This window comes from Nonomuraea sp. NPDC051941, from assembly GCF_044593615.1.
In genome coordinates this window covers 504,831-561,195 of the sequence record NZ_JBIUCF010000003.1, presented here as the reverse complement: position 1 = coordinate 561,195, position 56,365 = coordinate 504,831, and the positions used below count along the sequence as shown (strand labels likewise).

At 71.9% G+C, this 56,365-nt stretch carries 50 protein-coding genes and 1 pseudogene (2 of these 51 only partly in view); 25 read left to right on the top strand and 26 right to left on the bottom strand.

The features are described 5' to 3' along the window. The 3 genes in view from ACIHFD_RS09165 to ACIHFD_RS09155 are tightly spaced (at most 2 nt apart) and all read right to left on the bottom strand, a layout consistent with a single transcriptional unit that may run on beyond the window. On the bottom strand, positions 1–821 hold the 5' portion of the coding sequence (locus ACIHFD_RS09165) for a lipid II flippase MurJ (protein ID WP_397366271.1). The gene continues 706 nt to the left of window position 1, outside the view; the window shows 821 of its 1,527 coding nt (coding positions 1–821); it begins with the start codon at positions 819–821; the stop codon falls past the left edge of the window. Next, positions 818–2,176, bottom strand: coding sequence for an O-antigen ligase family protein (locus ACIHFD_RS09160; RefSeq protein ID WP_397366270.1), 1,359 nt, complete (start codon positions 2,174–2,176; stop codon positions 818–820). Before ACIHFD_RS09160 ends, ACIHFD_RS09165 begins: the two co-directional genes overlap by 4 nt. Positions 2,177–2,178: 2 nt before the next feature. Next, the gene (locus tag ACIHFD_RS09155) at positions 2,179–3,426 is read right to left on the bottom strand and encodes a sugar transferase (RefSeq protein ID WP_397366269.1); all 1,248 of its coding nucleotides are present in this window, start codon (positions 3,424–3,426) and stop codon (positions 2,179–2,181) included. Between the two features lie 500 nt (positions 3,427–3,926). On the opposite strand from ACIHFD_RS09155, the gene ACIHFD_RS09150 reads away from it, so the two are divergent. Further along, positions 3,927–4,256 (top strand): YciI family protein, encoded by a 330-nt coding sequence (locus ACIHFD_RS09150; RefSeq protein ID WP_185073265.1) that lies wholly within the window; start codon positions 3,927–3,929, stop codon positions 4,254–4,256. After that, entirely contained in the window at positions 4,253–5,617 is a 1,365-nt protein-coding gene (locus ACIHFD_RS09145; protein ID WP_397366267.1) for an RNA polymerase sigma factor, read from the top strand. Before ACIHFD_RS09150 ends, ACIHFD_RS09145 begins: the two co-directional genes overlap by 4 nt. On the opposite strand, the gene ACIHFD_RS09140 is transcribed toward ACIHFD_RS09145, so the two are convergent. The 3 genes from ACIHFD_RS09140 to ACIHFD_RS09130 all read right to left on the bottom strand — a co-directional run bounded on the left by ACIHFD_RS09140 (position 5,608) and on the right by ACIHFD_RS09130 (position 7,622). Further along, positions 5,608–6,003 carry a hypothetical protein gene (locus tag ACIHFD_RS09140; protein ID WP_397366266.1) on the bottom strand — a complete coding sequence of 132 codons (396 nt, stop codon included), beginning with the start codon at positions 6,001–6,003 and terminating at the stop codon, positions 5,608–5,610. The genes ACIHFD_RS09145 and ACIHFD_RS09140 overlap by 10 nt on opposite strands. Positions 6,004–6,175: 172 nt before the next feature. Further along, the gene (locus tag ACIHFD_RS09135) at positions 6,176–6,799 is read right to left on the bottom strand and encodes a hypothetical protein (protein ID WP_397366265.1); all 624 of its coding nucleotides are present in this window, start codon (positions 6,797–6,799) and stop codon (positions 6,176–6,178) included. A 43-nt stretch (positions 6,800–6,842) separates the two neighbouring features. Then, positions 6,843–7,622, bottom strand: coding sequence for an HAD-IIA family hydrolase (locus ACIHFD_RS09130; RefSeq protein WP_185073261.1), 780 nt, complete (start codon positions 7,620–7,622; stop codon positions 6,843–6,845). 61 nt (positions 7,623–7,683) lie between these two features. On the opposite strand from ACIHFD_RS09130, the gene ACIHFD_RS09125 reads away from it, so the two are divergent. From ACIHFD_RS09125 to ACIHFD_RS09090, 8 genes are all read left to right on the top strand, one after another. Next, a complete protein-coding gene (locus ACIHFD_RS09125; protein WP_397366264.1) occupies positions 7,684–8,871 on the top strand; it encodes a M20 family metallopeptidase in 1,188 nt (395 codons plus the stop codon). A gap of 2 nt (positions 8,872–8,873) precedes the next feature. Further along, the gene (locus ACIHFD_RS09120; RefSeq protein WP_397366300.1) at positions 8,874–9,839 is read left to right on the top strand and encodes a zinc-dependent alcohol dehydrogenase family protein; all 966 of its coding nucleotides are present in this window, start codon (positions 8,874–8,876) and stop codon (positions 9,837–9,839) included. A gap of 164 nt (positions 9,840–10,003) precedes the next feature. Beyond that, the gene (locus ACIHFD_RS09115) at positions 10,004–11,824 is read left to right on the top strand and encodes an ABC transporter substrate-binding protein (RefSeq protein WP_397366263.1); all 1,821 of its coding nucleotides are present in this window, start codon (positions 10,004–10,006) and stop codon (positions 11,822–11,824) included. A gap of 10 nt (positions 11,825–11,834) precedes the next feature. Beyond that, entirely contained in the window at positions 11,835–12,845 is a 1,011-nt protein-coding gene (locus tag ACIHFD_RS09110) for an ABC transporter permease (protein ID WP_397366262.1), read from the top strand. Next, a complete protein-coding gene (locus ACIHFD_RS09105) occupies positions 12,842–13,741 on the top strand; it encodes an ABC transporter permease (RefSeq protein WP_397366260.1) in 900 nt (299 codons plus the stop codon). Before ACIHFD_RS09110 ends, ACIHFD_RS09105 begins: the two co-directional genes overlap by 4 nt. 2 nt (positions 13,742–13,743) lie before the next feature. Beyond that, positions 13,744–14,799 carry an ABC transporter ATP-binding protein gene (locus ACIHFD_RS09100; RefSeq protein ID WP_397366259.1) on the top strand — a complete coding sequence of 352 codons (1,056 nt, stop codon included), beginning with the start codon at positions 13,744–13,746 and terminating at the stop codon, positions 14,797–14,799. Beyond that, entirely contained in the window at positions 14,796–15,806 is a 1,011-nt protein-coding gene (locus ACIHFD_RS09095) for an ABC transporter ATP-binding protein (RefSeq protein ID WP_363964106.1), read from the top strand. Before ACIHFD_RS09100 ends, ACIHFD_RS09095 begins: the two co-directional genes overlap by 4 nt. Continuing rightward, the gene (locus tag ACIHFD_RS09090) at positions 15,806–16,705 is read left to right on the top strand and encodes a GNAT family N-acetyltransferase (protein WP_397366256.1); all 900 of its coding nucleotides are present in this window, start codon (positions 15,806–15,808) and stop codon (positions 16,703–16,705) included. The genes ACIHFD_RS09095 and ACIHFD_RS09090 overlap by 1 nt, the downstream gene beginning before the upstream one ends. A 2-nt stretch (positions 16,706–16,707) precedes the next feature. On the opposite strand, the gene ACIHFD_RS09085 is transcribed toward ACIHFD_RS09090, so the two are convergent. Next, entirely contained in the window at positions 16,708–17,829 is a 1,122-nt protein-coding gene (locus tag ACIHFD_RS09085) for an exo-beta-N-acetylmuramidase NamZ domain-containing protein (RefSeq protein WP_397366255.1), read from the bottom strand. Positions 17,830–17,878: 49 nt separating this feature from the next. Between ACIHFD_RS09085 and murQ the strand changes: the two genes are divergently transcribed. The 3 genes from murQ to ACIHFD_RS09070 are packed head-to-tail and all read left to right on the top strand — an operon-like array spanning position 17,879 to position 20,256. Then, entirely contained in the window at positions 17,879–18,778 is a 900-nt protein-coding gene (murQ, locus tag ACIHFD_RS09080; RefSeq protein WP_397366254.1) for an N-acetylmuramic acid 6-phosphate etherase, read from the top strand. A gap of 11 nt (positions 18,779–18,789) precedes the next feature. Continuing rightward, on the top strand, positions 18,790–19,863 hold the full coding sequence (locus ACIHFD_RS09075; protein WP_397366252.1) for a serine hydrolase domain-containing protein: 1,074 nt from the start codon (positions 18,790–18,792) through the stop codon (positions 19,861–19,863). Between the two features lie 9 nt (positions 19,864–19,872). Further along, positions 19,873–20,256 carry a VOC family protein gene (locus tag ACIHFD_RS09070; RefSeq protein WP_350726660.1) on the top strand — a complete coding sequence of 128 codons (384 nt, stop codon included), beginning with the start codon at positions 19,873–19,875 and terminating at the stop codon, positions 20,254–20,256. Here ACIHFD_RS09070 and ACIHFD_RS09065 read toward each other — a convergent pair. Continuing rightward, positions 20,253–21,137: a TIGR03619 family F420-dependent LLM class oxidoreductase gene (locus ACIHFD_RS09065; protein ID WP_397366250.1), complete on the bottom strand. Its 885-nt coding sequence runs from the start codon at positions 21,135–21,137 to the stop codon at positions 20,253–20,255. The two genes, ACIHFD_RS09070 and ACIHFD_RS09065, sit on opposite strands and share 4 nt — an antisense overlap. Positions 21,138–21,155: 18 nt before the next feature. On the opposite strand from ACIHFD_RS09065, the gene ACIHFD_RS09060 reads away from it, so the two are divergent. Beyond that, the gene (locus ACIHFD_RS09060) at positions 21,156–22,010 is read left to right on the top strand and encodes a phosphotransferase (protein ID WP_397366249.1); all 855 of its coding nucleotides are present in this window, start codon (positions 21,156–21,158) and stop codon (positions 22,008–22,010) included. A 58-nt stretch (positions 22,011–22,068) separates the two neighbouring features. After that, positions 22,069–22,329, top strand: coding sequence for a zf-TFIIB domain-containing protein (locus ACIHFD_RS09055; RefSeq protein WP_350726654.1), 261 nt, complete (start codon positions 22,069–22,071; stop codon positions 22,327–22,329). A gap of 68 nt (positions 22,330–22,397) precedes the next feature. Here ACIHFD_RS09055 and ACIHFD_RS09050 read toward each other — a convergent pair whose 3' ends face one another. The 3 genes from ACIHFD_RS09050 to ACIHFD_RS09040 form a co-directional block, all read right to left on the bottom strand. Continuing rightward, positions 22,398–23,381, bottom strand: coding sequence for a hypothetical protein (locus ACIHFD_RS09050; protein WP_397366247.1), 984 nt, complete (start codon positions 23,379–23,381; stop codon positions 22,398–22,400). A gap of 37 nt (positions 23,382–23,418) precedes the next feature. After that, positions 23,419–25,083 carry an ABC-F family ATP-binding cassette domain-containing protein gene (locus tag ACIHFD_RS09045; protein ID WP_397366246.1) on the bottom strand — a complete coding sequence of 555 codons (1,665 nt, stop codon included), beginning with the start codon at positions 25,081–25,083 and terminating at the stop codon, positions 23,419–23,421. Between the two features lie 229 nt (positions 25,084–25,312). Next, positions 25,313–25,834, bottom strand: coding sequence for a CGNR zinc finger domain-containing protein (locus tag ACIHFD_RS09040; RefSeq protein ID WP_397366245.1), 522 nt, complete (start codon positions 25,832–25,834; stop codon positions 25,313–25,315). A gap of 25 nt (positions 25,835–25,859) precedes the next feature. Here ACIHFD_RS09040 and ACIHFD_RS09035 point away from each other — a divergent pair, with 25 nt between their 5' ends. After that, positions 25,860–26,033, top strand: a complete 174-nt coding sequence (locus ACIHFD_RS09035) for a hypothetical protein (protein WP_397366244.1) — start codon at positions 25,860–25,862, stop codon at positions 26,031–26,033. Between the two features lie 6 nt (positions 26,034–26,039). Here the strand turns inward: ACIHFD_RS09035 and ACIHFD_RS09030 are convergent, their stop codons facing one another. From ACIHFD_RS09030 to ACIHFD_RS09020, 3 genes are read right to left on the bottom strand one after another with little or no spacing between them, the layout of a single operon-like run. Then, positions 26,040–26,666 carry a dihydrofolate reductase family protein gene (locus tag ACIHFD_RS09030; RefSeq protein WP_397366243.1) on the bottom strand — a complete coding sequence of 209 codons (627 nt, stop codon included), beginning with the start codon at positions 26,664–26,666 and terminating at the stop codon, positions 26,040–26,042. Further along, a complete protein-coding gene (locus ACIHFD_RS09025) occupies positions 26,663–27,133 on the bottom strand; it encodes an SRPBCC domain-containing protein (protein ID WP_397366242.1) in 471 nt (156 codons plus the stop codon). The genes ACIHFD_RS09030 and ACIHFD_RS09025 overlap by 4 nt, the downstream gene beginning before the upstream one ends. After that, positions 27,130–27,468, bottom strand: coding sequence for an ArsR/SmtB family transcription factor (locus ACIHFD_RS09020; protein ID WP_397366241.1), 339 nt, complete (start codon positions 27,466–27,468; stop codon positions 27,130–27,132). Before ACIHFD_RS09020 ends, ACIHFD_RS09025 begins: the two co-directional genes overlap by 4 nt. Before the next feature lie 115 nt (positions 27,469–27,583). Here ACIHFD_RS09020 and ACIHFD_RS09015 point away from each other — a divergent pair, with 115 nt between their 5' ends. After that, a complete protein-coding gene (locus tag ACIHFD_RS09015; protein WP_397366240.1) occupies positions 27,584–27,721 on the top strand; it encodes a hypothetical protein in 138 nt (45 codons plus the stop codon). A gap of 53 nt (positions 27,722–27,774) precedes the next feature. Next, positions 27,775–28,395 (top strand): TetR/AcrR family transcriptional regulator, encoded by a 621-nt coding sequence (locus tag ACIHFD_RS09010; RefSeq protein WP_350726638.1) that lies wholly within the window; start codon positions 27,775–27,777, stop codon positions 28,393–28,395. Positions 28,396–28,425: 30 nt separating this feature from the next. On the opposite strand, the pseudogene ACIHFD_RS09005 reads toward ACIHFD_RS09010, so the two are convergent. Continuing rightward, positions 28,426–29,501: pseudogene (locus ACIHFD_RS09005) on the bottom strand (RNA-guided endonuclease InsQ/TnpB family protein); the annotation flags it as partial. Between the two features lie 154 nt (positions 29,502–29,655). On the opposite strand from ACIHFD_RS09005, the gene ACIHFD_RS09000 reads away from it, so the two are divergent. After that, positions 29,656–30,729 carry an acyltransferase family protein gene (locus ACIHFD_RS09000; protein ID WP_397366239.1) on the top strand — a complete coding sequence of 358 codons (1,074 nt, stop codon included), beginning with the start codon at positions 29,656–29,658 and terminating at the stop codon, positions 30,727–30,729. Here the strand turns inward: ACIHFD_RS09000 and ACIHFD_RS08995 are convergent. The 3 genes from ACIHFD_RS08995 to meaB form a co-directional block, all read right to left on the bottom strand. Further along, positions 30,647–31,099, bottom strand: coding sequence for a thioesterase family protein (locus tag ACIHFD_RS08995; protein WP_355192116.1), 453 nt, complete (start codon positions 31,097–31,099; stop codon positions 30,647–30,649). The two genes, ACIHFD_RS09000 and ACIHFD_RS08995, sit on opposite strands and share 83 nt — an antisense overlap. Further along, positions 31,096–32,850 carry an AMP-dependent synthetase/ligase gene (locus ACIHFD_RS08990; RefSeq protein WP_397366237.1) on the bottom strand — a complete coding sequence of 585 codons (1,755 nt, stop codon included), beginning with the start codon at positions 32,848–32,850 and terminating at the stop codon, positions 31,096–31,098. Before ACIHFD_RS08990 ends, ACIHFD_RS08995 begins: the two co-directional genes overlap by 4 nt. Positions 32,851–32,936: 86 nt before the next feature. Further along, complete coding sequence (gene meaB, locus ACIHFD_RS08985) at positions 32,937–33,896, bottom strand: methylmalonyl Co-A mutase-associated GTPase MeaB (protein ID WP_357727993.1); 960 nt, start codon at positions 33,894–33,896, stop codon at positions 32,937–32,939. Positions 33,897–34,006: 110 nt separating this feature from the next. Between meaB and ACIHFD_RS08980 the strand changes: the two genes are divergently transcribed. Next, on the top strand, positions 34,007–35,992 hold the full coding sequence (locus tag ACIHFD_RS08980; RefSeq protein ID WP_397366236.1) for a serine/threonine protein kinase: 1,986 nt from the start codon (positions 34,007–34,009) through the stop codon (positions 35,990–35,992). Here the strand turns inward: ACIHFD_RS08980 and scpA are convergent. The 5 genes from scpA to ACIHFD_RS08955 all read right to left on the bottom strand — a co-directional run bounded on the left by scpA (position 35,986) and on the right by ACIHFD_RS08955 (position 44,594). Then, a complete protein-coding gene (gene scpA / locus ACIHFD_RS08975; protein WP_397366235.1) occupies positions 35,986–38,133 on the bottom strand; it encodes a methylmalonyl-CoA mutase in 2,148 nt (715 codons plus the stop codon). The genes ACIHFD_RS08980 and scpA overlap by 7 nt on opposite strands. Beyond that, a complete protein-coding gene (locus ACIHFD_RS08970) occupies positions 38,130–39,872 on the bottom strand; it encodes a methylmalonyl-CoA mutase subunit beta (protein ID WP_397366234.1) in 1,743 nt (580 codons plus the stop codon). Before ACIHFD_RS08970 ends, scpA begins: the two co-directional genes overlap by 4 nt. A gap of 114 nt (positions 39,873–39,986) precedes the next feature. Beyond that, the gene (locus ACIHFD_RS08965; protein WP_397366232.1) at positions 39,987–41,690 is read right to left on the bottom strand and encodes a peptidoglycan-binding protein; all 1,704 of its coding nucleotides are present in this window, start codon (positions 41,688–41,690) and stop codon (positions 39,987–39,989) included. Positions 41,691–41,771: 81 nt separating this feature from the next. Further along, entirely contained in the window at positions 41,772–42,710 is a 939-nt protein-coding gene (gene mtnA / locus ACIHFD_RS08960) for an S-methyl-5-thioribose-1-phosphate isomerase (protein ID WP_350726623.1), read from the bottom strand. An 18-nt stretch (positions 42,711–42,728) separates the two neighbouring features. Then, positions 42,729–44,594 (bottom strand): potassium transporter TrkA, encoded by a 1,866-nt coding sequence (locus ACIHFD_RS08955; protein ID WP_397366231.1) that lies wholly within the window; start codon positions 44,592–44,594, stop codon positions 42,729–42,731. Positions 44,595–44,688: 94 nt separating this feature from the next. On the opposite strand from ACIHFD_RS08955, the gene ACIHFD_RS08950 reads away from it, so the two are divergent. Together ACIHFD_RS08950 and ACIHFD_RS08945 are read left to right on the top strand one after the other, a co-directional pair. After that, positions 44,689–46,155: a serine/threonine-protein kinase gene (locus ACIHFD_RS08950; RefSeq protein WP_397366229.1), complete on the top strand. Its 1,467-nt coding sequence runs from the start codon at positions 44,689–44,691 to the stop codon at positions 46,153–46,155. A gap of 66 nt (positions 46,156–46,221) precedes the next feature. After that, a complete protein-coding gene (locus tag ACIHFD_RS08945) occupies positions 46,222–47,331 on the top strand; it encodes a DUF5925 domain-containing protein (protein WP_363964063.1) in 1,110 nt (369 codons plus the stop codon). A gap of 33 nt (positions 47,332–47,364) precedes the next feature. On the opposite strand, the gene ACIHFD_RS08940 is transcribed toward ACIHFD_RS08945, so the two are convergent. Beyond that, positions 47,365–50,085 carry a DUF6493 family protein gene (locus ACIHFD_RS08940; RefSeq protein WP_397366228.1) on the bottom strand — a complete coding sequence of 907 codons (2,721 nt, stop codon included), beginning with the start codon at positions 50,083–50,085 and terminating at the stop codon, positions 47,365–47,367. Next, on the bottom strand, positions 50,082–51,410 hold the full coding sequence (locus tag ACIHFD_RS08935) for an SWIM zinc finger family protein (RefSeq protein WP_397366226.1): 1,329 nt from the start codon (positions 51,408–51,410) through the stop codon (positions 50,082–50,084). The genes ACIHFD_RS08940 and ACIHFD_RS08935 overlap by 4 nt, the downstream gene beginning before the upstream one ends. A 93-nt stretch (positions 51,411–51,503) precedes the next feature. Between ACIHFD_RS08935 and ACIHFD_RS08930 the strand changes: the two genes are divergently transcribed. The 3 genes from ACIHFD_RS08930 to ACIHFD_RS08920 are packed head-to-tail and all read left to right on the top strand — an operon-like array spanning position 51,504 to position 55,682. Next, the gene (locus ACIHFD_RS08930) at positions 51,504–52,556 is read left to right on the top strand and encodes a C39 family peptidase (RefSeq protein ID WP_397366224.1); all 1,053 of its coding nucleotides are present in this window, start codon (positions 51,504–51,506) and stop codon (positions 52,554–52,556) included. A gap of 4 nt (positions 52,557–52,560) precedes the next feature. Continuing rightward, on the top strand, positions 52,561–54,423 hold the full coding sequence (locus tag ACIHFD_RS08925; protein WP_397366223.1) for a prolyl oligopeptidase family serine peptidase: 1,863 nt from the start codon (positions 52,561–52,563) through the stop codon (positions 54,421–54,423). After that, positions 54,420–55,682, top strand: a complete 1,263-nt coding sequence (locus tag ACIHFD_RS08920) for a M20/M25/M40 family metallo-hydrolase (protein ID WP_350726609.1) — start codon at positions 54,420–54,422, stop codon at positions 55,680–55,682. Before ACIHFD_RS08925 ends, ACIHFD_RS08920 begins: the two co-directional genes overlap by 4 nt. Here ACIHFD_RS08920 and ACIHFD_RS08915 read toward each other — a convergent pair. Further along, a protein-coding gene (locus ACIHFD_RS08915) for an FAD-dependent monooxygenase (RefSeq protein WP_397366222.1) crosses the window boundary here: on the bottom strand, positions 55,679–56,365 show its 3' portion. It continues 897 nt past the right edge of the window; only the last 687 of its 1,584 coding nucleotides appear in the window; its start codon lies beyond the right edge, outside the window; it ends in the stop codon at positions 55,679–55,681. The two genes, ACIHFD_RS08920 and ACIHFD_RS08915, sit on opposite strands and share 4 nt — an antisense overlap.

Here is a 56,365-nt window from a genome sequence, read left to right as displayed (position 1 = left end):
AGGACCATCGGCACCTGGGCGATCTTCTGCGCGTAGTTGAGGTGCGAGATCGACCCTTCGGCGAGTTTCGAGCCGACGAACCTCTCGACGAAGACCTGGCTCTGGCGGACGAGCGTGAAGACCGCGACCGGCAGGAAGGCGATCATCGGCAGCGCCACGCCGCGCGTGGGCCACAGGGGCACCCCGAAGCGCCGCACGAACGCCGGGACCTGGGCCAGCACCATCCCCGCCCCGCCCGCGGCCACCCCGATCGCGGCCGCGTACGCGCCCTGGTCGCGCAGGGCCCACACGCAGGTGACGATCCCCAGGTTGTAGGCCACGTAGATGGCCGCCGGCGGCGCGAACGACTGGTGCGCCCGCAACGCCGCGCTCAGGTACCCGGCCAGCCCGAACGTCAGGATCGTCACCGACGCCACCCGCATGCAGTCCACGGCGAGGTCGGCCCGCCGGATGCCCGGGGCGAGCACCTCGACCAGCCAAGGCGCCCCCGCGACGGTCAGCGCGGTCAACGCCAGCAGCCCGAGGCACAGGTACGGCAGCGTCGACGACGCCAGGCCCCTCAGGTCCTCGCCCGCCTCCATCGCCCGGCTGAACAGCGGGACCAGCACGAACGCCATCGCCCCCTCGATCAGCAGGGGAGCGGCGGTCTCCGGGATCGTCCAGGCGACGAGGAACGCGTCGGTGCCGGCGTCGGCGCCGAAGAACCGGCCCAGCAGCAGGTCGCGGACGAAGCCGAGCAGCGAGCCCAGCCCGGTCAGCAGGATGGTGACGCCGACGGCCCGCGCCATGGGCGAGGTGGCCGGTGATGTGGACGTGGTCATCGCGCCACGCCCAGCGCGACCGGGGCCTCGCCGGCCCATCCCGTCGCCGGAGGCCGGGCGACGAGCGACAGGACCAGCCCCAGGACGACGGACATGACCACGGTCGAAGGTCCGCCGACGTCGCCGTAGAGGAAGTCGATGCCCTGCCAGGCCAGCAGCCCGGCCGCGGCCGGCACCGCCGCCCGCACGGCCCACCAGGCCATGGACCCCAGGCACGCGCCCAGCGCGGCCAGCCCGAGCAGGCCCTGCTCGCTGAGCGTCAGCAGGTACATGTTGTGCGGGGAGAGCAGCGGCATGCGCTGGAAGCCGTTGACCGGGTCGTCGGTGTCGCTGCCGGACGACAGCTCGATCGGCGCGTAGGCGTCGCGCAGCTCCGCGAACCTGCGCGGCCCGGCCCCTGTCAGCGGGTGGTCCAGCCAGATCCTCGTGGCGGTGAGCCACAGGCTGTAGCGGTCGCTCACCGACTGGTCGGGCTGGGAGACGACGGAGGTGATGGAGGCCAGCCGCCGCCCCAGCAGGTCCGGGTCCGAGCCCGCGCCCGGGCCGAGGACCAGCGCGGTCGCCGCCGCGGCTCCGAGCAGGATCACCCTGGCCACCAGCGCCCGGCTGTGCACGAGGAGCACGACCAGCGACGCGCCCAGCAGGGCGAGCCAGGCGCCGCGGCTGAGCGACAGGGCGAGCGGCACGCAGAGCAGGGCGGCGCCGCCGAGCGCGGCGGCCCGGCGCCCGCCGCGCCAGGCCAGGCCCGCCGCCAGCAGGACGAGCACGCCGTAGCTGACCACGCTCGCCATGCCCATGATGTCGAGCGCGCCGAAGGTGCCGACGGCCCGTACCCGCTCCCCCGCGTACGACGCGCCGGTGCCGGTGACCGCCTGGACGCAGCCGATCAGGCCCTGCAGGGCGGCCGTCCCGACCAGCGCCCCGCCCACGATCAGGGTGTCGGTACGGTCCCGGACCGCCACCAGGACGGCCAGCGGGACCAGCACGAACACCTGGAGATACCGGACGTAGCCCGGCATGCTCGTCAGGACGTCGGGAGAGGCCAGCATCGCGATCCCGGCCGCGCCCGCGACCGGAGCGAGCACCAAGGCACGTGCGGGCACCACGGCGGAGGCGGCGGCCACGGCACGAGCAGGCAGCGCGGCACCGGCAGGCGCCAGGTCGCGGGCGGACAGCGGGCGTGTCAGCCGGTTCGCGAGCGCGACGGTCACCGCGATGGCGACCAGCACCAGCGAGGCCACGTCGGCGGCCGTGACCTGGACGCCGGAGGACAGGTCCTGGCGGCCCGCCGGCAGGCAGGTCAGGAGCACGGTGGCGGCGGCCGCCAGGCTGGGCCGCCGGCAGAGAGCGCGCATGCCTAGCCCCCGCCCGGCCGCAGCAGGGACCAGACCGTCTGCAGCATGATCTTGAGATCCGCCCGGAGGGTCCACCCGTCGATGTAGTGGTTGTCGAACCGGACGCGGTCCTCGATCGAGGTGTCACCGCGCAGCCCGTGGATCTGGGCCCAACCGGTGATGCCGACCGGCATCCGGTGGCGCAGGCCGTAACCCGGGATCGTCCTGGAGAACTTCTTGACGAAGTGCGGGCGTTCGGGCCGCGGGCCGACGATGCTCATGTCCCCCCTGAGAACGTTCCAGAGCTGGGGAAGCTCGTCGAAGGAGGCCTTGCGCAGCAGCCGGCCCACCGGCCCGATCCGGCTGTCGTGGGCGATGCTCCACAGGGTCTCGGACTCGAGCGCGTCGGTGGGCTTCAGCGTCCGGAGCTTGATCAGTTCGAGCGGCTCGTCCCGGTAGCCCACGCGCCGCTGCCGGAACAGCACCCCGGGGCCGGTCTCCAGCCGGATCAGCGCCGCGCAGAGCGCGAGGATCGGCGCGCTGACGATGAGTCCGGTCAGCGCGACCGCGATGTCCAGGGCCCGCTTCAGCGGCCAGGCGAGGCCGCGCTGCGCCTCCGGGCGCATCCGCACGAGCGGGAAGCTGCGTACGTGCTCGCGCAGCGTCACGAAGTCGATGATGAGCTCGCCCAGGTCGGGCGCGAGGTAGACGTCGCAGCCGAGCGACCGCGCCGTTCTCGCGATCGACTGCTGGCCCTGCCCGGCGATGACCCCGGCGATGACCACCGCGCGCACCCCGTGGGCCTGGACGACGCGGACGACGTCGCCGGGCCCGCCGAGCACCGGGACGCACGGGTCCTCGCCGGGCGTCTCGTCCAGGAAGCCCAGCGGGAGCAGGCCGTGCTCGGGGTAGGCGAGCAGGTTGCGCGCCAGCCCGTGACCGTGCGGCCCCGCGCCGACCACCAGGGTGGGCGCGGCCCTGCCGCGCCGGCGTGCCCGGCGGACCAGGAAATACAGGACGCTTCTGCCGCACACGGCGAGAAAGGTGAAGAGCACCGCGACCAGGGCGACCACGATGAGCGATGCCGTCTCCCGGAACGCGATGAGCGCGCCCACGAGTCCAGCCCCGGCGAGCCAGAAGCCCCGGTCCAGGCTGGAGGGCAGGACACGCGGCGCGTACACGTGGCCGAGGCCGCCGACCACGACGACCAGGATTCCCGCCAGCGCGATGCGCGGCACGGCCTGGCCGGCGTTGGCCGCGGCGAACGCCATACAGATCAGATCGATACAGATCAGGCCAAGTGGCTGGACAGCCCTCCAGAGCCCTGACCTCTGCCGCCCTCCCCACCGCCTGACCCAGCGGTGGCCCCCAACACTAACAGCCACTACTTCTCCGGTAATAAACTAGTTTGACTGGATCGACAGTGAAACTGTCGATCTAATCCCCCCAAAAAGCTAATAGTCCCCCTTCAGGCAATTTGCCACCCCATATTTCCGTAGCAAGGTTTTTCCTACGGAATACGCGAACAATCGCCCAACGAAGCCTTGAGCGTAGCCGCGCGCCTCGCGGAAATCGAGAACGTCACGGGCTTGGAGTCCTTGTTGTCGCGCAAGTTTTCATTGGTCCAGCGTTGGCGATATGGAGGTGGTTACCGGGTTTAAGGTCAGCTTTGGGCAGAGGGTCCGGATTGAGAGGGATGTTCCGGAGGGTGTCCGGATCCGGGAAGCCCGTTCGTCATGCTGGTGACAGCACGACACGCAAGGAGCGATCGATGAAGTACATGATGTTCGTCTGCACCGACGCCGAACCGGACACGGACTCGACCGGCAGTGAGGACATCGAGAAGTGGGTGGCCGACAACGACGGCCGCGGCCGGCGGCTGGACGGCAACGAGCTGGGGCCGGTGTCGGCCGCCACGACGGTCCGGGTCCGCAACGGCGAGCTGCTGGTCTCCGACGGGCCGTTCGCCGAGACCCGGGAGGTGATCGTGGGCTACGACATCCTCGAGTGCGCCCATCTCGACGAGGCGATCGAGGTGGCGCGGGCGCACCCGATGGCCCGGTACGGGCGGCTGGAGCTGCGGCCGTTCGCCGGCCAGTGACGAGGGGACGCCCGGCACGGCCCCCCGCGGCGGCACAGCCCGCCGCGGGGACCGGCGCGGAGCCCGACGAAGGAATCGGCGCGCGGACCGTCGCGGAGGCTGTCGCGACGGTGGGTGCGGACTCCTACACCAGGATCGTCGCCACCCTGATCCGCGTCACCGGCGACTGGACGCTCGCCGAGGACAGCGCCCAGGAGGCGCTCGCGCAGGCCCTGGAGAGGTGGCCGCGGGACGGCGTGCCGGACAACCCCGGCGGCTGGCTGATGACCGTCGCCCGCAACCGCGCCACCGACGTGCTGCGCCGCGCGTCCGTCGAGCGCCGCAAGCTCCACGAGTTGGCGGAGCTCACGCTCACCGCCCCGGCCACGGACGACCCGGAGGAGGAGGTCGTGGACGACCGCCTGCGGCTGATCTTCACCTGCTGCCACCCCGCGCTGGCCCTGGAGTCACGGGTGGCGCTCACGCTGCGAACCGTCTGCGGGGTGCCGACCGCCGACATCGCGCGGGCGTTCCTCGTCCCCCACGCGACCATGACGCGGCGGCTGACCCGGGCCAAGACGAAGATCGCGGACGCGCGCATCCCGTACCTCGTCCCGAGCGGCCCGGCGCTGGCCGAGCGCCTGCCCGGCGTGCTGGCGGTCCTGTACGTGCTCTTCACCCGCGGCTACGACCCCGACGGCGAGCCGGGCTTCGCCGACGAGGCGGTCCGGCTGGCCCGCCTGCTCCACCGGCTGCTCCCGGACCAGCCCGAGGTCGCCGGCCTGCTGGCGCTGTTCCTGTTCCAGCACTCCCGGCGCGAGGCCCGCCGCGACGGGCGGGCCAACCTGCTCACGCTCGACAAGCAGGACCGCACCCGCTGGGACCGCGCGGCGATCCGCGAAGGGCTGGAGACGCTGGCGGCGGCGCCGGCCGACGGCCCCTACGTCCTGCAGGCCCGCATCGCCGCCTGTCACGCGACCGCGCCGGACTCCGGCGCGACGGACTGGCGGGCCGTCGCCCGCTGGTACGACGAGCTCGTGGAGATCCACCCCTCACCGGTGATCGCCCTCAACCGCGCCGTGGCCCACGGCTACGCGCACGGCCCGGCGACCGGGCTGGCGCTGATCGACCAGGTGCTCGCCACCGGCGCGCTGAAGGACTACCCGCTCGCCGTCGCCGCGCAGGCCGACCTCACGGCCCGCCTCGGCCACCGCGACCACGCCGCCGCGCTGTTCCGCCAGGCGGCCGCCCTCCTCGGCCCGGGAGCCGAACGGCGCGCCCTCCTGGAACGCGCCGACGACCTCACGAACCCCGCGCCCGGTCAGCAAATCGGGGACCCGCACCCGAGACGTCGCTCCGGCCCGGCCGGCCGTCACATGTAGTCGTTCTTGAGCAGGCGATCGAGCTTGATGCCCAGATCGAGCAGCTCGGACCGCATGGCGTCGAACTCCTGCGCGATCTCGGCCCGGACGCTCGCGAACTGGTCGGCGATCAGCGTCGGGATGTAGTCCTCGTCGCCCCCGGCGGGCGTGGCGCGGTAGGCGTTGATCTCCCGCCGGATGGCCGCGATCTCGACGTCGACGGCCGCGAACTGCTCGATCGTCTCGGTGCGGGCCATCGACGTCTCGGCCTTCATGGCCGCGAGCTGCGTCTCCAGGCGCTTGGCGCGGTCGTTGATCTCACGGAGCAGGTCCCGCTCCCCGCCGCCCCCCGGCGTGGCCTCGCCGAGCCGGTCGCACGCCTCGAGCCCATCGACACGGAGCTTCAAGTCGCGAATCTCCGCCTGTACGTCCACGGGTTTTACCTTTGCGCTCGCTGATGGTGCGACCGCCCCGATGACGACCGCGTTTGGTCACCACATGGTTGCAGCCGGTGAGTGATTTTGGCCAGACCTCGAAGAAATCGGGGCCGATTCTTTGCCCTGCCGCCCGGCAAGGGCGTCAGCGGCGGTCCTCGATCTCCCAGAGGTGGTCGATGACGTGCCAGGCGATGCGGCGCAGCGCGTAGCGGGGCGGCCAGCCGGTCGTCTGGGGCGGCTCCCAGGCTCGGGACAGCACGTCGGCCAACTCCGCCCGCATCGCGACCCGGTCCCCGGGCTCCTTGTACGGCTTGTGCCGCACGTCCACCTTCCTGGCGAAGGCGCGCTCGGCCTCCTCCACGTGCCTGACCACCCCCGACAGGTCGCGGCCGCCTCCGCGCGGGCCCTTGCGCAGGTCCTCGGGCGAGGTGGCGGCGGTCTCGTCGAACAGGGCCCAGGCCGCACGGAGGAGGGCCACGCCGCGGGCCGCCTCGGACTCCGGCACGGGCTCCTGGTCCAGGTCGGGCACGGAGTACGGGGCGCCGAAGTCCGTGATGTCGCCGCCCGGGACGCGGGCCACGACCACCGGGTCACCCGGCGAGAAGTCCAGCCCGGCCCAGGCGGCCACCGCGCCGTACCGGGGGACGTACTCCATGAGCAGGTCGAGGGCCGCCTCCTCGCCCTTGGCGACCCGGCACCAGCCGGGCCAGTCGAGCGAGCAGGCGAACACCTTCTTCGGGCCGATCTCCAGGTAAACGCGGGTCATGACGTCCAAGGGTGCCACCCGTACCTGTCAGAACGGGTCAGGTTCAGATGAGGTCGATGAGGTCGGCGACCGAGTCGACCACCAGCGAGGGACGGTAGGGGAAGCGGTCGATCTCGTCGCGCTGGGTCACGCCCGTGAGGACCAGGATCGTGAACAGGCCCGCCTCCATGCCCGACACGATGTCGGTGTCCATGCGGTCGCCGATCATGGCGGTCGTCTCGCTGTGGCCCTCGATCTCGTTGAGGGCGCTGCGCATCATGCGGGGGTTGGGCTTGCCGACGAAGTAGGGGGCGACGCCGGTGGCCTTGGTGATGAGGGCGGCCACGGCGCCGCAGGCCGGCAGGGAGCCCTCGGTGGAGGGGCCGATGGGGTCGGGGTTGGTGGCGATGAAGCGGGCGCCGCCCTCGATGAGGCGGATGGCCCGGGTGATCTGCGTGAAGCTGTAAGTGCGGGTCTCGCCGAGCACGACGTAGTCGGGGTCGAGGTCGGTGAGCACGTAGCCGACCTCGTGCAGCGCCGTGGTCAGGCCCGCCTCGCCGATGACGTACGCCGAGCCGCCAGCGCGCTGGTCGTCGAGGAACTGGGCGGTGGCCAGCGCGGAGGTCCAGATGGACTCGGGGGGCACCTCGAGGCCCGCCCCGGCCAGGCGCGCCGACAGGTCGCGCTGGGTGTAGATCGAGTTGTTCGTCAGCACCCTGAACTTCTTGTCCGACTCTCTGAGCCGCTTGATGAATTCGTCCGCACCGGGGATCGGACGACCCTCGTGGACGAGAACGCCGTCCATGTCGGACAACCAGGAGTCGATCCGTTTACGCTGAGTCACACGCACATCGTACCGAGCGCGCCTTATCGACTTCCTGCCCGGTGGATGAACAATGTTCTTCATGTCCTTCACTGAATCCGCCCGTGACATGCGGGACGAACTCATCCAGCTCAGGCACTCGTTGCACACCACCCCGGAGCTCGGCCTGCACCTGCCGCGCACGCAGGAGAAGGTCCTGGCCGCGTTGGACGGGCTGCCGCTGGAGGTGAAGACGGGCACCTCGCTCAGCTCCGTCACCGCCGTGCTGAGGGGCGGCAGGCCGGGCCCGGCGGTGCTGCTGCGCGGGGACATGGACGCGCTTCCCGTGGCCGAGAAGAACGACCTGCCGTACGTCTCCCAGCTCCCCGGCCAGATGCACGCGTGCGGCCACGACCTGCACACCGCGATGCTGGCGGGGGCGGCGCGGCTGCTGAGCGCGCGGCGGGAGGAGCTGGCCGGTGACGTCATCTTCATGTTCCAGCCGGGCGAGGAGGGTTACGAGGGCGCCAAGCACATGATCGCCGAGGGTGTGCTGGACGCGGCGGGCGCGCGGCCCGTGGCGGCGTACGGGATGCACGTGGTGTCGGCGATGTTGCCGCCGGGGCTGTTCGCGTCGCGGCCGGGGCCGATCATGGCGGCGGCGGACACGTTCCTCGTGACGGTCAAGGGGCGCGGCGGGCACGGCTCCAGCCCGCACCGGGCGCTGGACCCGATCGCGGCGGGCTGCGAGATGGTGACGGCGCTGCAGACCATGGTGACCAAGGGGTTCGACGTGTTCGACCCGGTCGTGGTGACGGTGGGCAGCTTCCACGGCGGGTCGGCGGACAACGTGATCCCCGACGAGGCCAGGTTCGAGGCCACGGTGCGCACGTTCAGCAAGGACAACCGGACGAAGGTCAAGCGCAGGCTGGTGGAGGTCGTGCAGGGCATCGCGGCGGCGCACGGGCTGGAGGTCGAGGCGTCGTTCGGGATGGGCTATCCGGTGACGGTGAACGACGACGGCGAGGCGGCGTTCGTGGGCAGGACGGCCGACGAGCTGTTCGGCCCGGGGCGGTATTTCGTGTCGCCGCAGCCCGTGATGGGCTCCGAGGACTTCTCGTACGTGCTGGAGGAGGTGCCGGGCGCGTTCGTGTTCCTTGGGGCCTGCCCGGCGGACCGTGACCCGGCCACGGCGCCCTACAACCACTCCCCCGAGGCGGTCTTCGACGACGCCGTCCTGTCCGACGGCGCCGCGCTCTACGCCACGCTCGCGCACGCCAGGCTGTCGTGACCATGCGGGCGTGGGTCGTGGCCGAGCCGGGGCCGATGGCGACGCGGCCGCTGGAGCCGGTCGAGCGGGACGTGCCCGAGCCGGGCCCGGGCGAGGTGCTGGTACGGGTCGAGGCGTGCGGCGTGTGCCGTACCGACCTGCACCTGGCGGAGGGCGACCTCCTGCCGCGCCGGCCGCGTACCACGCCCGGTCACCAGGTCGTCGGACGCGTCGAGGGCACGGGCGAGCGGGTGGGCGTGGCCTGGCTGCGCTCGACCTGCGGCGCGTGCAAATACTGCCTGAGGGGCACGGAGAACCTCTGCCCCTCCTCGGCCTACACGGGGTGGGACGCCGACGGCGGTTACGCCGAATACCTCACCGCACCCCGCGACTACGTCTATCCGCTGCCCGCCGACGTGCCCGCCGAGCGGCTGGCGCCGCTGCTGTGCGCCGGGATCATCGGCTACCGGGCGCTGCTGCGCTGCGACCTGCCGCCGGGCGGGCGGCTGGGGATCTACGGGTTCGGCGCCTCGGCGCACCTGACCGCGCAGGCCGCCATCGCCCAGAGCGCGGTGGTGCACGCGGTGACCAGATCCGCGGCTTCCAGGGCCCTCGCGCTGGAGCTGGGAGCCGCCTCCGCCGGGGACGAACCGCCGGAGCCGCTGGACGCGGCCATCCTATTTGCGCCGGTAGGTACTCTGGTTCCAGCAGCGCTCGAAGCGCTCGACCGTGGCGGCACGCTGGCCATCGCCGGCATCCACCTGACGGACGTGCCCGTCCTGAACTACGACAGGCACCTCTTCCAGGAGCGCACACTCCGCAGCGTCACGGCCAACACCAGGGCCGATGGGCGTGCCTATCTGGAGCTGGCGCTGGCACACCCGCCACGCGTGACGACGAGCCTCTACCCGTTCGGGCAGGCCGCCCAGGCGCTCACCGATCTGGCAAACGACCAGGTCAGAGGGGCTGCCGTCTTGGTAATGGAATGACGTTTTACTTGACGGCGCTTAGCTCCACTCCGCACACTGATGAAGGAAAGTTACATTAGCCTCACAACCTCTGGAGATTATTGACGCGGATCAGGCACGATCGTAGTGTCCGGTCAATCCCTGCAGAGATCTTCGACAGGTCCGACATCTCCCCGGAGCGGCAAATGAAACGACTGGCAGCGGTAGTAGCGTTGCTGGGCCTTGCCACCGCGACAGCGGCGTGCAGCGGTGGTTCCACCAACAGTTCCGGCGGCTCGGGCGGCGGGGGCGGGCTCTTCACCACGATCGACGTGCTCAAGCCCGGCCTCGACGCGAGCGGCCCGGCCAACCCATGGGCGCCCAAGGGCAACTCTTTCCTGGGTTACAACGCGATGAAGCTGGGCTGGATCAAGAACCACCTGACCGACCCGAACCAGTTCTACCCAGGTATCGCCGCCAGTTGGGAGATCGCTCCCGACAACTCCTCGATCACCCTCCACATCCAGCCGAACGCCAAGTGGTCCGACGGCAAGCCGGTGACGGCCGACGACGTCAAGCTCTCTCTCGGGCTGGCCTCCACCACCGGCAGCACCGCGTTCGCGGTCACGCCGGGCGCGGCGGGCGTGGCGTCGGACGTCCAGGTGGTCGACCAGAAGACCGTCAAGGTCTCCCAGGACATGAAGAACCCGAGCATGAAGTTCGCCCGCGGCATCATGGACAACTGGGTCGTGCCCGCGCACGTCTGGAGCAGCCTGCTGCCGGCCGACTTCTGGGACAAGCTGAAGGCCGCCAGGGAAACCGGCGCCGACGCCGACAAGGCCCGTGAGGAGATCCTCGCCATCGGCCAGAAGGTGCTCGCGTTCGCGCCGCCGAAGGACGTCTCGGCCGGGCCCTTCACGCTGGAGCGGGTCAACCCCGGCGAGGCGCTGCTGGTCAAGAACAAGAACTTCTTCAACGCCGCGAACGTCGCGCCGGCCCAGGTGAAGCTCCTCAACTACAACGGCAACGAGCAGATCTGGAACTACCTGAGCGCGGGCAAGCTCGACCAGGCCGGCTTCACCGCCATGCCTTCCGACGTCATGACCCGGATCAAGAACGCCCCCGGCTCCAACGTCATCAGGGGCTTCTCGCCGGTGGCCGTCGGCATGGGCTTCAACCAGTCGAAGAAGCCGTACGACAACGTGCACGTGCGGCGCGGCCTGGCCTACCTGATCGACCGTGACCAGGTGACCAAGGTGGCCTCGCCCGAGGGCGGCACGCCCGCCGTGACCACCTCCGGCATCCACCAGAAGCCGGCCCAGGAGTGGATCGGCTCCGAGCTGGCCAGTCTGAACCCGTACAAGCACGACGTGACCAAGGCGGAGGAGGAGTTCAAGGCGGCCGGTCTGAAGAAGACGGGCGGCAAGTGGACGCTGGCCGACGGCTCGCCGTGGAAGGTCAGCATGCGCGCGCCCGCGACGTTCTCCGACTGGATCTCCGCCGAGGAGAACATCAAGAGCCAGCTCATCGCCGGCGGCGTTGACGCTGAGGTCGTGACCGTCGCCGACTACCCCGTCTACCTGGAGGAGCTCGCGGCCGGCAAGTACGACGTCGGCTTCTGGCTGATGGCGCTCGGCCCCGCGCCGTACGACATCTTCCAGCGCCTCTACGGCGCCTCCAACGGCTGGACCAACGTCGCCGGCAAGGTCGCGCACAGCGCGCCCGGCAAGGGCGGCAACTGGATGGGCAGCGCGGAGGAGATCGACGTCGAGGGCGTGGGCAAGGTCAACCCGGGTGAGCTCACGGCCAAGCTGAACGCGGCCGCCCCCGAGGAGGCCAAGCCGATCATGGCGCAGCTCGCCAAGACGGCCAACCAGGACCTGCCGGCGATCCAGCTCTGGGACTACGTGAACACGCAGTTCACCAACACCAGCCGCTTCACCGGCTGGCCGGAGCAGGACAGTGACCTGCTCCGCCTGAACGCCGGCGTCTGGATCCAGCTGGGTCTCATCAAGGCGAAGCAGTAGAGAAGAGCCTATGGTAGTAATCGCACGGCGACTCGCGGGCCACCTGGCCCGCGGGGTCGTCATGATCCTCGTCGTAGCCACGATCAGCTTCTTCATCGTCAGGAGCATTCCCGGCGACCCGGTGGCCGCGAACGTCCAGAAGCTGATCCAGCAGGGCATGGATCAGCAGGCAGCCGAGCAGGCGACGCGCGTGCTCTACGGGTTCCAGCCCAGGGGCTCGCTGTGGGAGCAGTACGTCCAGTACATGTCGGGCCTGCTCCGCTTCGACCTGGGCCAGTCGATCACCCACGCGGGCGCGCCGGTCACCCAGGTGCTGGGCGAGGCGGCCAAGTGGACCGTTCTACCGGTGCTGGTGGGAACGCTGCTCAGCTTCCTGGTCGGCATCGTGATGGGCGTCTACGCGGCCATCAAGCGCTCCGGCAAGCTCGGCGACGTCCTGGCCGTCTCGGGGTCGCTGCTGCACGGCGTCCCGCAGTACGTGCTGGGGCTGCTGCTCAGCGCCGTCTTCGCGACGCTGATCCCGATCCTGCCGGCCGACGGACCCGTGGACATCCTGTTCGAGCCCGGGTTCAACGCCGACTACATCGGCTCGCTGGCCCAGCACGCGGTGCTGCCGGTGCTGACGTACGCGCTGGCGTCCTACGGCGGATGGATCCTGGCGATGAAGTCGAGCGTGGTGACGGTGCTCGGCGACGACTTCATCCTGGCGGCGGAGCTGCGCGGGATGAAGCGGTCGATCATCTTCCGCTACATCGCGCGCAACGCGATCCTGCCGCTGTTCACGATCCTCGCGCTGTCGCTCGGCCTGCTGCTCGGCGGCGCGGTGTTCATCGAGCGGATCTTCAACTACCCGGGGCTCGGCCTGCTGCTCCTCGACAGCATCACCATGCGTGACTACGCGCTGATGGGCGGGGCGTTCCTGCTGATCACGGTGTCCATCATCGTGGCGAACATCGTCGCCGACCTGTTCTACTCCGCGATCGACCCGCGGGTCCGCAGCGGGGAGGAGGTGTCGTCATGAGCGTCCTGCTCGAGAGCTCTTCGACCAGCGCCGCCATGCGCCGCAACTTCTGGACGGGCGTCTGGCGGGTGATGAAGCGCAAGCCCAGCCGCATGGTGGGCGTGGTGCTCGTGCTCGGGTTCGTCTTCATGGGCGTGTTCGGGCCGATGTTCTACCCCGCCCAGCTGCCCCTCGACCCGACCCAGATCACCAAGCCGCCGAGCTGGGAGCACTGGCTCGGCACCGACGACCAGGGCCGTGACGTGGTCGCCCTGGTGGTCACCGGGTCGCGGTACGTGCTGCTGGCCGCCCTGGTGACCGCGGTCATCACCGTGGTCGTGGGCACCGGCATCGGGCTGTTCTCCGGCTTCAAGCGGGGCCGCTGGGACAACGTGCTCATGCGGCTCACCGACATGAAGCTGACCATCCCCGGCCTGCCGCTGCTGCTGGTGCTGTCCACGGTGTGGAAGTTCAGCAGCGCGATCCAGATGGGCCTGGTGCTGGGGCTGCTCGGCTGGGGCGGCGTGGCGCGGGCGGTGCGCTCGCAGACGCTGTCGCTGCGCGAGCGGGGCTTCATCGAGGCGGCGCGTGGGCTCGGCCTGCCCACCAGGCACATCGTGGGCAAGGAACTGCTGCCGAGCATGGCGCCGTACATCGCGATGAACATGCTCATCGCGGTCACCGGCGGCGTCTACGCGCAGGTCGGCCTGTTCTTCCTGGGTGTGCTGCCGTACGAGTCGAACAACTGGGGGCAGATGCTCAACACGGCCGTGTTCCGTTCCGGCGCGCTCCAGGTGCCGAGCGCGCTGGGCTTCCTCATCGGGCCGCTGCTGGCGATCCTGTTGCTGACGCTGGCCATCGTGCTCGTGGTGGACGCCATGGACGAGATCTTCAACCCCCGGCTGCGGGAGGAGTAGGCGTGACCGAGCGAAGCGAGGGCACCATCGGATACAGCGCTCCGAGTCAGGTGGCCGGAGGCCGCCTGGCTCAGCAAGCGCCGGGCGTGCGCATCGACGGCCTCACGGTCGTCTACAAGACCCCCGCGGGCGAGCTGCCCGCCGTCAGGGACGTCAACCTGACCCTGGAGCCGGGCTCGATCACCGGCATCGTCGGCGAGTCCGGTTCGGGCAAGTCGACGATGGCCCTGTCGCTGCTCAACGCCGTCCAGCCCCCGGGCAGGATCTCGGCGGGCAGCGTCGAGATCGACGGGCTCGGCGACGTGGTCGGCCTGAAGGGCGAGCACCTGCGCAAGGCCAGGGGCAAGCACATCGGGTACGTCTTCCAGGCCGCCCAGAACTCCCTGAACCCGCTCAAGACGGTCGGCAAGCAACTGCTCGACCTGGGCCGCTCGCACGGCGTCGAGGACCTGCGCGGCCTGGTGCGCGAGGCCAAGGAGCTGCTGTCGCGGATGGGCCTCGACGGTGCCCGGGTGCTCGACTCGCACCAGCACGAGCTGTCCGGCGGCATGCGCCAGCGGGTCGGCATCATGCTGGCGCTGGTCCTCAACGCCCACCTGGTGGTGCTGGACGAGCCGACGACCGCCCTCGACATGATCACGCAGGCGAACATCCTGAAGATCGTCCGCGAGGTGCACGCGGAGCGCGGCCTCACCACCCTCGTCATCACGCACGACATCGGCGTGGTGGCCGAGGTCGCCGACCGGCTGGCCGTCATGTACGGCGGGCGGCTGGTCGAACAGGGCCCCACCAGGGAGGTGCTCGGCGCGCCGCGGCACCCGTACACCAGGGGCCTGATCCAGGCCATCCCCCGGCTCGTCGGCGACATCGACGAGGCCAGGGCTCTGCCCGGCCGGCCGCCGACGCTGGCGACCGTGCCGAAGGAGGGGTGCGTGTTCAGGGAGCGCTGCGCGCTGCGCATGGACGTCTGCGACACCGTCGATCCTCTCGCGGTCGCCGACGGGTCGCGGGTCGTGGCCTGCCACGCCGTGACCGCGAACGTGAAGGAGCACGCATGATCACTGGGACCGGCGTCGTCAAGACGTTCAAGCAGCGGGGCAAGATGCTCGGCGCCCGCGAGGTGCGCGCGCTGCGCGGCGTGGACTTCGCGATCCCGAAGGGCGGCGCGGCCTCGTTCATCGGCGAGTCCGGGTGCGGCAAGACCACGCTGGGCCGGATCATCGCCGGGCTGGAGACGTACGACGAGGGCGAGATCCTGATCGACGGCGTCTCCATGTCGCCGCTCAAGCAGAAGCAGCGCCAGCCGCACTTCCGCAAGATCCAGATGATCCACCAGGACCCGTACTCGGCCCTGAACCCGACCAGGACCGTCCACCAGACCCTGTTCGCCCCGCTGTCCCTGCGGGCCGGGCAGACCGGGCGGTCGCGGTCGTGGGTCGAGGAGCGGGCGGCCGAGGTGCTGTCGCTGGTCGGCCTCGACCCGGGCACGGTGCTGTCGCGCTACCCGCACCAGCTGTCCGGCGGCATGCGGCAGCGCGTGGTCATCGCCCGCGCGCTGACCGTCGACCCGGAGATGCTCGTCGCCGACGAGGCCGTCTCCATGATCGACGTGTCGCTGCGGCTGGGCATCCTGGCGCTGCTGAAGGACCTGCGCGAGCGGCTCGGCGTGAGCGTGCTGTTCATCACGCACGACGTGGCCACGGCCCGCTACATTGGCGACGACGGCGAGCTGTACGTCATCTACCGCGGCCAGGTCGTCGAGCGCGGCGCGGTGGACACGGTCATCGCCGACCCCGTGCACCCGTACACGCAGTCGCTGCTGTCGGCGATCCCGGTGCTGCACGGCCTGGAGCTGCCCGGCGAGCAGCCGGTGACGCCGCTGGAGTCGCTGGACGAGAGCCAGTCGGACGAGGGCTGCCTGTTCGCCCGCCGCTGCCCGTTCAGGGGCGAGCGGTGCACGAGCGAGCGGCCGCTGCTGCAGCTGACGGAAGGGGTGCCGCAGGAGCACGCGTGCTTCTACCCCGAGCGCCGCAGCGTGATCGCCCGCCCGATGAGCGAGGTGTGATGTCCCACGCCGTGCGGACCTTCACGTCCGCCGCCGGATCCATTGACGGGGCCGGGGTCGCCGAGGCGGCCGAGGTCGCCGCCGCCGCGCTGACGCTGGACGCCGCCGAGGCCGCCGGCCTGGTCGGCTACCTGTCGCGCCCGCCCGCGGAGCGGCGCTGGAGCGCGCTGGCCACCGACGGCGGCGTGGTGATGGCGTCCGTGTCGGGCACGGATCCGGCGGTGGGGCACATCGACCTGCTGGCCGTGCACCCCTCCGCGCAGGGACAGGGGCGCGGGCGGGCGCTGGTGCGGGCCGCCGAGGAATGGCTGAAGAGCCAGGGCGCGCGGCAGGCGCGCTTCGCCGGCAACCCGCCGTGCTACGTCTGGCCGGGCATCGACGTCCGCTACACTGCGGCCGCCTGCCTGGCCGAGAGCCTCGGCTACCACCGCTACGACGTCGCCTGGAACATGACGGCCGACCTGAGCGCCGACCTGTCCGTGGAGGACGACCTGGAGCGGCTGGAGCGCTCCGGCGTGCGCGTGCACGCGGCCGGCGACACCGCGGACCACCCGGCCCGCGCGCACGTCGCCGCGTTCGTCCGGGAGCAGTGGAACGAGCGCTGGGCCTGGGAGGCCGCCCACGCGGCCGGCCTGCACTACGCCGAGCGCGACGGTCACGTCCTGGGCTTCGCCGCCTGGGGCGCCCGGCCGGGCTGGTTCGGGCCCATGGGGACCTCCCCCGACGCCCGCGGGCTCGGCGTCGGACGGGTGCTGCTGCGCAGGTGCCTGGCCGACCAGCGGGCCGCTGGACAGTCCAGTGCCCAGATCGGGTGGGTGGGGCCGTTGCGGTTCTACTCGCACGCCGTGGGCGCGCGAGCGGAACGCGTCTTCTGGCTCTACCGGCGCGATCTGGTGTGATGTCAGTCGTAGATGAGTCGTCCTTCCGGCTTTCCCGGCGGCGGGCAGAGGCCCCGGGGGTCCTCGCCGGCGTCCAGGCAGCGGGTCAGGGTGTCGGAGCCCCACAGGTGGTCCATGAACAGGTCGGGGCCCCACCAGCGCAGGTCGTCCGGGTAGAGGGTGCGGGCTGTGTACAGCATGGACAGGCCCGTCAGGACGGGCCTGAACGCCTCGCGGTCGTGCACGTGGAGCTGGACGCCGCGCACGGCGACGCCCGCGTGCTTGTGGAACGTGGGCATGAACCACGTCTCCCTGAACCGCACGCCCGGCAGGTCCAGCGCGGCCAGCGCCGGGGCGAACCGCTCGTCGGCGTACGGGGCGCCGATCAGCTCGAACGGCCTGGTCGTGCCGCGCCCCTCGGAGAAGTTCGTGCCCTCGAAGAGGCCCGTGCCGGGGTAGACCAGCGCGGTGTCCGGGGTCGGCATGTTGACCGAGGGCATCACCCACGGCAGCCCCGTCTCGGCGAACGTCATGTCGCGCCGCCAGCCCTCCATCTCGATCACGCGCAGCTCCACGTCGAACCCGAACAGCGTGGCCAGCTCCCCCGCCGTCCTGCCGTGCCGGACCGGCAGCGGGAAGCGGCCCACGAAGCTCGCGAACGCCGGGTCGAGCGCCGGCCCCTCCTGGACGGTCCCGCCGAGCGGGTTGGGCCGGTCCAGGACCACGAACCTCAGCCCGAGCCGGGCGGCCGACGCCATCAGGTCGTACATCGTCCAGACGTAGGTGTAGAAGCGCGTGCCCACGTCGGCGATGTCGAACACCAGCGTGTCCACGCCCGACCCCGCGATCGTCCGGTCGAGCGCCTCGCCCTCGAGCTTGTGCGTGTCGAAGACCGGCAGCCCGGTCCTCTCGTCCACCGTGTCGGCCTCGCTGCCGGCCGCCTGGGCGGTGCCTCGCATGCCGTGCTCGGGGCCGAACAGGGCCGTCAGGTTCAGTCCTGCGGCCAGCAGCGCGTCCGCGGTGGGGGTGAGATCGGGCAGGACTCCGGTGGGGTTCGTGATCAGGCCGAGGCGGGTTCCGCCCGCGAGGGCGGTATCCACGGCCAGCCGTTCGGCTCCGATGCGTACGTATGGCATGAAAGCCATTGTCTGAAAGATATTTACAAGTGTGAAGGAGAGGGTGGAAATTAGCGTCATGATCGATCCACTACCCGAGCTGTCCACCGAGCAGAGCGATCCCCGCTACAGCCAGATCGACCGGCTGCCGACCGAGCAGATCGCCCGGCTCATGAACCAGGCCGACGCCGCCGTGCCCGCCGCCGTCGCGGTGGTCATCCCGGCGATCTCGGCCGCCGTCGACGCGATCTCCGCCAGGATGGCAGAGGGCGGCCGACTGCTGTACGTCGGGGCCGGCACGTCCGGGCGGCTGGCGGTGCTCGACGCCAGCGAGTGCCCGCCCACGTTCGGCACCGATCCGTCGCTGGTGCAGGGCATCATCGCCGGCGGGCCCGAGGCGCTCACCCGATCGGTCGAGGGGGCGGAGGACGACGCCGAGGCCGGCGCCGCCGCGTTGAAGGACCTGGCGGTGGGACCGCTCGACTCGGTGGTGGGCGTGTCCGCCAGCGGCCGGGCTCCTTTCGTCCTGGGCGCGCTGGCGGAGGCGGCCTCCCGGGGCGCGCTCACCGTCGGCCTGTCGTGCAACGACGGCGCGCCGCTGTCGGCCGCCGCCGAGCACGCGATCGAGGTGGTCGTGGGACCCGAGGTGGTGACCGGCTCGACCCGGCTCAAGGCGGGCACGGCCCAGAAGCTCGTGCTCAACATGATCTCCACGATCTCGATGGTCAAGCTCGGCCGTACCTACGGCAACAAGATGATCGAGATGTCGGCGATGAACAACAAGCTGGCCGGGCGCGCGCTGCGCATGGTCAGCGACATCACCGGCGCCGACCTGGAGACGGCCGAGACCGCGCTGGACGCGGCCGGCGGGCAGGCGAAGATCGCCGTGCTGATGATCCAGCACGGGCTCGACGCGGAGGGGGCACGAGCGCTGCTGGAGTCGCACGGGGAGCGCCTCAGCGACGCGCTGAGCGGCTGAGGGGAACGGGGATGACCGACCGGCTGGGGGCGGTCCTGGCGGGCGCGGTGCCGCGCGTGTGCGCCGCCGCGGTCGCGCTGATCGCCGTGGACGGCTCCGTGGCCGCCGCGGCCGCCGCCGGCGAGCTCGTACGCTACGCCGACGCCGAGGGGACCCTGGCCCCGGAGCGCCCGCCCGCCGGCCGCGACTCGATCTTCGACCTGGCCTCGATCAGCAAGCTCTTCACCACGGCCGTGCTGCTCTCGCTGGCCGAGGAGGGCGCGATCGGCCTGGACGAGCCGGTGGCCGCCTGGATACCGGGGCACGACCCGAGGGTCACGCCGCGCCGCCTGCTCACGCACACGGCGGGCCTGCCCCCGACCCGCCGCATCGACCTGGAGCTGCCGGGCGCGGACGCCTCCGAACGCATGGAGGCCATGCTGCGCACGCCGATCGCCCATCCGGTCGGCGGCCCGTACCTCTACAGCGACGTCGGCCTGGTCATCGCCGGCCGGGTCGCCGAGCTGGCGGGCGGCGCGCCGCTCGACGCGCTGGTCCGCGCCCGGGTCACGGACGTGCTCGGCCTGCCCGACACCGGCTACCGGCCCACCGCGCCGTCTCGGGTCGCCGCGACCGAGTGGAAGCCGGAGCGGACCGGGCCGGGCTGCGTGCGCGGGGAGGTCCACGACGAGACGGCGTACGCGCTGGGCGGCGTGGCGGGGCATGCGGGGCTGTTCGCCACGGCCGGGGATCTGCTGGCCTTCGGCGAGGCGCTGCGGCTGGCCGCAATCCGGCAGGGCGGTGCTGTGCTGCGCCCGGGGAGCGTGGCCGAGATGCTGCGCGACCAGGGCGCCGAAGGGGCCGCCTTCCGGCACGGGCTGGGCGTGCGGATCGGCGATCCGGCCATCGTGGGCCCCCTGACCGGCGCCTTCGGGCATTCCGGCTTCACCGGCACCTCGCTGGTGGTCGATCCCGCCCGCGGGCTGACCGTGGTGCTGCTGACGAACGCCGTCCACCCCGTACGCGGGCGGGACGGCATCCGCGAGCTGCGCCACGCGGTGGCCGGGGAGGCGCTGCGCCTGCGCGGGCTCCAGCCCCTGACGTAGCCTGCAGGTATGTCCGTCCAGCTGAACCACACCATCGTGCAGGCGAAGGACAGGGACGAGACCGCCGCGTTCCTCGTGGACGTCCTCGGCCTGGAGCCCGCGCCCGTGTACGGACCGTTCCGCGTCGTCTCGCTCGGCAACGACGTCTCCCTCGACGTCGTCCAGGCGGGTGAGGCCGTGGTGCCGCAGCATTACGCGTTCCTGGTCGGCGAGGAGGAGTTCGACCAGATCTGGGACCGGATCAAGAGCCGCGGCCTGACGTACTGGGCCGATCCGCACCACACGCAGCCGGAGCGGATCAACACCCACGACGGCGGCCGCGGCCTCTACTGGTCCGACCCCAACGGCCACAACCTGGAGATCATCACGGTCCCGTACGGCGGCTGGGGCTAGGGCGCCAGCGCCTCCAGCGCCTCCTCGGCCCGGCGCATCGCCTCCTCGGCGTCGAGCGTGACGAACTCGCGGTCGAAGTTGAGGTCGTGGAAGACGTCCGTCACGCCACTGGCGGCCAGCGCGTCCACGTCGCTCCTGATCTTGTCGTACATGCCCGTCAGGGGCCGGTCGCCGGCCGCCCGGACCTGCGTGACGCCGCGGCAGACGAACCGGAACGCGGCCGCGTCGCGCCCCGACTCCGCCAGCGCCTCCTTGATGAGCCCAACCCGCGCGGCGATCGCGGACAGGTCCTCCCTGCTGGAGCTCACCCACCCGTCGGCCAGCCGGGCGGCGCGGCGCAGCGCGACCTCGGCGGTGCCGCCCAGCAGGATCGGCGGCGGCCCCGGCACGGGTTTGGGGTCGATGTGGGACGGCGGCACCCGGTAGAACTCGCCGCGGTGCTCGACCACGTCGTCGGCCCAGGCCTCGCGCAGCACCTCGACGAATTCCTCGCCCCTGCGCCCCCGCCGCTCCATGCCGACGCCCGCCGCCTCGAACTCCTCCGGCAGCCAGCCCAGCCCGAGCCCCGCCGTGAGCCGCCCGCCGGACACGGTCTGGAGCGTGGCCAGCTGCTTGGCCAGCACGACCGGCTGCACGTACGCGTTGACGACGGCCACGCCGAGCCGGATCCGCTCCGTCACGCCCGCGAGGTGGGCCAGCGTGATCAGCGGGTCGTGCACGCTGCGGTACGTCGGCCCCATCGGGTGCCCGACCGGGTACAGCAACCGCTGGAACGTCCACAGCTCGTGGTAGCCGAGCTCCTCCGCTCGCCTGGCGACGCGGCGCATGTTCTCCGGGGTCGCCCATGGGCCTGACTGGGGCACTGCGAAACCGATCCTCATGACCCCTAGTCTGTAGCAGTGAGTCTGGAGGAGGACCTGGCGGGGATCGCCGGAGCGTACGGGGGGACGGGCGAGCCCGTGCTGCATCCGACGCGTACGGACGTCGTGGTGTTACGTAGAGGCGAGGTCGTGGTCAAGGCCCACTCGCAGCGCGACGACGTCGAGTCGTTGCGGATCCGGTTGCGGGGCGCGGCGTCGGCCGCGGTGACCGGGGTGATGCTGGCCCCGCTCGACCCCCAGGTGCTGACGGTCGCGGGCCGCGCGGTGACGGTCTGGCCCGCCGGCCGGCCGGTCGCGCAGGAGGACCCGGACTCCGCACCCTGGGAGGAGGGCGCCAGGCTGCTGGCCAGGCTGCACGCCGTCCCCCTCACCCTGCTGCCCGGCCTTCCCGCCGCCGGCGGGCCCGCGCGGGCCGCCAGGGCGGTGGGCCGGATGAGCGGCGACGGCCCGGTGGAGCAGCTCATCAGGCGGACCTTCGAGGAGCTGCCCGAGCCCGACCCGCTGCCCGGCCTGCTCACGCACGGCGACTGGCATCTGGGCCAGCTCGTCCACCGCGACGACTGGCTGCTCATCGACGTCGACGACCTGGGCGTCGGCGACCCGGCGTGGGACCTGGCCAGGCCGGCCGCCTGGTACGCCGCCGGGCTGCTCGACCCGGCCGTCTGGGAGCGGTTCCTGGGGGCCTACCTGGCCTCCGGCGGGCCCGCGCTCGGCCGGGGCGACGACCCGTGGCGGCGGCTCGACGTACCGGCCAGGGCGCTGACCGTTCAGCTGGCCGCGGTGGCCGTGGTCAACGCCGAGCGCGAGGGCCGGGAACTGGACGAGGTCGAGCATTCGTTGGTTGAGTCGTGCAACAGAATCGTCCGAGCGTGACGGGGTTGCGCGCGGTAGGTTTCAACCTGAGACCTCGAAGCCAAGGAGAGCGACCTAGATGCAGTGCCCCAAGTGCCGCGGGAACATGCGAACCTATGAGCGCAACGGCGTTCACATCGAGCAGTGCGACAACTGCCGCGGGATCTTCCTCGACTACGGCGAGCTCGAGACGCTGACCCGGATGGAGACTCAGTACCACACCTCTCCCCCGCCGCCCCCCGCCCCCGGCCCGGCCTGGGGCGCCCCGCACGGCGGCGGCCACTACGGCGGCCACCACCACCGGCAGCGCAGCTGGGTGGGCATGCTGTTCTCGACCTGACCGCGACGAAGGCCGCACACCGGTGGGGGTGTGCGGCCTTCGCGCGTCCTGCGGTCCGGATCCGCGGGTCAGCCAGGGAAGTCGTCGGGGTCCACGGGCGAGGTGCGGGCGTTGCCGCCCGCGATCGCGTGCAGCGTGATCCGCCAGTCGTGCCAGCGGATCTGCGTGGCGGTGAACGTCGTCTTGAACTTCACCGACTTCTGGAACCTCTCGAAGCTGCAGTTCCGCGTGAACGACTTGCTCTTGCCGTCCCAGTCCACGCCGTGCGTGAAGTAGACCTTGTAGCTGCCGTCGCGCACGCCCTTGACCTTGAACTTGGCGTTCTTGCGCACGTACACGCTGAAGGACTTGCTCCCGCCCTTCATGATGGTCACCACGGAGTCGCGGGTGCCGCCGTTGTCGATCTCCAGCGAGCTGCGGCCGTTGAAGGTGGCCCGCTTGATGAACGAGCCGTTCTTCAGCCGCCTGGTCTGCTTCTTGCCGGCCTTCACGCTCACGACGTCGGCCGGGTAGTCGCCGGCGCTCTGGAGGGCCGCACCCGCCTTGTCGAGCGCGGCCAGCTTGGCGTCGAGGTCGATGAGGACGGCCGAGGACGTGCACAGGTTCCGCGCGCCGACCTTGCCCGCCGTGGAGCCCAGCTCGCCGGCGAAGTCGCGCAGGCTGGCCACGTACGCGTCGTGCTGGGGCCGTACGGCGTCGGGTGGGGTGATGGCGGCCAGCGCGTCCGCGGCCCCGCTCAGCGCCTGCTCAGCGCGGCCGACGCGCTGGTCCAGGGCCTTGACCCCGCGCGCGCCTGCCAGGGCGCTGATGGCGTCCGCCATCGACTTGTGCCTGCTCTGGAGCTCGCCCTTGTAGGCCTCGGCCGTGAGCGCGGCCGGGCTCGGGGTTTGCGCCGCCGTGCCGCCGCCGGCGGGCACGCCGCCGCCGTTGCCGCCGGCCACCCCGCTGACCTTCGGCTCGCCTCCGGTCGGGGACGGTAACGCCGAGGAGCACGCGCTGAGCGTGAGGGTTGCCAGGGCGAGAACGCAGGAGATCAACCGGGGTCCAGCCACCTGTCACACTATCGTCCGGTTGATCCCTGCCCGTCAATCAGGATTCGGACAGTCCGGCATTGCGATCCTGTCGCAGCCACCGGGTGATCCCGATCGTCTCCAGGAACGGCACGTCGTGGCTGGCCACGACGAGCGCCCCCCGGTACGCGTTCAGCGCCTGGGAGAGCTCGCGGACGCTGGCCATGTCCAGGTTGTTCGTCGGCTCGTCGAGCAGGAGCAGCTGGGGCGGCGGCTCGGCCGACAGGAGCGCGGCCAGCGTCGCCCGGAAGCGCTCGCCACCCGACAGCGTGCCGACGGCCTGGTTGGCCCGCTCTCCCCTGAACAGGAAGCGCGCCAGGCGGGCCCGGACGTCGTTCACGGAGGCGGACGGGGCCACGGCCCGCACGTTGTCCACCACGCTCAGCGCGTCGTCCAGGACGTCGAGGCGCTGCGGCAGGTAGCGCACCGGGACGTGGGCGCCGTGCTCGACGATCCGCTTGAGCAGCGTGGTCTTGCCGGAGCCGTTGGGGCCCAGCAACGCGATCCGCTCGGGACCGCGCACCACCAGCGTCTCCAGCAGCACGCCGCGCACATCGCCCGCCACTTCCTCCTCACCGACCTCGTGGTCCTCCGGCACGCGACGCCGCTCGGAGGCACCGGCTTCGGGAGTGCCGTGGCCCGGGGGCGGGGCGAGGGGGAGGGTCAGGACCGTGCGGCCCGCCGGGACCTCGGTGCCCGGCAGCTGGATGCGGATCTCCGCGTCGTCCCGCACCGCCTGCTCCGCCTCCGTCAGCCGCCCCCGCGCCTCCTCCAGCTTCTCGATGGCGAGGTTGCGCTGCTTGCCCGCCGTCACCTGGGCCTTCCGTTTGAGCGCGTTGGCGACGATCTTCGGCGCCTTCTTGTTCTCGAACGCCTTCCGGCCGGCCCGCTGGCTGCGGTCGATCCGGATGCGGGCGTCGATGAGCTCCCGCTGCTGGCGGCGGATCTCGCCTTCCGCGGTCCGTACCATCCGCTGGGCGGCCTCCTGCTCGGCGGCGACCTGCTCCTCGTAGGCGCTCAGGTTGCCTCCGTACATGCGTACGGCGCCGTCGCGAAGCTCGGCGATCTGGTCCACCAGCTCCAGCAGCGCGCGGTCGTGGCTGACCACCACCAGCACGCCTGACCAGGCGGCGACCGCGGCGTAGAGCCGCTCTCGCGCGTCGAGGTCGAGGTTGTTGGTGGGCTCGTCGAGCAGCAGCACCTCGGGCCGTTTCAGCAGCTGGGCGGCGAGCGCGACCATGATGGTCTCGCCGCCGGACAGCGTGCCGACCGTGCGGTCCAGCCCGACGTGGTCCAGCCCGAGCCGGTCGAGCTCCGCGCGGGCGCGTTCCTCGACGTCCCAGTCGTCGCCGACGGCCGCGAAGTGCTCCTCGGCCACGTCCCCGCTCTCGATGGCGTGCAGCGCCGCCCGCGTCGCGCTGATCTCCAGCAGGTCCGACACGGTACGGCCGGCGCCCAGCGGGACGTTCTGCGGCAGGTATCCGATCTCTCCGGAGACGGACACGGATCCGGGCCGGGGGGCCAGCTCCCCCGCGATGACCTTCAGCAGGGTGGACTTGCCCGACCCGTTGGTCCCGATGAGCCCGGTGCGCCCCGCGGGGAACGCGGCGTCGAGCCCGTCGAGCACCTTGGTGCCGTCCGGCCAGCCGAAGGACACGTGATCTACAACAATGGAAAAAGACATAAGGCGGCTCCCGTCACAAAGATCGAAATTTCGTGACTTGGCGGGAAATCACCGCAAACGCGCGCAACACAAGCAGAGGATTCGGGACGACGAGGATCGCCACGAGGTCCAGGTGTGCGCGCATGCCCACGACAGGGCGGAACGGCGCGGTGCCCGCGACCTCAGATCCTCACGTCAGCTGCCCCCAGGGCTCGGCGATAAGACGTTCAAAGAGTACGCGACGCCTCGATCACCTCGCAAGGCCGCGCGCCCGATGCGCCGCGACGTTGACCCGGTTGGCGCAGGCGGGAGAGCAGAACCGGCGCCGCCCGTTGCGGGAGGTGTCGACGAAGACGATCTCGCACCCGTCGCGGTCGCACCGCCCCAGCCGGTGCCTGCCCGCGAACGACATGGCCATGGCCAGCCCGCCGGCCGTGGTGTCCTTCGCCCTGGACACGACGTCCGCGCTGGGGTCGAAGAAGTGCAGGTGGGGCTCGCGCCCGTCGTGCGCGCTGACGTACGGCTTGGACGCGGTGACGTCGAGCAGATCGTTGATCAGCTTGATCTGCGTGTCCTGGTCCCGCTCCCCGAACACCGGCGACAGCCGCCCCGCCCACACCCGCAGCTCCTCGGCCTGCTCGGCCGTGACGACGGTGCGAACCAGGCGGTGCTCGGTCAGCATCGCCTCGACCGCCTCGGGGCTGAAGTCGGTCGCGTTCACCAGCTCCGCCGCGAGGGCCGCCCCGTTGCCACCGTAAGCGTTGAAATGCATAAGGCCATTACAGCAGATTGGAAGCATGCACTCCGGACACCTGCACGACCCCCTGGCCCTGGCCGTCGTCTCCTCCCACCGCACCTCCGAGGGCACGGTCTCCTACCTGCGGTGTGCCTGCGGCGTGTGGGAGGTGCGCACCTCGGGCATGGTCGCCACCGTCCCGCCCCGCGACCGTCCTCGCGCCGCCTCCCGGTAGCGCCGCTCAGGCGAAGGCGGCGACGCCCTCGTAGGCGCCTTGGCGCGCCTGGCCGGTCACCTCGTACTCCAGGAGCAGCAGGCCGTTCGGCGTGGCCTCGTGGTGGAGCAGGCGGAGGCCGGACGGGGCGCCCACACCGGTCAGCAGCCGCCGGCCGGTCCGGACGACGGCGGGGGCGATCACGAGGCGGAGCGTGTCGATCAGGCCCGCCGCCAGCAGCGAGTCGCCGAGACGGGCGCTGCCGTGGATCTGGAGTTCGCGGCCCGGCCGTGCCTTGAGTTCGGCGACCGCGTGGACCGGGTCGCCCTTGAGGATGGTCGTGGGGTTCCAGGTCCCTTCGGTGAGGGTGTTCGTCACGACGTACTTCGGCAGGGTGTTCATCCGCTCGGTGAACGGGTCGGCCGGGTCGGTGATCTTCGGCCAGTCGCGTGCGAACGCCTCGTAGGTGCGCCGTCCGAGCAGCAGGCCGTCGGCGAGGTCGAGCCAGTCGGAGGCCCGCTGGACGAACGTCCCGTCCATGTGGGGAACGAGCCAGCCGCCACGGGTGAATCCGCCGCTGGTGTCCTCCTCCGGCGAGCCGGGTCCCTGGCTGACCCCGTCGAGGGTGAGGAACTCGGTGAGAGCGATCTTCATTGCCCGCCCTCGCTGAGAGCGGCCAGCTGGGCGGCGACCGTCCCCCAGCCGTCGGCGAAGCCGAGCTTCTCGTGATGGGCGCGGGCCTCCGGGTCGCCGTGCCGGACGACGATCCGGTAGTCCGTGCCGTCCGGGTGATCGTTGAGCGTGATCGTGGCGGTGATCGCGACCGGGGCGGGGCTCGCGGGACGCCACGCGCTGTCGATCGCGTTGGTGAACACGATCCGCTCGAGCTCGTCCACGGCGAGGAAGCACGCGTCCAGGTGCGGGCCGAACTCGGCCCCGCCGTCGCTCAGCCGCGTCACGAACGCCCCGCCGGGCCGCAGGTCCAGGCGGTCCACCCGGCAGCGGTACGGAGCCGGGACCCACCACCTCTCGAGCAGGGACGGGTCCGTCCAGGCCCTCCACACGGTCGCGCGCGGGGCGCGGATGATCCGCTCCAGGGCAAGGTCGAGATCGGGATTCACTGCGGGTTCTCCTCCAGGTAGGTGACGAACCGTTCGAGGCGGTCGGTGCGCTCCTCCCAGATCCGGCGCTGCTCGGCGAGCCAATCGTCGACCAGGGCGAGCCGCTCGCGGTTGAGCACGCAGGTGCGCACCCGGCCGGACTTGAGCGTGCGGATGAGCCCATTCGATTCGAGCGTCCGCACGTGCTTCATGAACGAGGGGAGGGTCATCGGGAAGTCGCGGGCGAGGTCGCCGACGCTCACGGGCCCGCGGCCGAGACGCCGGACGACGGCGCGCCGGGTCGGGTCGGCGAGTGCGACGAACACCCCGTCGAGCTCCGCCGAATACTGTGCCATGCGGCTAAGTATGGCCATCCCGTAATAGTTAGCGCAAGGGCTAAGTATCGAGATTCAGACCACGATTGCCGATCAGGACGGTTCAGGGCGGCGGGTCGCCCGGCGCGAGGACGTCGTGTGGTGCCTGGAGTGGCTCGGCCTGCTGGAGCAGCTCATCAGGCAGCACGGCCGCCTGGTCGGCGCCTACCAGTTCGGCGACCACGCGTCCCTGCTGGAGCAGGCCAGGGCGGTCTACCGGTCCCGGCTGAGCTGAGGCGCGAGGCGACGAGCGTCGCCGTTTCTGGCCCTATGTGTTAAATTTTGGCCATGCGGTCAGAAATTGAACCGGATGGCCAGAAGCGCCGTTCGTTCATCGAGGAGGCCAGGCGCGCGCAGATCGTGGCGTCGGCCGTGGAGGTGATCGCCGACGTCGGGTTCGCCCAGGCGTCCCTTGCGCGCATCGCCAAGCACGCGGGCATCAGCAAGGGCGTCATCTCCTACCACTTCGCCGGCAAGGACGAGCTGATGGAGGAGGTGGTCACCCGCGCCTACACGGAGGCCGCCGATCACGTGGTGGCGGCGATGGAGGGCGTGGAGGGGGCCGGCGCCCTGCTGCGGACGTACTTCGTCGCCAACGCCGCGCACATGCGCAAGCACCGCTCGAAGATCCTGGCGCTCGGCGAGATCTTCAACAACCTGCGCGGCGCCGACGGCAAACCCCGCTACGGCGTGCACACCAGCGAGGAGATCTACCGGGCAATCGAGATGATCTTCCAACTCGGGCAGCGCACCGGCGAGTTCAGGGACTTCGACCTCCGCGTCATGTCCGTCTCGGTGTCGGCCGCCATGGACAGCATGTTCGGCTACTGGGCCGCCTATCCCGACCACGACCTCGACGCGCACGCGCGCGAACTCGCCGACCTCTTCGAAAGGGCATGCAGGATTTGACTTCCTCCCTCGGTCGAGAGGGATTCTCACGGTCGCCCGTGAGGCTTCCTGTTTCACCGCCGGTTGCCCGCCCGAAAGGACTCTCGTTGAGGTCTTACACCAGCTCCGCAGGCGTTTTACTTGTCCGCCAGCCCGGCGGCCAAGACGTTTCTCGCGGCGTTGACGTCCCGGTCGTGGGAGGTGCCGCAGGCGCACGTCCAGGCGCGGACCTGCATCGGCATGCTTTCGGCGAGTGCCCCGCAGGCCGAGCACAGCTTGGAGGAAGGGAACCAGCGATCCACAACCACCAGTTCCCGCCCGTACCACGCTGTCTTGTACTCCAGCATCATCCGCAGGTCCCGCCAGGCCGCGTCCGAGATGGCTCGGGCGAGCCTGCTGTTCTTCACCATGTTGCGAACGGTGAGGTCCTCGATCACGACCGTTTGGTTCTCACGGACGAGCCGAGTCGAAAGCTTGTGCAGGAAGTCACGCCGCCGGTCGGCGATCCGCGCGTACACCTTGGCGACACGCAATCGGGCCTTGGCCCGGTTCGCGCTGCCCTTGACCTTGCGAGCCAGCGCCCGCTGCGCCTTGGTCAGACGCCGCCGGTCGGTCCGCTCGTGCCCCGGATTGGTGACCTTCTCACCGGTCGAGAGCGTGACCAGCGCGGTGATGCCCGCGTCCACCCCCACCTGAGTCTCCACCGGAGCAAGCGGGGAGATCCTCTCCTCGATGAGGAGAGACACGAACCAGCGTCCGGCCGCGTCTTGGGAGACGGTCACGGTGGACGGCTCGGCCCCCTCGGGGAGCGGGCGCGACCACACGATGTTCAGGGGCGCGTCCATCTTCGCCAGGGTGAGCCGTCCATCCCGCCAGCGGAAAGCCGAGCGGGTGTACTCCGCGGACGCGCGCGACTTCTTGCGGGACTTGAACGTCGGGTACTCGGCTCGGCGCGCGAAGAAGTTGCTGAAGGCCGCCTGAAGATGGCGAAGCGCCTGTTGCAACGGAACCGACGACACCTCGCCCAGGAACGCCAGCTCGGGCGTCTTCTTCCACGCCGTCAGCGCGGCCGAGGACTCCACGTAGGAGACGCGCTTGCCTTCCAGGGTGTAGGCACGGGTCCGATCCGCGCCACGCCTCATTTTTGTCGCGAGATCAGTTAACGCCGCCCCTGATCTGGTGAACGGCGGTTCGCTCGATGGCGAAACGCCTGCCTCTGCTCTGCTCCCCAGAGGTCCGATTTCTCCCCCACCTCAAGGTGGGGTTTCCTTGGAGGTTCCGATGAAGACCGAGCCGAGGACCCGGCTCCACTCGATCGACAACCTGCGGATCGTGCTGACCGCGCTGGTGGTGGCCCACCACGCCGCGGTCACGTACGGGAACATCCCCCTGTGGTTCTACACCGAGCCCGCCAAGGACCCGTCGGGGGTCGCGCTCGACATCCTGGTGGTGTTCAACCAGGCGTTCTTCATGGGGTTCTTCTTCCTCATCTCCGGCTTCTTCACCCCCGGCTCGTACGACCGCAAGGGCTCGCGCGCCTTCATGCGGGACCGGCTGGTGCGGCTGGGCATCCCGCTGCTCGTCTTCCTCGTCCTGCTGCGGCCGCTGGTGAACTTCGGCGGGCTCGCGCAGCGCCCGGAGCTGCCGTACTGGCAGTACTACCTGGGTTCGTGGGACCCGGGGCCCATGTGGTTCGCCGAGGTGCTGATCGTCTTCGCGCTGGTGTACGCGTGGTGGCGGAGCCGGCGGTCGGCGGCCGATCCGCGCCCCGCCCCGCTGCGGCTCCGGTCGGTCGTGCTGTTCGTCCTGGGCCTGTCCCTCGCCACGTTCCTGTGGCGCCTCCCGGTGCCGACCGGCACGTACGTGCCGGTGCTCGGGTTGCCGTCGCCGGACTTCCTGCCGCAGTACGTCGCCATGTTCGCGCTCGGGTGTGCCGCCTTCAGACGCGGCTGGTTCGAGACGCTGCCCGCGCGGGCGGGGCACCTCGGGTTCGTCGTGGCGGGTGTGTCGAGCGTCGTGCTGCTGCCGCTCTCGCGGATGACCGGCGGGACGCTCTCGTCGGCGCTGACGGCCACCTGGGAGTCGGCCTTCGCGGTCAGCATGATCATCGGGCTGTCAGTGCTCTTCAGGGAGCGCTTCGCCGAGCAGGGGCCGCGCGGGAGGTTCCTGTCCGACCACGCCTTCACCGTCTACATCATCCACCCGCTCGTGCTGGTCGCCATCGGCTACGCGCTGCGCCCGCTGGAGGCGGTCGCGGTCGTCAAGTTCGCGATCATGCTGGTGGTGGCGCTGCCGCTGTGCTGGTCGCTGGCGTACCTGGTGCGGTCGCTGCCGGGGGCGAAGCGGGTCCTCTGAGGATTTCGGGCAGCGGGGCGGGGTGGCCGTCGCGGACGCACACGTACGTGACCGTGCCGACGGCCACCAGCTCGTCCCCGCGCCGCATCGTGAACGTCATCGTGATCGACGTGGTGCCGACCCTGGCCGGCGCGCTCTCCACGGCCAGCACGTCGCCAAGGCGGGCGGGCGCGTGGTGCTCGCACCCGCTCGCCTTGACCACCAGGTCCGCGCCCTCTCGCCGGAGCCGGTCGTAGCCGCCGCGGGCCCCGATCCAGTCGAGGAACGCGTCCTCGATGTACTCGTAATAGCGGGAGGCGTGCATCATGGCCTGGGCGTCGCAGTGCCTCGGCCGCACCGGCAGGTGGGAGATCACGACGGGATCGCTCACCCGTCGTAGAAGGAGTCGAGGGTCTTGCCGTGGCGCTCCTCGACGGCCTTGCGCTTGATCTTGAGGCTGGCCGTCAGCTCGCCCGTCTCCACGGTGAAGTCCTCCGCCAGGATCGCGAACTTCTTGACCGTGGCGTAGCTGGCCTGGTCGGCGTTGACCTGGTCGATGGCCCGCCCGACCTCCTCGCGCACGCGCGGATGCTCGCGCAGCTCCTCGGGGTCGGACGGCAGCCCCTCGGCCTGGGCCCACGGCTTGACGACGTCCATGTCGAGCGTGACCAGCGCCGTGACGTAGTTGCGCCGGTCGCCGTGCACGAAGACGTGCGACGCGTACGGACAGGCCGCCTTGATCCGGCCCTCCAGGTACGTGGGCGCGACGTACTTGCCGCCCGAGGTCTTGATCAGCTCCTTCTTGCGGTCGGTGATGCGCAGCCGCCCGGCCTCGTCGAGTTCGCCGATGTCACCGGTGTGCAGCCAGCCCTCCTCCAGCGCCCCGGCCGTCTCCTCCGGCAGCCCGTGGTAGCCGCGCATGATGCCGCGCCCGCCGATGAGGACCTCGCCGTCGTCGGCGATGCGGACCTCGGTGCCGGGCAGCGGCGGCCCGACCGTGCCGAACTTCACCGACTCCGGCCGGTTGAGGAAGCTGCCCGCCGACGACTCGGTCAGCCCGTACCCCTCCATGATCGTCAGGCCCGCCGCGTCGAAGAACTCGGCGATGTCCTGCGAGAGCGGGGCGGCGCCGGAGATGAAGAAGCGGATCCGGCCGCCGAACCGGTCGCGGAGCTTGGCGAAGACCAGGCGGTCGGCCAGGGCGTGCTCGATCCGGGTGGTGACCGGGATGTCCGCCCCGCGCTGGCGGGCCCTGACGACCCGGATGCCGGTCCGCTTCGCCCAGTCGAAGATGCGCAGCTTGATCCCGCCCTCGCGGCGCACGGTGGCCACGACCGTGTTGTGGATCTTCTCGAAGATGCGCGGCGCGGCGGCCATGAACGTCGGCTTGACCACACCGAGGTTCTCGGCGATCTTGTCGAGGCGGCCGTCGATCGCGGTCGGCACGCCGATGTCGATCATGACGACCTCCAGCAGCTTGCCGAACGAGTGCGACAGCGGCAGCCACAGGAAGTGCAGGTCGGACTCGGAGAGTATGCCGAGCCCGCGGACGGCCTCGGAGACGTAGAGCCAGTTGTCGTGGGTCAGCTCCACGCCCTTGGGGCGGCCGGTGGTGCCCGAGGTATAGATGAGGGTGGCCAGGTCGTCCCGGGCGATGGCGTCCACCATGGCGTCGTAGTCACCCTCACCGCTGAGGGAGGCGAGCGTGACCACCCAGCCGTCGTCGCTGGGCGAGCCGTCGACGACCACGACGTGGGTGACGCCGGGCAGCTCCTTCTGGACGGACCTGAGCTTGGCCACCTGGTCGTCGTTCTCGGCGATGACGATCGTGCTGCCGGAGTCGGTGATGACGAACGCCGACTCGGCCGCCGTGTTGGACGGGTAGATCGTGGTCGTGGCCGCTCCGGTCGCCAGCACCGCGAGGTCGGCCAGGATCCACTCGACCCGGGTCGAGCAGAGGATCGACACCCGCTTGCCGGGCCCGGAGCCCAGCCCGGCCAGGCCCAGGGCCAGCCCGCGCACGCGGTCGCCCACCTCGCGCCACGACAGCGAGGCCCAGCCGTCGTCCGAGGGGAATCGGTACGCCTCCGCGTCGGGGGTCGCCGCGATCCGATCGCGCAGCAGGGACGGAATGCTGGACATGCCTGAACCTCCTGGACGGTGTTGACGCCGACTCTAAAAGCAATCCCACCATTTGGGATAGACCAGCGCGCCGCGTGCTTCCCGTCTCAGGGGCGTTTGAAGGCGGACAGGAGCCGGTCGGCCGCGAGCGCGGGCGTCAGCTCGCCCGCCAGGACCTCCCGCTCGATCTCCTCGGTGATCGCCGCCACCTCGGGGTCGTGGCGCAGCTCGGACAGCAGCCGGTCACGCACCAACGTCCACGTCCACCCGACCTGCTGCCCGCGACGCTTGGCGGCCAGGTCGATCGACTCCTGGTGGGTCAGCACGTGCCGCCAGAGCTTGTCCAGCCCGTCGCCGGTGAGCCCGCTGCACGTGAGCACCGGCGGCGGCGTGGAGTCGGAGCGGAGCATGCGCAGCGCGCCCGCCAGCTCCCGCGCGGCCTTCCTGGCGGGCAGCTCGTGCTCGCCGTCGGCCTTGTTGACCGCGATGACGTCCGCGAGCTCCAGCACGCCCTTCTTGATGCCCTGGAGCTGGTCGCCGGTGCGGGCCAGCGTGAGCAGCAGGAACGTGTCCACCATGTCGGCCACCGCGGTCTCCGACTGGCCCACGCCGACGGTCTCGACCAGCACGACGTCGAAGCCGGCGGCCTCCACGACGACCATGGCCTCCCTGGTCGCCTTGGTGACGCCGCCCAGGGTGCCGGAGGTGGGCGAGGGGCGGATGAACGCGGCGGGGTCGACCGACAGGCGGGCCATGCGGGTCTTGTCGCCGAGGATGCTGCCGCCCGTCCTGGTGGAGGAGGGGTCGACGGCCAGCACGGCCACCTTGTGGCCCTGCGCGGTCAGCATCGTGCCGAGCGCATCGATGAACGTGGACTTCCCCACGCCGGGCACGCCGGAGATCCCGATCCGGCGCGCGTGGCCGGACAGCGGGGTGAGCTCGACGAGCAGGCGCTGCGCCAGGACGTTGTGGTCGGGCCTGGTCGACTCGACCAGCGTGATCGCGCGGGCGATCCACGTACGGGACCCGGCCCGTACGCCTCGGGCGTAGTCCTCCAGCGAGTGCACCCGGCTTACCCCTTTCTTCCCAGTTGATCAGCTAATCTCTGACAATTCTTGACTTTTGCCAGTAGGGTGCTGGAGTTCTGATCTCAGCCGTCACAGGAGTCACTCCCCTCATGCCCAACGTCGAACCCCTCCGCGAGGGCGACCCGGCAACGGTGGGACCCTACCGGCTGGTCGGTCGGCTCGGCGCGGGCGGCCATGGTGTCGTCTACCTCGGCCAGGCCCGCAACGGAACCCCGGTCGCCGTCAAGGTGCTGCGTGAGGGGCTCTCCGTCGACGGCCGCCTCGCCACGGAGATCGCCGCCGCGCGCAAGGTCGAGCCGTTCTGCCTCGCGCAGGTGCTCGACGCCTCGACCAGCGGCAGGCCGTACATCGTGTCCGAGTACGTGGACGGACCCTCGCTCGAGCAGGTCGGCCGGCTCGGCGGGGCGGAGCTGCAGCGGCTCGCCGTGGCGACCGCGACCGCGCTGGACGCCATCCACCAGGCCGGCGTCGTGCACGGGGACTTCAAGCCGGCGAACGTCCTGATCGGGCCCGACGGGCCGCGGGTGGTGGACTTCGGCATCGCCGGGGCGCTCGGCACCGGCGTGAAGGCGACCGGCACCTTCGTCGGCACGCCCGCGTACATGGCGCCCGAGCAGCTCGCCGGGCAGGCGGGCGGGGCGGCGGCTGACGTGTTCGCATGGGGGTCGGTGATGGTCTCCGCGGCCACGGGGGTGCCGCCGTTCGGGGACGACTCGCTGCCCGCGGTGATCAACCGCATCCTGAAGGACGAGCCGCGCATGGGCGAGCTGCGCGGGCCGGTACGCGAGATCCTGCTGGCCTGCCTGGCCAAGGATCCCGGCTCCCGCCCCGCGATGCGTGACGTGCTGCTGCGGCTGACCGCGCCGTCCCGCCGGCAGACGGCCCCGTACCAGACCCAGCCCCACAGGCCCGATCCCCCGCTGGCTTCCTGGCAGGACACGCCCGACGCCACCCTCGACCAGGACACGCCGCCGCGCCGGGCCCGCGCCCAGGAGCCGGCCGCGGAGCAGCCCGCGGCCCCGCTGCCGCGCCGGACCTCGCGCCAGAGCCACGGCACCGACCCCCAGTCCCTGGGCCAGCCCGTGGCGGGCCAGCCCCTGTCGGGACAGCCCGTGGTGGGGCAGCCCGTGGTGGGACAGCCCGCTCCGCCCGCGCACCACGGCCAGGGCCCGCACTTCGGCCAGGGCTCGCCCGCGCACCACCAGGGTGGGACCGCGCCGCACGGCCAGGGGCCGGGGACGTTCCCGATGTCGGCTCCGGTCGAGGCCCCGGTTCCCCCCGCCTTCCAGCACCATGCGCCCGCCGAGCCGCCGCCGGGCTTCCCGCCCGCCGAAGGGCCGGGCGCCGCGCAGGTCGTGGCCGAGCCGTCGGTGGCCCAGCACTCGGCGCTGGTCGACCTCCTCGTGCCGGGCACGCCCCAGCCCCAGGCCCCGCCCCAGGCGCCCGAGCGGCCGCGGCGGTCCGGGCGGCGGCGGGTGAAGATCGTGCTCATCGCGGGCGTCGCCGGCGTGTCCGTGCTGGCGCTGGCCGGCGCCATCATGTGGCTCACCCCCACCACGCCCACCCCCAAGGCCAAGAACGTCTCCGACGTGACCACCGCGCCCACGACCGAGGTGGCGACCACGCCCACCACGCGCCCCAGGCGCTCGCGTACCCCCAGGCCCAGCCCGCAGACCGTCGGCACCCCGAGCAACGTCCCGACGGCGGGATCGACGGCGGACCCGACCGGCAACCCGACGGCGAGTGCCACGCCCGCCGCCGACCGGCTCAGGCTCGTCTACGTCCGCCCTGGCGGCGCGAAGAACGGCGACTGCTGGACCGGCGGCGAGGTCACGCTCCAGGCGATGGTGCAGCGCACGGGCCGGCCGCTGACCTTCCGCTACACCTGGTACATCGACAACGTCGCCGTGGGCCGCTCGTCGGCGCTCGTCACCGAGAACGGCCAGCGCTTCCTGACCTCGCCGCAGAGCCTCAAGAGCACGGGCGGCGTCCATCGCGTCACGCTCCGGATCACGTCCCCGGTCGCCACCCAGCGGACGATCTCCGTCACGATGTGCGACCGGGGAACTTACTGACGGTTCCTCAGCTGGTCGAGCAGGTCGAGGGCGGCGTCGGCGATCACCGTACCGGGCGGGAAGATCGCGGCGGCGCCCGCGGCCCGCAGCTCGTCGTGGTCGCCGGGCGGGATGACGCCGCCGACCACGATCATGACGTCGCCGGCGTCGAGGTCGGCCAGCGCCCGGCGCAGCGCGGGCACCAGCGTCAGGTGCCCGGCGGCCAGCGACGACACGCCCACGATGTGCACGTCGGCCTCGACCGCCTGCCTGGCGACCTCCTCCGGCGTCTGGAACAGCGGGCCGACGTCCACGTCGAAGCCGAGGTCGGCGAACGCGGTGGCGATCACCTTCTGGCCGCGGTCGTGCCCGTCCTGGCCCATCTTGGCCACCAGGATGCGCGGGCGGCGGCCCTCGGCCCGCTCGAAGTCGGCGCACGCCCGGCGGACGCGCTCGATGTTGGCGGAGGGGCCTGACTCGTCGCGGTACACCCCAGAGATGGTACGTACCTGCTCGGCGTGCCGGCCGAACACCCGCTCCAGGGCGTCGGAGATCTCGCCGACGGTCGCCTTGGCCCGGGCGGCGTCCACGGCCAGCTTGAGCAGGTTGTGCTCCAGGCCAGGCGCGGGGTTGTCGGCGGCCTTGGTGAGCGCGTCGAGCGCGCGCTGCACGGCGCCGGGGTCGCGTTCGGCCCTGAGCCGGGCCAGCTTGTCGAGCTGCTGGGCGCGTACGGCGCTGTTGTCGACCTTGAGCACCTCGACGGCCTCGTCGCTCTCGGCGCGGTACTTGTTGACGCCGATCACCGGCTGGCGGCCCGAGTCGATGCGGGCCTGCGTACGGGCGGCCGCCTCCTCGATGCGGAGCTTGGGCAGGCCCGCCTCGATGGCCCTGGCCATGCCGCCGGCGGCCTCGACCTCCTGGATGTGGGCCCAGGCGCGTTCGGCGAGGTCGTGGGTGAGGCGCTCGACGTAGTAGGAGCCGCCCCACGGGTCGATCACCTTGGTGGTGCCCGACTCCTGCTGGATGAGCAGCTGGGTGTTGCGGGCGATGCGGGCGGAGAAGTCGGTGGGCAGCGCGAGCGCCTCGTCGAGGGCGTTGGTGTGCAGGGACTGCGTGTGGCCCTGGGTGGCGGCCATGGCCTCGACGCAGGTGCGGGCCACGTTGTTGAAGACGTCCTGCGCGGTCAGCGACCAGCCGGAGGTCTGGGAGTGCGTACGGAGGCTCAGCGATTTCGGATTTTTCGCGTTAAATCCAGAAACCAGGTTGGCCCACAGCAGCCGGGCGGCCCTGAGCTTGGCGACCTCCATGAAGAAGTTCATGCCGATGCACCAGAAGAACGACAGCCGCGGCGCGAACCGGTCGACGTCCATCCCGGCGCCGACCCCGGCCCGCAGGTATTCGACGCCGTCGGCCAGCGTGTAGGCCAGCTCCAGGTCACACGTCGCCCCGGCCTCCTGGATGTGGTAACCGGAAATGCTGATGGAGTTGAATTTCGGCATCTTCTCGCTCGTATAAGCGAAAATATCCGAAATGATCCGCATCGACGGCGCCGGGGGATAAATGTAAGTGTTGCGGACCATGAACTCTTTGAGGATGTCGTTCTGGATGGTCCCCGCGAGCTGCTCCGGCGCGACGCCCTGCTCCTCGGCCGCCACGATGTAGAGCGCGAGGACGGGCAGCACGGCGCCGTTCATGGTCATCGATACGGACATGCGGTCGAGCGGGATGCCGTCGAACAGCTGCCGCATGTCGTAGATGGAGTCGATCGCCACCCCGGCCATGCCCACGTCGCCGGCCACGCGCGGGTGGTCGGAGTCGTAGCCCCGGTGCGTGGCCAGGTCGAAGGCCACCGACAGGCCCTTCTGCCCGGCGGCGAGGTTGCGCCGGTAGAAGGCGTTGGAGTCCTCGGCCGTGGAGAAGCCCGCGTACTGGCGGATGGTCCAGGGCTGGTTGACGTACATGGTGGGGTACGGGCCGCGCAGGTAGGGGGCCACGCCCGGGTAGGTGCGCAGGAAGTCGATGCCCTCGAGGTCCTGGGCCGTGTAGAGCGGCTTGACCCCGATGCCCTCCGGCGTCTCCCACACCTCACCGGCGTGCTTCGGCGCCTGCGGCCCGTCCTTGGGCAGGGCGTTGAGCGGGATGCCGGAGAAGTCCGGGATCATCGGGTCACCTCCAGGTCGTCGAAGGTCTCGCGGAGCACGGCCAGCGCGTCGCAGCCCGCGTAGAGGTTTCCATCCACGCCTTCGTACTCCCCCTTCCCCGCCAGCCAGACTTTCCTCGCACCGGCCTTACGCAGTGCGGCGGCGACGGCGGCGGCGTGCTGGGCGTAGAGCTTGTCGGTCGAGCACAGGCAGGCGACGGAGGCGCCGCTCACGGCGAACGCGGTGGCGATCTGCTCGGGATCGGCCCCGGGACCGGCGGTCTCGGTGTCCAGCCCGCCCGCCTGGAACAGGTTGGCGGCGAACGCGGCCCGCGCGGTGTGGGCGGCCACGGGCCCGATGGTCGCGAGGAACACCGTGGGCCGCTCGGGCCGCGCGTCGGCCAGGTCGCGCAGGGCCTCGAACTCCTCGGCGTAGCGGACCCGGGGCAGGCCGCCCGTCTCGGAGGCGGCCTGCGCGGGCGTGGGCGGTCGTACCGGCTTCTCGTGCACGTTCGGGAACTCGCTCACGCCCGTGATGGGCAGGCGGCGGTGGGCGACGTCGTCGGCGCGGCGGGCGCGGGTGGCGGCTATCCGGTCCGCCACGAGCCCGGCGGCCCGGGTGATCCCGCCGGCCGCCTCTATCTCCTGGAACCAGGCCCATGCGCGTTCGGCGAGGTCGGCGGTGCGGCGCTCGACGTACCAGGAGCCGCCGGCGGGGTCGATGACGCGCCCGAGGCCCGACTCCTCCAGCAGCAGCGCCTGCGTGTTGCGGGCGATGCGCCGCGAGAAGGCGTCCGGCAGCCCGAGGCAGGCGTCGAACGGCTGCACCGTGACCGCCTCCGCGCCGCCGACGCCGGCGGCGAAGCAGGCCAGGGTGGTACGCAGCATGTTCACCCAGGGGTCGCGGGCGGTCATCATGGCCGAACTGGTCACCGCGTGCTGCCGCTGGCCGCCGTGCCCGGCGGCGCCTCCAACAGTGCCACACACCTCGGCGACCCTGGCCCACAGCCGGCGGGCCGCGCGCAGCTTGGCGATGGTGGCGAACTGGTCGGCGGTGGCGGCGTACCGGAACTCGATCTGCCCTAGCGCTTGCTCGACAGAGAGCCCGCCGTCCGTGAGCGCCCGCAGCTCGGCGACTCCCTGGGCGATCGAGCAGCCCAGCTCCTCGGCGTCGCCGCCGCCCGCGTCGTGGTACGGGGTGGCGTCGACGGTGACGGCCCCGAGCCCCGGGAACCCGTCGACGCAGCGCCTGGCCAGCTCCAGCCCGGGACCTCCAACGGCGGAGGCGCCCAGGTTGCCCCGCACGGCGCTCCCGCGCCCGAACAGGACCTCGGCGGCCTCGCGTACCCGGTCCCCGGCCTCCAGCACGACCGGCGCCAGGTCGAGGTAGACATCCTTGAGCACTGCGCCCAGCGCGTCCACCGGGATGGCGCCGTCCCCGACGACGAGCCACAGCGAGGTGACCCCGTTCTCCAGGTCGGCCAGCACCGCCTCGGGGTCGGCCACGGCGTGCCGCTGGCGCACGTCCCAGCCGGGAGTGCCGCGGGCCCCGCGCACGTACGGCGCCTCGCCGGGCAGCCCGGGATCGCCGGGCAGGTCGTCCAGGTCGTAGAGCGGCGCGACCGTCACCCCGTCATAGGTGGCGGTGGACAGCGCCTCCTCCGGCGCCTCCGTCTCGATGCCCGACTTGCGGAGGACCTCGACCGCCAGCGCCCGCCAGCCGTCTCGCGAGATGGACTCGAACCCCGTGGCCAGTTCCATGGTCGGATACTAGGCGGAGCTCCGAAGGTGCGGTAACCCCGGGTCCACCCCAGGCTCGGTGTGTCGCCGACCCCGGTCCACCCCAGATTCAGGGCCCAGATTCAGGGCCCAGATTCAAGACGCGGGCGCCTCCCACGTCAGCCGCCACGTCAGGGGGCCCACGACGCCGTCGTCCTCGAGGCCCTGCCGCCGCTGGAACCTGCGGCACACCTCGCGCGACCCGGAGCCGTACGCCCCGTCCACGGCCAGGTCGAAGCCGCGCTTCTTCATCTGCGCCTGCCAGGTGCGCACGTCCTCGCCGTGCATGACCGGCGGATACTTCAGCAGCCGCCCGGGGAACGGCGGCGCGGCCGGCTCCGTGGGCGGGGTCCCGCCCGGCCGGGGCGCGCCCCGACGGATCCAGTCGTAGAGCGGGTCGCCGGGGCAGTCGGTCGAGTAGCCGTCGCGGTGTCCCTTGATCTCCTTGCCCGCGCGGCCCTTGTCGCGCAGGTACTGGATGGCGTCCAGGATCGCGTGCAGCACCCCGTCGGGCGGCTGGACGAGCCCCGCGTTGCCGACGAGCCCCAGCACCGCGTAGTGGCCGGCGTTGAGCCCCGGGCCGTTGGCGGCGGGCAGGTGGTGCAGGCCCCGCCCCTCGAACACTTTGCGGTGCGGACAGGCGACCATGGTGTTGCCGGTGAAGTAGACGGTCCCCTCCCGGCGGGCCAGCCAGCTCTGGTTCTCGGTCCGGGGACACCAGATCCGGCCGCGGTAGGTCTCCCTCCGGATCCTCAGGGCCGTCCGGGGCATGACGGAGTGCCGGCGCCGGATCGTGGTCAGCCACATGCCCGTCTCCGGCAGGCGGCTCATGGCCGCTCCCGACCCCGACAGCAGCGCGGCGAACATGAACGCCTCCGCCGCCGCCCGGTCCCCGCGGGCGAGCCTGTCGCGCCCGGCGTCGCCCGCCGTCAGGGAGGTCTCCAGGAACAGGGAGAGCTGGGCCCTGGTCAGCGACAGGAGGAATGCGTACCCCGGCACCCTGCCGGGCGCCACCTCGACCAGCTGCCGTCCGGCGTCGGCCGGGAGCCGGAACTCGACGAGATCGTCCTTGACCGTCTCCCTCCAGCGGGACGCGCCCGCGGCGGGAGGGCCGAAGACCCCGTGGAGCGCGGCGCGGACGCGCATGAGATGGGCCGGGTCCCGCCGCGACCGGTGGATCGCGACCCCGCTCGCGCTCGACTCTCCCTCGGCCGCGAACCACGCGACCAGCTCCACGAAGGCGTCCGACCACTTCGCCTCGGCCGGCAGGTCGGCGCAGGGCGCCGCGACCGGGATGCGGTCCCGGTGACCGATGGTCTCGGTGGTCACCCACAGCCGCTGCGTGTCCTCCCCCGCCTGGCGCTCCACGGGCCAGCGGTGATGGGGGGTGGTCAGGGAGGAGTGGGCGGGCCCCTCCATCCGGATCATCTCCCGCTCCATCGCGGGGAACACGCACACCTCCAGCACGGGCTGCCACTCGGACATGCCCGTGTCGTGGTCGAGCGTGAGCGCGACGTCGCCCGCGCGCAGGTCCCGGTACGACTTCCAGCCCTGCCGGGTGAGGAGCTCGGTCTCCTCGTCGACGCAGTAGCCGATGTCGATCCAGCCGTTGTCGTCCATGTGGAACGCCTGGATCGACCGCACCAGCGAGACGCACCCGCTGTGGTCGGAGACGATGCCGGGGTCGACCCTGCCGCCCGTGTAGTGGACCTTCACTCCCTTGGTGGAGTCGAGCTGCGTGTAGTCGCCGCGCGGCGAGCGGGCGTTCCAGTCTTTGCGTAACACCAGGTCGATGGCCACGGTGAGCTCCGAGAGTCGCTGTCGAGACCACCGAGCGTAACGCGGAGCATGCGGACGGGTCCTGAAGTTGGGTGATTTTACCTAGGGTCTGATCACCCGTTTGTCCGTCACGATCGCGGTGATGAGATCGTGCGGCGTCACGTCGAAGGCCGGGTTCAACGCCCGGGTGCCCTCAGGCGCCACGCGTACACCTCTGACCGTCACGACCTCGTCCGCCCCTCTGTCCTCGATCTCGATGTGCTCGCCGGTGGGGGTGTTCTGGTCGATGGTGGACTCGGGCGCGACCACCACGAACGGCACCCCGGCGCGCTCCGCACCGAGCGCGAGGGCGTACGAGCCGATCTTGTTGGCGGTGTCGCCGTTGGCGGCGATGCGGTCGGCGCCGATGAGCACCGCGTCCACCTCGCCCTTGGCCAGCAGGTACGGCCCCGCCGAGTCGGCGATGAGCCGGTGCGGCGCGCCCATCCTGGCCAGCTCCCAGGTGGTGAGCCGGGCGCCCTGCAGCAGCGGGCGGGTCTCCAGCGCGAGCACCTCGGTCAGCCGCCCGCGCTCGTGGAGCGTCTGCACGACGCCGAGCGCGGTGCCGCGTTCGACGGCGGCCAGCCCGCCGGTGTTGCACACGGTCATGATCCGCAGCCGGTCGCCTTCGAGCAGGTCGGCCCCGCGCTCCCCCATGGCCACGCAGGCGGCGATGTCGTCGTCGCGCACGCGCAGCGCGGCCGCGAGCACGGACGCGCGGCCTTCCCGCAGGTGGGCGGCGGCCCGGTCGACGCCCCACGCGAGGTTGACGGCGGTGGGCCGGGCGGCGCGGAGCCTGGCGATCTGCGCCGGGTCGCCGTCGGCCAGCACCACGCCGAGCGCCCCCGCCACACCGAGCGCGGGCGCGCCGCGCACGGCCAGCCGCCGGATGGCGTCCACCAGTTCGTCCACGGTCTGGATGCGCAGCGTCACGCACTTGTCGGGCAGCAGTGTCTGGTCGACGAGCTCGACGGCGCCGTCCACCCAGTCAATGGTCCTCACACGGCAAACTGTACGTTTTTACCGCTCGGCGAGGACGATCACCGAGTCGCCTTTGTTCAGGACGATGGGCTCGGACTTGTCGGGGTTGAGGACGATGCCGTAGTGCGGCGGGTCGTTGCGCGCCAGGGCGTTGCGGTAGCCGATGGCGGTCTCGCCCCTGCGCCTGGCCGACTCCACGACCGTGGAGAAGTGCACGCGCGTCCCCGTCTTGACGTAGGAGCCGGCGGGCCTGGGGTAGATCTCCGAGCCGCGCGAGTCGAACAGGTAGCCGAACACGTCCGCCAGGTGCCGGTTCTCGGCGAGCTGCGCGAGCAGCAGGCCGATGACGGTGTCGCTGATCACGATGTCGTCGGCCTCGGTGACCTCGGCCAGGGCCCGGTTGTTCTCGTCGTGCATCTCGCTGACGATCGAGTAGTGCTCGCCGAGCGTGCTCTGCATGTCGCGGAGCTGGAGCAGCGTCATGAGCGTGCGCGTGTCGGCGTGGTGGGCGGCGAAGCGGTCGTCGGAGAGCACGATGACGTGCTGGAAGAGGCCGACGCCGAGCGACTCCAGCGCGTACCTGTCGGTGGTGTCGCAGTCCTTGACGTTCACGGTGAGGTGGCGCAGGCCCGCCAGTCCGGTGCCGGCCTTGGGGTGGTCTGCGGCGATCTCCAGCACCGAGCCTGGGGCCACGTAGCCGTCGAGGTAGCGGACGATCTGCTCGGCCCGGCCGTTCCAGTTGAGCAGGAGCGTGCGCTCGGGCTCGGTGGGCGGCGCCTGCGCCTCGACGAGGGCGGACTCGTCCATGGACGGCTTGCCGGCGGCCAGGCGGATGTGGGAGTCGTCGTGGGCGATGACGATGACCTCGTCGTCGGCCTTGATGACGGTGTCCATGGGCGGGTTCAGCACGACGCCGGTCGGCCGGCGCAGGCCGATGACGGAGGCGGTCTGGTACGCGTGCAGCGCATCGCCGTACGTGACGCCGACGAGCTTCTTGGGCGTGCGCAGGTAGATCTCGCCGCCGTCGAAGTTCAGCAGGTCCATGCAGACGACGGACATGCCCGACTGGCGCGAGGACTGCACGATGAGCCGGGAGGCGGTGTCGTCGGAGTCGACGAGGTGCACGTCCTCGCCGCCGGCCAGGCGGGCGGCGGCGATGTTGCGGCTGGAGGTGAGCCCGGCGACCACCGGCGGGTGGACGCCACGGCGCTTGGCCAGCGCGAGCAGGATCTTGATGACGTGCGCGTCCGGGTCCTCGCCCTCGGGCGAGAGCACGACGACGGAACGGGCGGTGGCCAGGTTCATCATCGCGAGGTCGCGCGGCTCCGTGGGCCGCCCGGTGCGGCAGACCAGCCGGGTCCTGCCGAGGTCCCCGACGGCCTCGCGGATGTCGTCCTCCATGGCCAGCTTGTCGCGTTCCGCCAGGACGGCGATGACCGAGCCCTTCTGGCTGGCGTGCGCCTTGACCAGCTCGGCCACGATCGTGAACACCTGGTCCGACCAGCCGAGCACCACCGTGTGGCCGGACTCGACGATCCGCGAGCGTCCCCTGCGCAGGCGGTCCACCTTCTGCTTGAGCCCGTTGGACAGCAGGCCGACGAGCATGCTGACGATGAACAGGCCGCCGATCGACCCGGCGAACATCACGGCCATGTACGCGGTCGAGCCCTTGTCACTGGCGAGCTTGCCCGGATTCAGCGCGTGCATGAGCGCGATCCAGAGCACATGTCCGGGGCCGTTCACGCCGTCGGGCTCGTTCGGCGCCAGCCAGAGCGTGAGCCCGGCCACGACCACGATCAGCCCCACCGACACCACGGCCAGCCAGCCGATCAACGAGGCGGTTCCCCTGGACATGGTGTTGTCGAACCAGTAACGCGCCCTTTCACGGAACGTCGCCTTCGACACTTCCCCGATACCTCCGCTTTAGGTGTGATTTGCCCAACGTCCCAAGGTACCGGTGGATCTTCACAAGCGCATGGCGACCGGTAACGTATCGGCCATGGCGAGCCCCCTGCTACCGGACGACCCGCCGTCCCTGGGCGGGTACATCCTGTCCGGCCGGCTCGGGGAGGGCGGGCAGGGTGTGGTCTATCTCGCCCGCACCGCCGCCGGCGAACCGGTCGCGGTCAAGCTGCTGAGCACCGGCGACCAGCAGACCCGGGCCAGGCTGGCGCGCGAGCTGGACGCGCTGGAGGGCATCGCCTCCTTCTGCACCGCGCGGGTCCTCGACGTCTCGGCCGACGGGCCCCGGCCGTTCGTGGTGAGCGAGTTCGTGGACGGCCCCTCGCTGGCCGACCGGGTGCGCGAGCGCGGCCCGCTGCGCGGCGGCGACCTCGAACGCCTGGCGGTCGGCACGGCCACCGCCCTGGCCGCCATCCACGCGGCCGGGATCGTGCACCGCGACTTCAAGCCGGCCAACGTGCTGCTCGGGCCCGACGGGCCCAGGGTGGTGGACTTCGGCATCGCCCGGGCCGAGGGGGCGGCCACGATGACCTCCGGCCTGATCGGCACCCCCGCCTACCTGGCCCCCGAGCAGATCAGCGGCTCGCCCGCCTCGCCCGCCTCCGACGTGTTCGCGTGGGCCTCGTCGATGCTGTTCGCGGCCACGGGCACGAGCCCGTTCGGCGCGGACACCGTGCCCGCCGTGCTGCACCGGGTGCTCCACGCGGAGCCGGACCTGTCGCCGCTGCCGCCGCGCCTGCGCGGGGTGATCGCGTCATGCCTGGTCAAGGACCCGTCGCGGCGGCCCACGGCCCAGCACCTGATGATGTCCCTGGTCAACCCCAACTCCCCGCAGGGGCCTCCGGCGGCCCCTCTCCCGCGGGACGCCGCCGTACCCGAGGGACTTCGCACGGGGCCGCGCCCCCAGGCCGCGATCACCACCCACGGGACGGGGCGCCCCCGCTCGCGGGGCCTGCTCATCGGCGGGCTGGCGGGCCTGGTCGCCCTCGCCGCGGCCGTCGTCACGATCCTCTCCGTGAACAGCACCCCGACCCCGCTCGCGGACCAGGACGACAGCTCCCCCTCGGCCACCCCTCCGGCCACCCCGCCCTCGACCCCGCCCTCGACCCCACCGGCCACCCCGACGGCGTCCGCGGGCAGCGCGACGCCCACCGCCTCCGGCGGGAAGCTCAAGATCCCCGCCGCCTACGCGGGGACGTGGACGGGCCGGACGGAGAGCACGAACCCCATGGACACCGACGGGGCCGAGAACACCGTGGTGCTGAAGCCGGGCGCGACCACCGCGCAGTGGAGTGAGAAGGACGCCGGCGCGAGCTGCCGCGGCATGATCATCCTGACCCAGGTGGAGGCGGCGCGGCTGACGTTCTCGCTGGAAGCGATGGAGGGCGGCTGCATCCCGGGCACCGTCTGGCTCGCCAAACAGGGCGACGCCCTCTCCTACACCTGGCGGGACGAGCCCGGCCCCGGCATCGTCACCCAGACCGGCACTCTGAACAAGAGCTAACCGATACCACGAATTTTCCGCAAAACCCTTCGACATGTGACGGCTGGACGCTGGATCATTAACGTTATGTCTGTGATGAGGGAGGTGCCGTTCCCCAGCCGGGAGTCTTCAGAGCTCCCCATGAACATCTGGATCGACGACGCCGACTCCGCGATCGACGTCATCGACGCCTTGGCGCTGTCGCCGTTCGCGACGGGTGCGCAACCGTGGTCCCGCCTTGCCAATCTGGAGCGCGTACGCCCTGACGCCCCGCTGAGCCCGGCCGACGGCCGCCTGCTGCGCACGGCGCGGGTCGAGGACGGCTCGGAGTCGCGGCTCATCGCCGGCGAGGGCTGGACCCTGCGCGTCGTGCGTCACCGCAACCGCACGGCCACCGTCAGCGTCACGGCCGTGGACGAGGACCTGGCCAAGAGCGTGCTCGCGCAGAGCATCGAGGGCGCCGAAGAGGCCATGCCGGAGGTGGACCACGTCGAGATGGGCTTCTGGTGGCGCGGCATGCACGGCGGCACCCGCTCGGAGAAGCCGATCACCGCCCAGCCCTGGGACGAGATCAACAAGAACTACTCGGCCAAGGTCCGCCCCGCCCTCGACCGGCTGATGTCGATCACCCCCGCCGACGTCAACGGCCGCCTGATCCTGCTGCACGGCGAGCCGGGCACCGGCAAGACCACGCTGCTGCGCACGCTGGCCAAGCAGTGGCACGACTGGTGCCAGGTGGACTGCGTGCTCGACCCCGAGCGGCTGTTCAACGAGCCGGGCTACCTGATGGAGGTGGCCGTCGGCTACGACTCCGACGAGGACACGCAGCGCTGGCGGCTGCTCGTCCTGGAGGACTGCGACGAGCTGATCAGCTCGGGCGCCAAGGCCCAGGCGGGCCAGGGGCTCTCGCGCCTGCTCAACCTGACCGACGGCCTGCTCGGCCAGGGGCGGGACGTCCTGGTGGCGATCACCACCAACGAGGACCTCGCCCGCCTCCACCCGGCCGTCGTCCGCCCCGGCCGCTGCCTGGCGCAGGTGGAGGTCGGGCCGCTGACCAAGGACGAGGCCGTCACCTGGCTGGGCTCCGCCAACGGGGTGAGCGCGTCGGGCGCGACGCTGGCCCAGCTGTACGCCCTGCGCGCGGGCCGCGAGTTCACCCCGCAGCCGGGCGACGAGTCCACGGGCCTGTACCTCTGACCGGCGCGCCGGCCAGAGGCGGCCACGTGGCGGTCACGTCAGGTAGGTGTGCAGGCGGCGGGCCTCGCGGACGAAGTTGTTCGACGCCCGCCGCTCGGCGATCTCCGCCACGCAGGGCACCGGCCCCCGCGCTCCGGCCCACCGGGCGGCGCGCAGCGCGAACGCGAGCATCTGCGTGTGCCGGGTGTGCGGCCGTTCCTCCGGCTCCGGCAGGAACACCGGCAGGAACCCGGTCATGATCCGCCACACCTCCCACTGCGCTCCCTGCTCGGCCGCGCTCTCCAGGGTCTCGAGGACCGGGCCCGGCTTGAACCACGTCCCGCGCAGCAGCAGTCCGAGCTGCCGGCCGATCCCTTCGGCGTCCTCGTCGCCGCGCGCCGCCAGGTCCACCACCAGGCGCGCCCGCACCACGGGCAGCTTCGACCAGGACGGGTCGGCCAGGAAGAACGCCACCACGAGCGCCATCCCCTCGCCCCACGGACCGTCGGCCAGCGCGAGGGCGTACGCCTCGGGCGGCCTCGCCCCCTCCACCGGCCACCCGTACATCAGGTGCGGGACGAAGTGCTGCGCGACGACCTCCCGGTGGGACGGCAGCACGTACGGCCACCACGACAGCAGCCCACCCTGCCCTGCCCGCAGCCGGCCGGGCCCGGTGAACAGCTCGTCGACCAGCGGCAGCCCCGTCGGCGCCACCCGGATCCTGGGCTCCAGATCGGGGGTCCGGGTGTCGGCCGGATCCCGGTCGTCGCGGTATTCGCCGCCGGGGTCCAGCCGCCCGGAGGCGAGCCAGCCGACCTCCGTGACCGGCTCGGGGCGGCCGCCGTCCATCCACCGGGCCGCCGCCCGCCCCGCCTCCGAGGTGAGCAGCCGCGCCCGCGCCACCACCTCGGGCGCCACCTCGCGCGGCAGCCGCAGCAGCGCCTGCTGCAGGTCCGCCGGCAGGGCCTCGGCACCGCGTCGCTCGTAGCCCGCCAGCCGCGCCACGAGCTCCCCGGCGTCCACGTGCCCGGTGCCCTCGGTGGGCTCGGCCAGCAGGTACGGAGGAAGGACGCCGTCCTGGAGCGCCGAGTGGACCTCGGCCCACCGCCGCAACAGGAACAGGTGCGGCGCCGACACCGCGCCACCCTGGGGGCCGCCCCGGGGCAGCCCGTCGGCCGCGGAGCCGCCCGTCAGGATCAGCCGGGCGATCTCCTCGCACCATTGCCAGACGTCCAGCCACGGCCGTTCGTGCGAGCGGGCGCCCAGCCGCCACTCCGACAGCCTCGCCACGAGCCCGTCCCGGTCGTCGTGGAGCAGCCGCACGACGCCCGCCAGCCACAGCTCGGCGGACTCCCATCCGCCCCCGCACGGTCCCAGCTCCACGGGCGCGGTCACCGGCCCGGGGAACGCCTCGGCGAAGCGCGGCGCGGGCAGCGGGGCGGGTGTGAAGGGCTCCGGCGGCTCCTCGGCGGCCTCCCCGCCGAACACCGCCACGAGGGTCTCCCCGAGCTGGTGCGGCAGCAGCCCGAAGGAGTCACGCAGGGCCTGCGCCCCCACCGGCGTGAACCGTTTGGCGTGCTTGACCGCGATCCGCACCGCCCGCCCCTGCACGTCGGCGGACTCGCAGGCGAACGCCGACCCCAGCGCGGGCGCCAGCTCGTCGAGGTCGCCCGGCCAGGCGCGGGCGACGGCGTCGAGCCAGGTCAGCCCGGCCGTCACCAGCTTGCGCTCCGCCCTGAACAGCAGCGCCCGCACCGCCTCCGACGCGTCCGCGCGGTCCAGGTGGTCGAGCCCGCGCAGGTGGCGCAGCGCGACCTCCGCGACGGGCCCTGGCGCGGCGGGCAGCAGGCGCAGGTAGTCGGCGGCGTGCTTGCTCACCTCGTCGGGGGTCGGCTGGAGCAGCTCGTGCAGGCGGACGAAGAAGCGCAGGTCGGCGGCCTCACCGCCGCGCAGGAACCGCCGTACGCACCCGTCGAGCAGCAGGTCGCGGCGGCCCTGCCCGGCCAGCCTCTTGAGCGCGGCCAGCCAGGTGCCGCGCGTCAGCGGCTCCGCGCGCTCGCCCCGCAGCACCGCGCCCACGCCCTCCGCCTCGAAGAGCCGGGGAAGGAGGTGGTCGAGCAGCGGGTCCTCGCGGACGGGCGGCCGGCGTACCCAGGCCACCACGAGGGGGTCGTGCTCGGGCGGGACCACGCCGGTGCGGCACAGCATGGCCAGGGCGAGCGCATCCATCTCGTCCGAGCGGCGGCGCCGGCGGGGCGCCGGGCGCAGCCGCAGCGCGGCGCGGGTGGCGAAGTCCTCCTGCCACGCGGCCGGGCGGGCGGACAGGACGCGTTCGAGGATCGCGGCGGTGGCGCCGCTCGCCTCCCCGCGGTCCTGGAACTCGCGGCGGTTGAGCCAGGCCACGACGGCCGCCGCGCCGCCGATGGTGGCCGCGCCCGCGACCCGCAGGGAGTCGGCCCAGTTCTCCTCGCGCTCGAGCGGCCAGGGCGGGTTCCAGGGGGTGTTCCACTCCCAGCGCTCGTACTCGTGGACGGTGCGGCCGACGCGCTCGGCCCGGCGCACGTGCTCGCGCCAGGCGGCCTCGCTCTCGCGCTCCCGCCTGGCGATGCGCTCCAGCTCCCGGCCATGGGCCCGCTCCTCGGCCACGGCGACGTGGGCGGGAAGCAGGGCGGCCACCTCGCGGCGTTCGCGCTCGCCCAGGGCGAGGACGCGTTCGGCGACCCACTGCGGGTCCCCGGTGTCGATGGCCGCCACCACCGTCTCCCATGCGGTCACGGAGCGACCTCTACGGCGACGCGGGCGGCGATCCTGGCCGCCAGCACGTGCTTGCACGGCCCCCGCGAACCCCGGTGGTCGAACCACCACGGGCACGTGCACTCGCCGTCGGCGATCCGCACCCGCCGCACCCCGCCGTCGGTCGTCACCTCGGCCGTCTCCCTGAGCACCCGTACGGCGCCGGAGTCCACCAGCGCGCGGGCGGCCGTCAGCCGGGGGTTGAGCTCCGCCACCTGGTCCCTGTCGTAGGGCAGCTCGCGGTGGAAGTGGGCCGCCTCGTGCAGGTCGTAGCCGACGCGCCCGGCCGTGCCGAGCTGGGTGAGCGCGGCGCGTACGCGTTCGATCGGAAGCCCGGAACGGTCGGCGAGCAGCCCCAGCTCGACCGTGGGCTCGAAGTTGAGCAGCATGCCCACCACGTCGGCGTCGTCCGCGGCCTCGTCGGTGGCCAGGTCGGACAGCACCGCCCCCTCGCCGGAGAACCCGCGCCACGGCTCGGGCGAGACGGCCAGCGTGTAACGCATGCCGGGCAGCTCCAGCTCCCAGGCACCGGCCGTGGACGAGCCGTCGGCGGGCCCGTACACCCTCAGTGCCTTGGCGAACCTGAGCAGCGGCAGCAGCGTGGCCACCCGCCCGGTGCCCGACAGGCAGACCCCACCGCGCGCGGGGCCTGAGGCCACGCGCAGGTCACGGCCCGAGGGGACGGCCCAGACGGTGGAGCGGGCGCCCTTCGGCAGGGAGCGCAGGAAGCGCACGGCGTGCGGCCCGGCCAGCTCGGCCCGCAGGTCCCAGCCGGACGCGATCACCTGCACCTCCGCGAACCCGCGCAGCCACCGCGACGGCAGCGGCACCTTCTTCTCCACGACCGCGCCGTCGAGCGTGGTGACCGTCAGCTCGTCGGGGCCGACGCCCAGGTGGAGCGGATCCCTGCCACCCACCCTGGCCAGGGACTCGCGCAGCGGGCCGTTGACGTCGACGTTGGTGGTGCCCCGGTCGAGCACGTCGCCGTCGAGCTCCAGCACGTCGAGCCGGGCATAGACGCCGCCGCACGCCGAGAACGACTCGAACCGCAGCCGCCCGCCGTCACACGTCACCACCGGGTCGCGGGTCCAGCCCGGCCTGGGCTGGTGGTAGCGGGCGAGCGCCACGTCCGCCACCGCGAGCAGCCCGGCCGCGGCCGGAGCCGCGTGGCTGAGCAGCCCGCTGAAGAAGCGCGGGTGCGTCTGCGGCCCCGATAACGCCGTGCCACCGGAGGTCGAGAGACCGAGCCTGCCGTCGGTGAGCGTGGAGGGGCCCGCGTACGAATATGCCTGTACCGCCTGAGTCATGCCCCGAACCATAGAGATCACCACCGACACAAACGGGGCTGGTACGTAAACCATCCGATGTGCGACACAGGGTGCGAAACCACAATATGGCTGGTGCTCACCGTCGACCTGGCCCGCGTCGCCTTCACCCGCTTCGCCGTACCCGCGGGTTCGCCGCAGGCGGGCTCGTGGGCGAGCGCGGAGCAGCGGATCGGGTTCGCGGCGACCCAGCTCATCCCCTCGTGGACCGCGCGCACCTCGCCGGGCTCGTGGATCGAGGTGGCGCTCCGGGCCAGGACCGAGCGGGGCGATCTCACCAAGTGGTACGTCATGGGCCGCTGGTCGGAGCACGGCACCCCCCGCACCTCGGTGCCCGGTCAGGGCGACGAGGACGGGGACGTGGCGGTGGACACGTTCGTGGCCCGGCGGCCGGTCGTGGCGTACCAGGTGCGGGTCGCGGCGCACGGCGGGGACGCGCGGGTGACCGGGCTGGGCGTGATGGCCTCGGCCGTGCCGCGCCGCCCGGTCGAGCCGAGCCCTTTCGGCGCCGCGGGGGCGGTGGAGCTGGCGGTGCCCGCGTACTCCCAGCACGCGCACGCCGGGCACCACCCGCAGTGGGACGGCGGGGGTGTCAACTGGTGCGGCCCGACCTCGGTGGCCATGGTGCTGGGCCATTGGGGCCGCGGTCCCGGGCCGGCCGAGCTGGCCTGGGTAGGGGGCGGCGATCCGGCCCCGTCCGTGGATCACGCGGCCATGGGCACGTACGACGAGAGCTACCAGGGCACCGGCAACTGGCCGTTCAACGTGGCGTACGCGGGGCGCTACGGCCTGGCCGGGTTCGTGACGCGGCTGCGGTCGGCGGTGGAGCTGGAGGCGTTCGTGCGGGCGGGCGTCCCGGTGATCACGTCGCAGTCGTTCAAGGCGGCCGAACTGCCCGGTTCCTGCTACTCCACCAGCGGGCACATCCTGGTCGTCACCGGTTTCACCGTCGAGGGCGACATCGTCGTCAACGATCCCGCGGCTCCCGATGACGCCTCGGTTCGAAGGGTCTATCCGCGGGCAGCGTTCGAGAACGTATGGCTCAGGAGCTCGGGCAGCGGGGGCATCGCGTACCTCCTTCACCCGCCTGACCATCCACTTCCTCCATGTACGAATGGCAATTGGTGACTTGATGAGCATTCGACCGATCGACGTGGCCCGTACCGACGGCGGCCCGCAGTGGGTGGAGGCGGTGGCCACGCCCTCCGGCGTCGAGGTCTGGTGGGACGAGCCACGCCCGGCCGAGGGCGGGCGCCGCTGCGTGGTGCGCCGCCTCCCTGACGGCAGCCGCGTGGACGCCCTGCCGCCGGGCTGGAACGCGCGCAACCGGGTGATCGAGTACGGCGGGCGCTCCTGGCGTCCGCTCCCGGGCGGCGGCCTGGTCTTCACGAACTGGGCCGACCAGCGCCTTTACCGCTGCGCCGAGAGGGCTGAGCCGACGGCGATCACCCCGGAGGGCCCGTACCGCTACGCGGACCTCTACCTCCCGCCCGGCCGGGACGAGGTGTGGGCGGTCCGGGAGACGGACGGCGTGCGGGACCTGGTGGCGGTGCCCCTGGACGGCGGCCCGGTCACGGTGATCGTGAAAGCCCAGCACTTCCTGATGAACCCCCGCCTGTCCCCCGACGGCCGCCACGTCGCCTGGATCGGCTGGGACCACCCGAACATGCCCTGGGACGGCACCGAGCTGTGCGTGGCCCCGCTGGGCGAGGACGGCACGGCGGGCGCGTACCGGGTGGTCGCCGGCGGCCCCGAGGAGTCGGTGGCCCAGGCCGAGTGGCGCGACGACGGCAGCCTGTACGCCGTGACCGACCCCACCGGCTGGTGGAACGTCCACCTCGTCCCCCTCGACGGCTCCCCCGCCACGAACCTCACCCCGGTCGAGCAGGAGTTCGGCGCCGCCGCGTGGAAGCCGGGCATGACGTACCTGGACATCGCGGACACGGGCGAGCTCGCGGTCGTGTACGGCACCCCGGACCTGCGCCGCCTGGGCGTGCTGAACCCGAAGACCGGCGACATCAGGGACATCGGCGGCACGGCCACCTACTGGTCCTCGACCGTGTCGGTCGCGGGCGGCAAGGTGGCGGCCGTGGGCGCGACCCCGTACACGCCGCTGGAGGTCACCCTCGTCGACCTCGCGGACGGCACCCACGAGGTCGTGTCGCCGCGCAAGCCGCTGCCGGACCGCGACCTGCTGCCCACGCCCGAGGCCGTGACCATCGAGGGCGTGCACGCGCACCTCTACCCGCCGACCGGCGGCCGGAGCGGCCCGAACCCGTACGTGATCTTCGTGCACGGCGGCCCGACCGGCAACCTCCCGGTCGTGCTCGACCTGGAGATCGCGTATTTCACCAGCAGAGGGCTCGGCGTGGCCGTGGTCAACTACGGCGGATCGACCGGGTACGGCCGCGCCTACCGCGAGCGGCTGCGCCACGAGTGGGGCGTGGTGGACGTGCAGGACTGCGCCAGGGTGGCGCGCGGCCTGGTCGAGATGGGCCGGGCCGACGCCGCGAAGATCGCCATCCGCGGCGGCAGCGCCGGAGGCTGGACGACGGTGGCGGCGCTCGTGCACAGCGACGTGTTCGCGGGCGGGGTCGCGCACTACGCGATCACCGACCCGGAGAGCTGGGCGGCCGAGACGCACGACTTCGAGTCCCGCTACCTGGACGGCCTGGTGGGCCCGCTGCCCGAGACCCGCGACCGCTACACCGAGCGCTCGCCGCTCCTGAACGCCTACCGCGCCTCGGGCCCGTGCCTCATGCTGCACGGCCTGGAGGACGCGATCGTGGACGTGAGCCAGGCCGAGCGATTCACCGCCGAACTGGACAAACATGGCAAAGAGTGGGCCTTGCTCACCTACCCCGGCGAGCAGCACGGCTGGCGCAGGGAGGAGACTATCGTCTCGGTGCTGGAGGCCGAGCTGGCCTTCTACGGGCTGATCTTCGGCATGGAGACACCCGAGGTACCGCCGCTGACACTGAAAGGGAGAGCGTGAAGAGCGTCGCCGAGATCTGCTCGGATCTGATCAGGTTCGACACCACCAACCCGGGCTCCGGTGAGCGGCCGGCGGCCGAATACGTCGCCACGCTGCTGGCCGACGCGGGGATCGAGCCGGTGGTATTCGAGTCGGCTCCGAAGCGGACCACCGTCGTGGCCAGGATCGACGGCGACTCCCCCGACGCGTTGCTGATCCACGGCCACCTGGACGTGGTGCCCGCCGACCCGGCCGAGTGGCAGATGGACCCGTTCTCGGGGGAGATCGTGGACGGCTGCGTGTACGGGCGCGGCGCGGTCGACATGAAGGGGTCGTGCTCGATGACCCTCGCGACCGTGCTCGACCTGGCGGCCCGTGGCGTGCGCCCGAAGCGTGACCTGGTGCTGGCGTTCCTGGCGGACGAGGAGGCGACCGGCGACTACGGCTCGCGGCACGCCGTCACCGAGCACCGGGAGCTGTTCGACGGCGTCACGGAGGCGATCAGCGAGTCCGGCGGCTTCAGCGTGGCCTCCGGCGAGCACCGGGTGTACCCGATCGCCGTCGGCGAGCGCGGCACCGCCTGGATGAAGCTCACCGCGCACGGCGTGGCCGGGCACGGCTCGCGCCCGCCGGTGGACAACCCGGTCGCCACGCTGGTGCACGCCCTGTCGCGGGTGGCCTCCCACCAGTGGCCCGTACGCCTGACGCCGTCGGTGGCCGCTCTCATCGAGAACCTGTCGGAGATCACCGGCCGGCCGATCGACCTCGACCGCCTCGACGAGGAGGCCGCCCGGCTCGGGCCGCTGGGCGGCCTGTTCAAGAGCCAGATCCGCAACTCGGCGAACCCGACGATGCTCGACGCCGGCTACAAGGTGAACGTGGTGCCCTCCACGGCGGAGGCGCACGTGGACGGGCGTTACCTGCCGGGGTCGCAGGAGGAGTTCCTGGAGACGATCGACGCGCTGCTCGGGCCGAAGATCACCCGGGAGTTCGTCAACCTGGAGGACGCGCCCGACGCGCCGTACCCGTCGGCGTTCTTCGACACGCTGGCGGGCGCGCTGGTGGCCGAGGACCCGCTCGCCCGGCCGGTGCCGTACGTGATGGCCGGCGGCACGGACGCCAAGTCCTTCGCCCGGATCGGCATCAAGGGGTACGGCTTCGCGCCCCTCATGCTCCGGCCGGACCTGGACTACTTCGGGATGTTCCACGGCAAGGACGAGCGGGTGCCGGTGGAGGGGCTCGAATTCGGCACCCGGGTCCTCACCCGTCTCCTCGCCTAGCCCCTGGGCGGGCCGAACCACGTGGTGAGCGCGGTGGCGACCCCGTCGCGCCCGCCCGCCCACGCGACATAGCCGTCGGGCCGCACCAGCAGCACCTCGGCGTCCCCGTCGCCGGGCATGGTCGAGGCGTGCGCCACCCGCACGCGGTCGCGGTGGCCCGCCACGGCGGCGTCGAGCCCGCCGTCGCCGGGCGCCCCCTCTCCGTCCCCGCCCTCGCCGGTCGCGTCCGAGAGGACCAGCACGAGGCCGCGCCCGTCCCGCAGCAGCTCGGCGACCTTCCGAGCCTTCGCGGGAGCCGGCTCGGGGACCGCCTCCAGGCGTGCGAAGGGGACTGCCTCCAGGCGCGGTGCGAACCGCCCGACGAGGGGGTGCGCCGAGCCGGGCGCGTAGTCCGCCTCCGTCCCGTCGGCCATCCCCGTGAAGTGCCGCTTGGCGTCCGGCAGCTCGATCACCTCCGCCAGCACCTCCCGCAACGCCTCCACCTGCGGCCCCGGCCGCATCAGCGCCACCTGGGCCCGGGTGTTGCGCAGCACCCTGGCCGCCACCGGGTGCCGTTCGGCGGTGTAGGTGTCCAGCAGCGCCTCGGGCGCGAGCCCCCGGGCCACCAGGGCCAGCTTCCACCCGAGGTTGACCGCGTCCTGCAGCCCCAGGTTGAGCCCCTGGCCGCCGATCGGCGAGTGCAC

Excerpts from the sequence above, each read along its gene's own strand:
- ACIHFD_RS09160 (WP_397366270.1), bottom strand. The coding sequence starts at position 2,176 with ATGCGCGCTCTCTGCCGGCGGCCCAGCCTGGCGGCCGCCGCCACCGTG.
- ACIHFD_RS09155 (WP_397366269.1), bottom strand. The coding sequence starts at position 3,426 with ATGGCGTTCGCCGCGGCCAACGCCGGCCAGGCCGTGCCGCGCATCGCG.
- ACIHFD_RS09150 (WP_185073265.1), top strand. The coding sequence starts at position 3,927 with ATGAAGTACATGATGTTCGTCTGCACCGACGCCGAACCGGACACGGAC.
- ACIHFD_RS09135 (WP_397366265.1), bottom strand. The coding sequence starts at position 6,799 with ATGACCCGCGTTTACCTGGAGATCGGCCCGAAGAAGGTGTTCGCCTGC.
- ACIHFD_RS09125 (WP_397366264.1), top strand. The coding sequence starts at position 7,684 with ATGTCCTTCACTGAATCCGCCCGTGACATGCGGGACGAACTCATCCAG.
- ACIHFD_RS09120 (WP_397366300.1), top strand. The coding sequence starts at position 8,874 with ATGCGGGCGTGGGTCGTGGCCGAGCCGGGGCCGATGGCGACGCGGCCG.
- ACIHFD_RS09115 (WP_397366263.1), top strand. The coding sequence starts at position 10,004 with ATGAAACGACTGGCAGCGGTAGTAGCGTTGCTGGGCCTTGCCACCGCG.
- ACIHFD_RS09110 (WP_397366262.1), top strand. The coding sequence starts at position 11,835 with ATGGTAGTAATCGCACGGCGACTCGCGGGCCACCTGGCCCGCGGGGTC.
- ACIHFD_RS09105 (WP_397366260.1), top strand. The coding sequence starts at position 12,842 with ATGAGCGTCCTGCTCGAGAGCTCTTCGACCAGCGCCGCCATGCGCCGC.
- ACIHFD_RS09095 (WP_363964106.1), top strand. The coding sequence starts at position 14,796 with ATGATCACTGGGACCGGCGTCGTCAAGACGTTCAAGCAGCGGGGCAAG.
- ACIHFD_RS09090 (WP_397366256.1), top strand. The coding sequence starts at position 15,806 with ATGTCCCACGCCGTGCGGACCTTCACGTCCGCCGCCGGATCCATTGAC.
- ACIHFD_RS09085 (WP_397366255.1), bottom strand. The coding sequence starts at position 17,829 with ATGGCTTTCATGCCATACGTACGCATCGGAGCCGAACGGCTGGCCGTG.
- murQ (WP_397366254.1), top strand. The coding sequence starts at position 17,879 with ATGATCGATCCACTACCCGAGCTGTCCACCGAGCAGAGCGATCCCCGC.
- ACIHFD_RS09075 (WP_397366252.1), top strand. The coding sequence starts at position 18,790 with ATGACCGACCGGCTGGGGGCGGTCCTGGCGGGCGCGGTGCCGCGCGTG.
- ACIHFD_RS09070 (WP_350726660.1), top strand. The coding sequence starts at position 19,873 with ATGTCCGTCCAGCTGAACCACACCATCGTGCAGGCGAAGGACAGGGAC.
- ACIHFD_RS09065 (WP_397366250.1), bottom strand. The coding sequence starts at position 21,137 with ATGAGGATCGGTTTCGCAGTGCCCCAGTCAGGCCCATGGGCGACCCCG.
- ACIHFD_RS09055 (WP_350726654.1), top strand. The coding sequence starts at position 22,069 with ATGCAGTGCCCCAAGTGCCGCGGGAACATGCGAACCTATGAGCGCAAC.
- ACIHFD_RS09045 (WP_397366246.1), bottom strand. The coding sequence starts at position 25,083 with ATGTCTTTTTCCATTGTTGTAGATCACGTGTCCTTCGGCTGGCCGGAC.
- ACIHFD_RS09040 (WP_397366245.1), bottom strand. The coding sequence starts at position 25,834 with ATGCATTTCAACGCTTACGGTGGCAACGGGGCGGCCCTCGCGGCGGAG.
- ACIHFD_RS09035 (WP_397366244.1), top strand. The coding sequence starts at position 25,860 with ATGCACTCCGGACACCTGCACGACCCCCTGGCCCTGGCCGTCGTCTCC.
- ACIHFD_RS09030 (WP_397366243.1), bottom strand. The coding sequence starts at position 26,666 with ATGAAGATCGCTCTCACCGAGTTCCTCACCCTCGACGGGGTCAGCCAG.
- ACIHFD_RS09020 (WP_397366241.1), bottom strand. The coding sequence starts at position 27,468 with ATGGCACAGTATTCGGCGGAGCTCGACGGGGTGTTCGTCGCACTCGCC.
- ACIHFD_RS09010 (WP_350726638.1), top strand. The coding sequence starts at position 27,775 with ATGCGGTCAGAAATTGAACCGGATGGCCAGAAGCGCCGTTCGTTCATC.
- ACIHFD_RS09000 (WP_397366239.1), top strand. The coding sequence starts at position 29,656 with ATGAAGACCGAGCCGAGGACCCGGCTCCACTCGATCGACAACCTGCGG.
- ACIHFD_RS08990 (WP_397366237.1), bottom strand. The coding sequence starts at position 32,850 with ATGTCCAGCATTCCGTCCCTGCTGCGCGATCGGATCGCGGCGACCCCC.
- ACIHFD_RS08980 (WP_397366236.1), top strand. The coding sequence starts at position 34,007 with ATGCCCAACGTCGAACCCCTCCGCGAGGGCGACCCGGCAACGGTGGGA.
- scpA (WP_397366235.1), bottom strand. The coding sequence starts at position 38,133 with ATGATCCCGGACTTCTCCGGCATCCCGCTCAACGCCCTGCCCAAGGAC.
- ACIHFD_RS08970 (WP_397366234.1), bottom strand. The coding sequence starts at position 39,872 with ATGGAACTGGCCACGGGGTTCGAGTCCATCTCGCGAGACGGCTGGCGG.
- ACIHFD_RS08950 (WP_397366229.1), top strand. The coding sequence starts at position 44,689 with ATGGCGAGCCCCCTGCTACCGGACGACCCGCCGTCCCTGGGCGGGTAC.
- ACIHFD_RS08945 (WP_363964063.1), top strand. The coding sequence starts at position 46,222 with ATGTCTGTGATGAGGGAGGTGCCGTTCCCCAGCCGGGAGTCTTCAGAG.
- ACIHFD_RS08935 (WP_397366226.1), bottom strand. The coding sequence starts at position 51,410 with ATGACTCAGGCGGTACAGGCATATTCGTACGCGGGCCCCTCCACGCTC.
- ACIHFD_RS08925 (WP_397366223.1), top strand. The coding sequence starts at position 52,561 with ATGAGCATTCGACCGATCGACGTGGCCCGTACCGACGGCGGCCCGCAG.